The sequence below is a fragment of the Arthrobacter sp. 05N33_2 genome, from assembly GCF_056397425.1.
This window is the reverse complement of sequence record NZ_JBFTNJ010000019.1, coordinates 1-54,367: the sequence shown is the minus strand read 5'-3', so window position 1 is coordinate 54,367 and position 54,367 is coordinate 1. Positions and strand designations below refer to the sequence as shown.

General features: G+C 67.5%; 37 protein-coding genes. 12 read left to right on the top strand and 25 right to left on the bottom strand.

What is annotated here, in order from left to right:
• Positions 1-288, top strand: a 288-nt coding sequence (locus AC1DHX_RS10855; RefSeq protein WP_476900029.1) for an HNH endonuclease, incomplete at its 5' end; no start/stop codon positions are given.
• Between the two features lie 463 nt (positions 289-751).
• Here the strand turns inward: AC1DHX_RS10855 and AC1DHX_RS10850 are convergent.
• From AC1DHX_RS10850 to AC1DHX_RS10835, 4 genes are all read right to left on the bottom strand, one after another.
• Positions 752-2,725, bottom strand: coding sequence for a serine/threonine-protein kinase (locus tag AC1DHX_RS10850; protein WP_476859722.1), 1,974 nt, complete (start codon positions 2,723-2,725; stop codon positions 752-754).
• An 82-nt stretch (positions 2,726-2,807) separates the two neighbouring features.
• Entirely contained in the window at positions 2,808-7,127 is a 4,320-nt protein-coding gene (locus AC1DHX_RS10845) for an FtsK/SpoIIIE domain-containing protein (protein ID WP_476900028.1), read from the bottom strand.
• 61 nt (positions 7,128-7,188) lie between these two features.
• Complete coding sequence (locus tag AC1DHX_RS10840; protein WP_476859720.1) at positions 7,189-8,535, bottom strand: type 1 periplasmic-binding domain-containing protein; 1,347 nt, start codon at positions 8,533-8,535, stop codon at positions 7,189-7,191.
• Positions 8,532-11,390 carry a hypothetical protein gene (locus tag AC1DHX_RS10835; RefSeq protein ID WP_476859719.1) on the bottom strand — a complete coding sequence of 953 codons (2,859 nt, stop codon included), beginning with the start codon at positions 11,388-11,390 and terminating at the stop codon, positions 8,532-8,534. The genes AC1DHX_RS10840 and AC1DHX_RS10835 overlap by 4 nt, the downstream gene beginning before the upstream one ends.
• A gap of 231 nt (positions 11,391-11,621) precedes the next feature.
• Here AC1DHX_RS10835 and AC1DHX_RS10830 point away from each other — a divergent pair, with 231 nt between their 5' ends.
• The 6 genes from AC1DHX_RS10830 to AC1DHX_RS10805 all read left to right on the top strand — a co-directional run bounded on the left by AC1DHX_RS10830 (position 11,622) and on the right by AC1DHX_RS10805 (position 22,472).
• Entirely contained in the window at positions 11,622-11,903 is a 282-nt protein-coding gene (locus AC1DHX_RS10830) for a hypothetical protein (RefSeq protein ID WP_028275663.1), read from the top strand.
• 126 nt (positions 11,904-12,029) lie between these two features.
• A complete protein-coding gene (locus tag AC1DHX_RS10825) occupies positions 12,030-17,633 on the top strand; it encodes a DUF6531 domain-containing protein (RefSeq protein ID WP_476859718.1) in 5,604 nt (1,867 codons plus the stop codon).
• A 30-nt stretch (positions 17,634-17,663) separates the two neighbouring features.
• Positions 17,664-18,434, top strand: a complete 771-nt coding sequence (locus AC1DHX_RS10820; protein WP_476859717.1) for a hypothetical protein — start codon at positions 17,664-17,666, stop codon at positions 18,432-18,434.
• A gap of 653 nt (positions 18,435-19,087) precedes the next feature.
• A complete protein-coding gene (locus AC1DHX_RS10815; RefSeq protein WP_223915556.1) occupies positions 19,088-19,630 on the top strand; it encodes a PadR family transcriptional regulator in 543 nt (180 codons plus the stop codon).
• A gap of 8 nt (positions 19,631-19,638) precedes the next feature.
• Entirely contained in the window at positions 19,639-21,348 is a 1,710-nt protein-coding gene (locus tag AC1DHX_RS10810; protein ID WP_476859716.1) for an ABC1 kinase family protein, read from the top strand.
• 71 nt (positions 21,349-21,419) lie between these two features.
• Complete coding sequence (locus AC1DHX_RS10805) at positions 21,420-22,472, top strand: alpha/beta hydrolase (RefSeq protein ID WP_476859715.1); 1,053 nt, start codon at positions 21,420-21,422, stop codon at positions 22,470-22,472.
• 43 nt (positions 22,473-22,515) lie between these two features.
• Here AC1DHX_RS10805 and AC1DHX_RS10800 read toward each other — a convergent pair whose 3' ends face one another.
• The 5 genes from AC1DHX_RS10800 to AC1DHX_RS10780 all read right to left on the bottom strand — a co-directional run bounded on the left by AC1DHX_RS10800 (position 22,516) and on the right by AC1DHX_RS10780 (position 29,277).
• Positions 22,516-24,270, bottom strand: a complete 1,755-nt coding sequence (locus AC1DHX_RS10800; protein ID WP_476859806.1) for a gamma-glutamyltransferase family protein — start codon at positions 24,268-24,270, stop codon at positions 22,516-22,518.
• Between the two features lie 106 nt (positions 24,271-24,376).
• On the bottom strand, positions 24,377-24,505 hold the full coding sequence (locus AC1DHX_RS10795) for an MFS transporter small subunit (RefSeq protein WP_263407449.1): 129 nt from the start codon (positions 24,503-24,505) through the stop codon (positions 24,377-24,379).
• Position 24,506: 1 nt separating this feature from the next.
• On the bottom strand, positions 24,507-25,901 hold the full coding sequence (locus AC1DHX_RS10790) for an OFA family MFS transporter (protein WP_223915547.1): 1,395 nt from the start codon (positions 25,899-25,901) through the stop codon (positions 24,507-24,509).
• A 200-nt stretch (positions 25,902-26,101) separates the two neighbouring features.
• The gene (locus tag AC1DHX_RS10785; RefSeq protein WP_476900027.1) at positions 26,102-28,648 is read right to left on the bottom strand and encodes a helix-hairpin-helix domain-containing protein; all 2,547 of its coding nucleotides are present in this window, start codon (positions 28,646-28,648) and stop codon (positions 26,102-26,104) included.
• Positions 28,649-28,671: 23 nt separating this feature from the next.
• The gene (locus AC1DHX_RS10780; RefSeq protein WP_476859713.1) at positions 28,672-29,277 is read right to left on the bottom strand and encodes an SOUL family heme-binding protein; all 606 of its coding nucleotides are present in this window, start codon (positions 29,275-29,277) and stop codon (positions 28,672-28,674) included.
• A 139-nt stretch (positions 29,278-29,416) separates the two neighbouring features.
• Between AC1DHX_RS10780 and AC1DHX_RS10775 the strand changes: the two genes are divergently transcribed.
• Entirely contained in the window at positions 29,417-33,022 is a 3,606-nt protein-coding gene (locus AC1DHX_RS10775; RefSeq protein WP_476859712.1) for a TM0106 family RecB-like putative nuclease, read from the top strand.
• A 549-nt stretch (positions 33,023-33,571) separates the two neighbouring features.
• On the opposite strand, the gene AC1DHX_RS10770 is transcribed toward AC1DHX_RS10775, so the two are convergent.
• The 14 genes from AC1DHX_RS10770 to AC1DHX_RS10705 all read right to left on the bottom strand — a co-directional run bounded on the left by AC1DHX_RS10770 (position 33,572) and on the right by AC1DHX_RS10705 (position 49,400).
• Positions 33,572-34,399 carry a triose-phosphate isomerase family protein gene (locus tag AC1DHX_RS10770; protein ID WP_476859711.1) on the bottom strand — a complete coding sequence of 276 codons (828 nt, stop codon included), beginning with the start codon at positions 34,397-34,399 and terminating at the stop codon, positions 33,572-33,574.
• Between the two features lie 71 nt (positions 34,400-34,470).
• A complete protein-coding gene (locus AC1DHX_RS10765) occupies positions 34,471-35,820 on the bottom strand; it encodes an MFS transporter (protein ID WP_476900026.1) in 1,350 nt (449 codons plus the stop codon).
• A gap of 115 nt (positions 35,821-35,935) precedes the next feature.
• Positions 35,936-36,061 carry a hypothetical protein gene (locus tag AC1DHX_RS10760; protein ID WP_290370395.1) on the bottom strand — a complete coding sequence of 42 codons (126 nt, stop codon included), beginning with the start codon at positions 36,059-36,061 and terminating at the stop codon, positions 35,936-35,938.
• A 12-nt stretch (positions 36,062-36,073) separates the two neighbouring features.
• Positions 36,074-36,841 carry an SDR family NAD(P)-dependent oxidoreductase gene (locus tag AC1DHX_RS10755; protein WP_026539080.1) on the bottom strand — a complete coding sequence of 256 codons (768 nt, stop codon included), beginning with the start codon at positions 36,839-36,841 and terminating at the stop codon, positions 36,074-36,076.
• 36 nt (positions 36,842-36,877) lie between these two features.
• Positions 36,878-37,864 carry a 3-hydroxyacyl-CoA dehydrogenase family protein gene (locus tag AC1DHX_RS10750; RefSeq protein ID WP_476859710.1) on the bottom strand — a complete coding sequence of 329 codons (987 nt, stop codon included), beginning with the start codon at positions 37,862-37,864 and terminating at the stop codon, positions 36,878-36,880.
• A 2-nt stretch (positions 37,865-37,866) separates the two neighbouring features.
• Positions 37,867-38,349 (bottom strand): ribose-5-phosphate isomerase, encoded by a 483-nt coding sequence (locus tag AC1DHX_RS10745; protein ID WP_476900025.1) that lies wholly within the window; start codon positions 38,347-38,349, stop codon positions 37,867-37,869.
• A complete protein-coding gene (gene dhaL / locus AC1DHX_RS10740; RefSeq protein WP_476900024.1) occupies positions 38,346-40,118 on the bottom strand; it encodes a dihydroxyacetone kinase subunit DhaL in 1,773 nt (590 codons plus the stop codon). Before dhaL ends, AC1DHX_RS10745 begins: the two co-directional genes overlap by 4 nt.
• A 113-nt stretch (positions 40,119-40,231) precedes the next feature.
• Positions 40,232-41,236: a sugar phosphate isomerase/epimerase family protein gene (locus AC1DHX_RS10735; RefSeq protein WP_476859708.1), complete on the bottom strand. Its 1,005-nt coding sequence runs from the start codon at positions 41,234-41,236 to the stop codon at positions 40,232-40,234.
• Positions 41,237-41,314: 78 nt separating this feature from the next.
• A complete protein-coding gene (locus AC1DHX_RS10730) occupies positions 41,315-42,442 on the bottom strand; it encodes a 2-hydroxyacid dehydrogenase (RefSeq protein ID WP_476859707.1) in 1,128 nt (375 codons plus the stop codon).
• Positions 42,439-43,779 carry an MFS transporter gene (locus tag AC1DHX_RS10725; protein ID WP_476857129.1) on the bottom strand — a complete coding sequence of 447 codons (1,341 nt, stop codon included), beginning with the start codon at positions 43,777-43,779 and terminating at the stop codon, positions 42,439-42,441. Before AC1DHX_RS10725 ends, AC1DHX_RS10730 begins: the two co-directional genes overlap by 4 nt.
• Positions 43,780-43,949: 170 nt before the next feature.
• Positions 43,950-44,660 (bottom strand): GntR family transcriptional regulator, encoded by a 711-nt coding sequence (locus tag AC1DHX_RS10720; RefSeq protein WP_476859706.1) that lies wholly within the window; start codon positions 44,658-44,660, stop codon positions 43,950-43,952.
• A 593-nt stretch (positions 44,661-45,253) separates the two neighbouring features.
• A complete protein-coding gene (locus AC1DHX_RS10715) occupies positions 45,254-46,324 on the bottom strand; it encodes an alkene reductase (RefSeq protein ID WP_476859705.1) in 1,071 nt (356 codons plus the stop codon).
• 82 nt (positions 46,325-46,406) lie between these two features.
• Positions 46,407-47,462 carry a 2,3-butanediol dehydrogenase gene (locus AC1DHX_RS10710; protein ID WP_476900023.1) on the bottom strand — a complete coding sequence of 352 codons (1,056 nt, stop codon included), beginning with the start codon at positions 47,460-47,462 and terminating at the stop codon, positions 46,407-46,409.
• Positions 47,463-47,609: 147 nt separating this feature from the next.
• Positions 47,610-49,400: an NAD(P)-binding domain-containing protein gene (locus AC1DHX_RS10705; RefSeq protein WP_476859703.1), complete on the bottom strand. Its 1,791-nt coding sequence runs from the start codon at positions 49,398-49,400 to the stop codon at positions 47,610-47,612.
• Positions 49,401-49,605: 205 nt separating this feature from the next.
• On the opposite strand from AC1DHX_RS10705, the gene AC1DHX_RS10700 reads away from it, so the two are divergent.
• The gene (locus AC1DHX_RS10700) at positions 49,606-50,943 is read left to right on the top strand and encodes a helix-turn-helix domain-containing protein (RefSeq protein ID WP_476859702.1); all 1,338 of its coding nucleotides are present in this window, start codon (positions 49,606-49,608) and stop codon (positions 50,941-50,943) included.
• Between the two features lie 7 nt (positions 50,944-50,950).
• On the opposite strand, the gene AC1DHX_RS10695 is transcribed toward AC1DHX_RS10700, so the two are convergent.
• Together AC1DHX_RS10695 and AC1DHX_RS10690 are read right to left on the bottom strand one after the other, a co-directional pair.
• Positions 50,951-51,814: a hypothetical protein gene (locus AC1DHX_RS10695; RefSeq protein WP_476900022.1), complete on the bottom strand. Its 864-nt coding sequence runs from the start codon at positions 51,812-51,814 to the stop codon at positions 50,951-50,953.
• 59 nt (positions 51,815-51,873) lie between these two features.
• Positions 51,874-52,461, bottom strand: coding sequence for a DUF6318 family protein (locus tag AC1DHX_RS10690; RefSeq protein ID WP_476859805.1), 588 nt, complete (start codon positions 52,459-52,461; stop codon positions 51,874-51,876).
• Between the two features lie 267 nt (positions 52,462-52,728).
• Between AC1DHX_RS10690 and AC1DHX_RS10685 the strand changes: the two genes are divergently transcribed.
• The 3 genes from AC1DHX_RS10685 (at position 52,729) to AC1DHX_RS10675 (ending at position 54,287) form a co-directional block, all read left to right on the top strand.
• Positions 52,729-53,163 (top strand): pyridoxamine 5'-phosphate oxidase family protein, encoded by a 435-nt coding sequence (locus AC1DHX_RS10685; RefSeq protein ID WP_223915503.1) that lies wholly within the window; start codon positions 52,729-52,731, stop codon positions 53,161-53,163.
• A gap of 162 nt (positions 53,164-53,325) precedes the next feature.
• Positions 53,326-53,799, top strand: coding sequence for a very short patch repair endonuclease (locus AC1DHX_RS10680; protein ID WP_079550431.1), 474 nt, complete (start codon positions 53,326-53,328; stop codon positions 53,797-53,799).
• 161 nt (positions 53,800-53,960) lie between these two features.
• Positions 53,961-54,287 carry a hypothetical protein gene (locus AC1DHX_RS10675; RefSeq protein WP_476859700.1) on the top strand — a complete coding sequence of 109 codons (327 nt, stop codon included), beginning with the start codon at positions 53,961-53,963 and terminating at the stop codon, positions 54,285-54,287.
• Positions 54,288-54,367 lie beyond the last annotated feature (80 nt).

The window sequence follows — 54,367 nt, the reverse complement described above, 5'->3', positions numbered from 1 at the left end:
TTCCCGCCCCACATCCGCAAGGCCATCACGGCCCGGGACCGGGGCTGCGCCTTCCCGCAATGCACCATCCCGGCCYCCTGGTGCGAGGCCCACCACATCACCTACTGGTCCCGCGGCGGAACCACCGGAACCGGCAACGGMACCCTGCTCTGCTCCCATCACCACCACGTGATCCACAARGAACACTGGAGCATCCAGATGCGCACCGGCATMCCCTGGTTCATCCCGCCACCCCACCTCGACCCAGCCCAGACACCCCGCCGGAACACCTACTTCCGCCTGGAGTGACCCCGTGGCCGCCGCGTGACAGACGCCCTGACGGCAGGGTGACCGCGTGGCTCGAACGGCAGCGGCCCGGACGGCCGGGTGGCCGGGTGACAGAAGCCCGGACGGAGGCGAGCCGTGCGCGTCGGACGTCAGCGGGCTGGCCGCCCCGGGCAGCGGCCCGGACGGCCGAGTGGCCGCGTGACAGAAGCTTGGACGGAGGCGAGCCATGCGGTTCGGACGGCGGCCGGGTGGCCGCGTGACAGAAGCTTGGACGGAGGCGAGCCATGCGGTTCGGACGGCAGCGGGCTGGCCGCCCCGTGAACAGCGGCCCGGACGGACGGCGGGCTGGCCGCCCCGTGAACAGAAGCCAGGACGGCCGGGTGGGCTGAGCGGCTCGCACGTCCAGGCCAAGGTCATGGCCGCGCGGGGGGCAACCCCGAGTCCTCAGTCCTGGGAGCCCCGGGAGCCCCGGGAGCCCTCCGTCTTACGAGTTTTCCCGGGACGTGATACCAAAGCTCGGAGACTGCAGCTCGGTGAAGTTCCCGACGCTGGCGCGCACGGTGCACTGGGGCGTGATCTGCAGGGCCGTCACGGTAAGCCCCGCGCTGTCCACCGCGAGCGCCCCGCCGCAGCCGTCGGAGAACCGTACTCCTTTCTCGCCGCCACTCACGGCGGCGAGCATCTGCGAGGGCTTGCCCGACGCGGGACTGACGTAGAGCGGGTTTAGCTCGTCGGCGCCGCCGGCCCAGACTGGCACGAGGGTGATCTTTAGCGGGCTGGGCGTCACGACGCGCGCCGGAGTACGCACCTCCACGCCCTTCAGCCGCTGGACGGTATAAGCGGTGCCCTTGACGGCAGGGTCCTGCGTCGCGGCCGTCGTCGCCTCGGACCCAGCCCGCAGCCATGCGTCGAGGGCCTGCTGGTCCGCCGGTGACACTGACACCTTGGCGGTGACCTGGGCTGCCCCTCCGGCCGGGACCTCAAACCCCGAGACCTTCCAGCCGCACTCGACGTCAAGGCCGGTGATCGAGGCCTGATTCCTGCTCACCGAAGCCCCGTCCCATGTGACCGCCGGGCACGCTTCCCCATCGGCCATGCCCGGGATCACCTCAAGGAAATCACCGGACAACGGCGCCTTCTGCGCCGCGTACGCGACAGTCAAGCGGACCTGACCGGAGGACGGCTCATAGGAGGCCTCCCGCGAGATTGTCAGGCCGGTTGGCAGCGCCGCGTCCTGAAGTTGCTTGGACACCTGGCCTTCCGCGGTGGGCTGCATTTGCTGACCTGCAGGGGCGAGGACAACGAACCCCACGACCATCGCGACGACGAGCAGGGTGGCGGCGCCCGCGAGCAGTAACGCTTTGCGAGTGCGCCAGAACGGGGTGGCGACCTGTTCCTCGAGCCGGGCCTCCGCCCGGGGCCGCACTTCGCGACGCGGGATTGGCCGGGCGATGGTGGCGCTGTCGGCCTCCCCGAGCTCGGGAGCCTTCCCGGCGTGGTCATCTGGCGAGCCTGACGCGAAGGCCGCGAGGTCCTCGTCCGTGAAGGCGCCCCGGACGACGGTGGCCGAGCGTTCGACGGCGTCGAAGTCCTCCGGGGCCTCGGTACGCGTGATCGGGCTGCTGCCGGCAAGGCGGGGTGCGAGACGCCGAAGCGTCGCCGCGGCCTCACTCGCCGTCGGGCGTCGGGCGGGGTCTTTGGACAGCAGCGAGTCGAGTACGTTCCATACCGCGTCGTCCACGGGGATCCGTGGCGGGCGCGAGGAAACATGGCGGTACGCGACGCTGAAGTCCGTCCCCGGCCCGGCGAAAGGAGTGCGCCCGGCGAGGAGCTCGTAGAGCATGATGCCCGTTGAGTACACATCGCCCGGCGGGCCGGACCGGCCCTGGCTGATGAGCTCGGGAGGCATGTAGTGCGGGGTGCCGATGAGACCGGTCGTCTGGCGGATCTTCTCGCCCACGACGTCGGAGATGCCGAAGTCGGAGACCCGTACGTCGCCCGCGGCGCACTCGGGCCAGGGGCGGGCGAGGAGCACGTTGTCCGGCTTAATGTCGCGATGGGTCACGCCTCGTGAGTGCGCGAAAGCCAGTGCGTCGAACACTTCGGCGGCGACGTTGAACGCGTCCACGGGACGCAGCGGTCCCGCCTCCTTGAGCGCGTCGCGCAGCGAGCCTCCCGCGACGTAGTCCATGACGATGGCCAACCGCGCCCCCTCCACCACCATGTCGCGCACCGTGACGATGTGCGAGTCCTGCAGGCCAAGCAGGACGGATCGCTCACGGACGAACCGCTCTACGAGCGAGGGATCGTCCGCGTGCTCCGGGCGCAGGACCTTGGCGGCAAAAGTCCGGCCGTCGGCAGAGGTGACGGTCCAGACCTCGCCGACGGCGCCGGAGCCCACCCGTTCGCCGAAGCGGTAGGACGCTCCCAGAGCCTGACCCGTCTGTGCGAATTTCATACCGTACTCCCCAACGCTATCGATCTGATTCTTCAAGGCCCCCGGCCGTCCACTCGTTCGTCGTATGCGCTCGTAGCCGGGCTCAGCCCTCGGCGCTCATCGACTGGATCAGTGCCAATTGCCCGCCGACGCCGATATATCCACGCCCCGCACTCAGCGCCACCGGCGCCCTGCGCGGGAGTGCGGTGCCCAGCAGTTCGCCGTCGTAATCTACATCCGGTTGCAACAACACGCCCAGGCGGGATTTGCGGAGCGTCTTGGTCCAGTGACTGTACAGCCCGCGGAGATCCGTGGCCCGTCCGGCCGCGATGACGCACAGCCCCGGCTGCCCGGATGTCACAGCCCCCGCGATGGATTGATCGGTGTCCTCGAAGCGCTCTGCGTCGTCAATGAGCAGGAACACTGGGCCGCGCTCGAGGCGCAGGGAGGCCAGCAGGGCCGGCACTTCATCCGTGCCGACGGCCACGCGATCCAGATCGGCGAGGGCCAGGGGCGAGCGGCGATCGCAGATGCCCCACACCTGAGCCGGCCCGCGTGAGGTGGCCGCGCCACGCAGGGCTGCGGCCAGGGCCAGCAGCAGCGTGGACTTTCCCGACCGGGCAGGCCCGGCGACAAGCGCGTGCTCGCCCTCGTAGATTTCCAGGAAAGCCGGCGAGAGGTCAGCCTCCTTTATTCCTACCGGGATGAGCCAGGGTTCGGCCTCCAGCCGGGGTTCCACCCCTAGCTCCAGCATGGTGACGTTGGAGGGCAGGCGCCGGATCGCCGGAGTCTTCGCGGGTGCGTGTGCCCAGCTTTGCCGCACGCGATCCACCGCAGCCTCGACCCCGATACCGGGCGTGGCCACATGCATCTGGAGCGAGGTGCGGGGATCCACGCAGCGCCCAGGAAGCGCAGCGGGGATTTCCTTGCCCCGGACGCCGAGCGAGGAGTAGTCGTAGTCGTCCGCCAGCCGGAAGAGCCACTTCTGCAGCGTCACCTCGTTCATGGCCGAGGGCACCGCCTTGGCGCGTGTGGTGGAGACCGCGAAGGACAGTCCCAGCGCCGGGCCGTCCGCGTACGCCCGATACAGCAGCGCCAGCAGCTGCTGCCCTTCGAAATCCTGGAACTCGTCCCGCAGCGAGGCCAGGCCGTCCAGCAGCACCACGGTGCGGCGGTGCCTGCCAGGCTCGGCGCGGCGGCTCTCGAGCTCCGTGTGCAGGTGCCGCAGGAAACGGGCCTGCTGCTCCTTGGCACCGGCCCCGGTTCCCACATACGCCACGGTGTGCGGCAGGTGTTCCAGGGCTTCGAGTTCACGGGAGCCCATGTCGAGGATCATCAGGTCCAGTTCGGCCGGATCGGCGTCCTTCGCCAGTGTCAGCGCGATCGAGGCCAGTGTGGTGCTCGTGCCGGAGCCGGCCACGCCCATGAGCATCAGGTTCCCCACGGACATGTCCCATCCCGCCGCGGACTGGCGCTGCAGCTCCGGCTCGTCGACGATTGCCACCTGGACCGTGGAGCCTCGGACGGCGCCCACCAACGGCAGCGGCCGGCGTGCGGGATCGGTGGAAGTGTCGGACGGCGCGGCGCGACGGCCGCCGTTCGGCTGAGGAAGGTAACCCTCCAGCTCCACACGCTCGCCCAGGGCCTCCGGCCAGACCTGCCGCGGCTCGGCGTACCCTGCCTCGGCGTTGGCTGCGACTACGGCGTCGATGAGCAGTTCGAGGTCGTTCTCGTCCACGGCCGCAGACCGTGGCGGCGCCGCCGCGAGCACGGGGACGCCGAACTGGCGGATCTCGCGCACGTCCACGGCAGGCCCGGCGCCGAGCTGCGCCCGCCCGGTCACGAGGGCCGTCTGCACGGGGGTGATGTCGTCCTGGCCCAGTTTCACAAATGCCCGGCCCATCTGGGCCCGGCCGATCGCCGAGGCGGCGGGCACACCGATGACGTTGTTGGAGTCGTCGCGGCTCTGCACCCGCAGCGCCACCCGAAGGTTGGTGTTCGCGAGGATGTCGTCGCTGACGACGCCCGCCGGGCGCTGCGTCGCCAGGATCATGTGCACACCGAGGGTGCGGCCCACTGCCCCCACGCTGACGAGAGCTTTGAGCACGTCCGGGAAGTCCTTGGCCAGCATGGCGAACTCGTCGATCACGAGCAGCAGCCGGGGCATGGGCTCGGCCGGGTTCGTGGCCAGGTAGGCGTTCAGGTTGTCGATGCCCTCGCCGGCCTCCGCGAAGACCCGCTGGCGGCGTTCCATCTCCGCTTCCAGGGCGCGGAGGGCCCGGTCGGCGAGCTGCTCGTCCAGATTGGAGATCGTGCCGATAGTGTGCGGAAGGCGTTCGCATGCCTTGAAGGCGGCCCCGCCTTTGAAGTCGACGAGGATAAAGTTCAGGCGGGTCGGATCGTTGCGTGCCGCGAGGCCGGCCACAAGCGAGCGGAGGAACTCGGACTTGCCGGAGCCTGTGGTGCCGCCCACCAGCCCGTGCGGGCCGTCCTTGACCAGGTCCAGGGTCAGGGTGCCGTTCTCCCCTGTGCCGATCGGCGTGGAGACTCCGGTGGGTGCCTGCCACATGCGACGGATCGTGGTCGAGTCCGGGCGGTCGTAGCCGAGGAGCCCGGGCAGCCGCACAAGCGGGGGCAGCGAGGCCCCGGGCACGCTCAGCTCCGGATCGTCGAAGTGCGCCACGCGCATTGCGCAGCGCAGGGCCTCTTCCTGGTCCAGGCCTGCCAGGATGACGTCCTCCACGCGGGTCAGGTCCTCCGGCTGGTCCACGGTGGCCGCTGCGTCCGAACCGACCCTGATGATCGTGGTGCAGGAGGCCGGCAACTGTTCCTCCGAAGTCGCGATGACGATGCCCGCCACCCGGGACGGGCGCTGCTGCGGGCTCCCATGGGCCCCGGGCACGGAGCGGCCCGTGCCGAGCAGCGCGCGTGCCGGTGAGTCCCTGCCCTCCGTGAGGACCTCGGAGTCCAGGACCACCAGCATCGCTGGTGTGGGCAGCTCCTGCACTGCGTCCTTGAGCGTGCGCAGCATGGCCAGGCTCGCCTCGCGGTCCGCGGACATCCACCGCTCGCCCGTGCTGCTGCCGGCCTGGCGCGTGTGCGGCAGCCATGAAGCCCACTCCCACTCGTCAGCGCGTCCGGCGTCGCAGAAGACGCCGATGGTCAGGTCGGCTGGGCCGACGTGCACCGCGGCCTGGGCCAGGAGGGATCGCGCGAGCGCCAGAGTCCCCTCCCGCGGCCCGACGATACCCACCACACCGGCGTCGGTCAGGTCCACGAGCACGGGCGCGGCCTGAAGACGCGCGGCCGCGAGGGAGTCCTTCACCTTCTCATCCAGCCGCGACCCGGCGGTGCGGTCCACCTCGGGCTTCCAGGGGACGTCACCTGTGCCGGCGTGCAGGGCCAGGAAGTCGTCCGCGTCTGCGCGGCGCTGCCACAAGGACGTGGCGGGGAGTGCGGGGCGCCGGACTACGGTCGCGGGATCGGGGATCATCCGATGGAGTCGTGCGGTCTCCGTCGCTGCGGCTTCGCGGATCTGCCGCTCGAATCCCTGAAGCGCCCCGGCGAAGCGCTCGTCCTCTTCTTTGAGGCCCCGGGCGTGACGCCGCTTTTGTTCGAACCACATGCCCACGGCCATGACCGGGCTGAGCATGGCGAACATCGCGAAGCGCAAGTCCCGCAGGATCAAGACCATCGCCGCCGCCATCACGAGGGGCGCGAGCACCGTGATGTAGCTGAATTTGCTCGCCGGCGGCACGTCCTTGCGGCCCGGCGGGACCAGGGGCTCGCCCGCCGGGGCCTGCCCGGGGCGGGGAGGCCGGTTGAAGGGCGCTGTCGCCGCCGGCGTGAGGTTGTGCAGGCTGCCAGGCGGCGGGGCGGGCGTCTCGTCCAGGGACCGGCGCAGGAGGAGCACGGCGCCGCCCGCCGTGATCGTGGCGGTTTCGGTCACCAGGACCCCGTCCTCCCCCACCGGCTCGCCATTGACGAGGGTGCCGTTCGTGGACCCGCCATCGAACACCCGCAGCCCGTCCTCCTCCCGGCGCAGGCGGCAGTGGTCCCATGACGCGCTTTCGGTAGGAAGGCTCAGATCGGCGTGAGGGGACCGGCCGATGAGCATCTCTCGCCCGTGCGGAACGTCAATCACGCCGCCGGTGCTCTGGCCGCCGGCGAGCGTCACGCTCCAGCCGCGCACGCGCTGCGGAATCTGCCACGGCGCCCGCGAGATGCGGCTACCCTCCAGGAAGATCAGCTCTGAGACGGGGGTGGAACCACGCACCTCGGCCTCGTTCACGAACACCGCCTCATCGGGTGCCAGGCGCGGGCCACCGGCGGCCTCCACGAGGTCTGTCAGCGTCGTGGCGGGCGCGGCGTGAGCCACGTCGCACTCAAAGCGACGCTCGTCCAGGTCGATCAGCACACGCACCGGGCGCTCCTTCAGTGGTGGATGGTCCCCGCCCGCTTTGGGGCGAGCCGGGGGCAGGTGGTCAGGGGTTTGCCGGCGCCGGCACCCAGACGAGCCGCGGAGCGGCCTCATCCGGCGGGCGCAGGCCCAGATCCTGAGGGGAAGCGTAGACCGGGATTGCCTCCGCGGTCAGCGCCGCGGAGCGCGAGAAATCCAGCGCCGGCCCGGCTAGGCCGTCACCAGGACCGAAGGACATGGTGCGCAACGCCGCGCCGACCTTGGACGGCTCGCCGCTTCCAGCCGACGCGGCCGCCCGTACGAGGGCGACGACGGCGTCGTGGCTGCGTGAGTCCGCCGCCCATGCGTCGGCGGAAAACGCGGCATCGCCCGTCAGGTTCTTGACCTTCGGGTCACCGGACGCCAGACGCACGGCGGACAGGAATGCGGACATCCCGCGCCCCTGGGCGTCCTGCTGGAGCGCCGTGGCATCGCCGCCGGCCGGGGCAACGCTGACCAGCTGCCCGGAGGCGGCGCCGTCGAGCTCGGACAGCGTGGAGGCGAAGGCCGGGGCAGTGGCGCCGTCCGGAATGACCACGGGGACGGACACGTCGCGGGCCTGCAGGGCCTGGACCAGCCGGGCCAGCCGCTGCGGGGTGGCGGCCGAGACAACCACGGCGTCCGCGGGCTCGGCGACCCTCGTGGACCCGGCGCCCGCTGGGGCGTCCTCGGCAGGAGGGCGCAGCTGGTCCCCTGTTCGGATGGCGGCCTCCTGGGCCAGGTCCGTCACCGCGTCGAAGCCATCGAGGTTCAGCGTCTGTGAGATCCCGACCGAGGCAGGGACCTCGCCGCCGTCCCCGACGAGCAGCACCCTGTTTTTGCCGTTCAGCGCGGCGCGAAGGGCGGCCGCGACGGATGCGCCCGACGGCCTCGTGGTCCAGGTGGTCTGCGCGGGGTCCGATGGTTCGGCGTAGGGCAGGATCGCCGGGAGGCCGAGCTCCTCGGCGGTCTTTGCCGCGGCCCGGGCCGGCGCTCCCGTGGTCGCCACGACGACACCCGATGCTCCCTGTTCGGCGAGCGCGTGGACGGCGGCGCGGGCGCCATCCTCCGTGCCGCGGTCGTTCTGGGCTGCGAGGGCGACGGTGGCGCCGCCCTTGGCAAAGCGCTGTGCGGCGACGATCGCGCCCTGCGCCGCCCGGTTGTACTCGGAGCCGGGCTCGCCGGACTGGCCCAGGGTGAGGACGACGCCGATGGAGAAGTCCTTCGGCAGGCCCTCGGCCTGCAGCGCAACGGGAACCGTCGCGGCTACCGGATCGGGCCGTGATGCCTCCTTGGGACGGCTCAGCGCCACGGTCGTCAGGGCGATCGCAGCCGCGAGGACGACAGTGATGCCCGCGACGATCAGGGTCGTGAGCCCGGTGCGGGAGCTCATGCGGTGCCGCCGATCTTCAGTGTGTACAGGGTCTGCGACGTGGCGCCGGCCGGCACCTCGAGGTGGAACGGTGGCAGTTCGTCGACCGCGGTGAGTGAAGCCTTGAACTGCGCCTGGCGCAGGAGCAGCCCCGCCACGTCCCTGGAGCGGATATTGGCATAGCCCTCAGCGTTCTGCGATGCCAGTGCCAGCTGATAGTCAGCGGTGTCGGCTTTGGCGGCGCTTGTGGCCATGGAGCCGAGCAGGCCGGATCCGTTCACCGAACGGTCGCCCAGGTCGAGCATCACCTTGGTGAGGCTTGAGGACAGGAGGGCGCTGGCGCCCTCGACGTCACGGGTTGAGCCGGACGTGCTGGAGGCGATGTTCGCGAGCGAGGACTGCGTGCCCTTGTCCAGGGATGCGGCCAGCGCGTCGCTCTGCCCGCGCAGTTCGTCCCGCTGCTTATTCACCGTGCCCTCGGCGTCGTTCACCACCTCGTCCGAGGTGGACTTCAAACCGGAGATAGAGCGGTTGAAGGCCGTGATCACGGCGTCGGAGCCCGCGTCGCCGATCTCGGCGACCCGGCGCACTTGCTCGTCCACGGTCTTGTAGACCTCGGCGGCGGTCTGCGCCGAAACCTCGCGGAGGGACTTCTTGATCTTGTCGCCGAGCCCGTCCTGCTGCTCCTTGAGCTTCGCGAGCGTCGAGCCGACCCGGCCGGAGGAGTCGATCGCCTTACCAAGCGCGGCGTCCAGGGCAACGAGTTCGCGCTTGTTGCTGTTGACGTCGCCCGTGGCGGCGCCGTCGAGCGCCTTCGTGGCTTCTTTGATGGCGTCCAGCTTGGCGTCGATGTCGTCGATCGTCGTCCCCAAAGTGGTGAACGCCTGGCCGATCTCCTCGTCCGGGGCGGTGGTGTCGGTGGCCGCCAGGACCGCGTCCCAGGCGGCCGTCTGGGCCTGGATCCGATCGTCCAGCGGGTCCTTGAACCCCAGCGGCGGGCGCAGTTCCTGCGCGGGGTTTCCGCTTTCATCCGTGGGCTCGCACGGTGCGGACGTCAGGTAGGAACGCAGCCGCTCCGCTTGCTCGGCGGACAGTCGGCCCTCGCGGGGCAAGGCGCCGTCGGCCATCTTGCACAACTCGTCGGCGAGCCGCTGCGTTTGCTGCGTCATCGAGCCGTTCAGCAGTGAGCGGTCACCCAACTCGCCCCGGGCGTCCTGCGCAGTCTTCTTGATGTCGCCCAGCTTCTGCCGCAGGCCGTCGATGCTGCCGCGGACCGCAGCGGCCGCGTCCCGGGTCGCGGCGACGGAGCCCCGGGCGGACCTGATCGCTTCTTCCACGTTTGCGAGGGCAGTCTTGTAGTCTTCCGTGGTCTCCGCGCCGTCGAGGACCGCAGCGAAATCGGCGCGCACCTTCTCCAGCGTGACGGCGGCAGCCTCCTGATCCTTGATCGCGCCCTCGACCATCTGCGGCTGCAGGTCCGCCACAAGCTCGTCGCCCTTCTTCACCAGGCCCAGCAACGCGCCGGTGACGGTCACGGCAGAGCCGTAAAGGGAGCATGTCATCGAGCCCTGCTCCGCGCATTCCTCCGCGGTGGGGTCCTCGGGGCCCATGGTGGCCCTGATGGCGCCCGCCACGATATCCCGGCAGCCCGCACTCACCTTCGCGTAGGCGTCGAGCTGCGAGGCCATGGTCTGGATGCTGGAATAGACCGTGGCCGCCTTCCCCGATTTGGGCACCTCCGCGGTGCAGCCGTCACCGTAGATGGGAGCCGTCGCGGGCACGGCCGAGGTGTCGCCCAGCATCGCGTCCACGGCGGCGACGGTCAGCTTCAGCTGGGACGCGGTGGTGGACTGCGTTGACTTCGTCGCGGCCTCCAGGTCCGCGCCGAGAGTCTTCAGTTGCTCCTTCAGGTCCACCATGGTTGCGGCCAGGGCCGTGGAGTTATCGCGCAGCTCGCCCGCGGTCTTCGCACCCAGGGTCTGAGAGGTCTCCTGCAGGTTCTGCCGGACCTCGGTGATGGTGGATCCGGCCTTGGTCAACACGGTGTTGACGTCCGAGACCAGCGAGATGGTGCGGCGTTGCAGCCCCATCTCGGAGCCCGCACCGGAGGAGAACGCGCCGGCGAGCACGCCGTCCGCGCTGAGGTCGGTGTTAAGGCCCGGCTGGACCGCCACGTCGAAAGCAGGGACCTGAAAGTCCTTGACCTCAGCAACGAGGCGCAGCGTGGTGCTCGCACCCGAACGGGGTGGGGCCAGCACGGTGGCCCACTGCACCACGGTGGCACCGTCCTCGGTGCTGCTCAAGACGCCGTTGGTGCCCGTTCCGCCGTCCGCAGAGCCGGCGGTGACGTCGTCGGCCCGTACACCGGTGAGCTTCGTTGAGGCGGCGATAGTCAGCGGGGCGCCCACGAGGGCGGTATCGGAGCGGGTTTGGCCCGCGGCATCGTATTCGATGACCCGCGGCTTAACCGTGAGGTTCTCCAGTGTCAGGTCGATCTCGACCGGCCCGGTGTGGCCTTGAAGCTCGGTGAGGTCGGAGCCGGACTTGTCGCCGGCCCGGTACTGCAAGCTCACTCGCACCGGCAGTTCGCCCACCGCCTGGGCGGCGTCGTACTTCGTGTCCGCTGCGGAAGAGTCGCCGGCCGCGGACACAGAGATGGTGGTGCCTTCGATCGTCTCGACCCCGGCAGCCGGGGACATGCCCACGCGCACGCTCTGCAGGAGCTTGACCGGATTGGACACCGACTCCGGCTCGGGGGCCGGGCCGCACGACGTCGTCGCGATCAGCCCCAGGCCGGCAAGGAAGGCGCCCAGCGCCCGGCCGGGCGCGATGCGGCGCCCCGGGATGTGCTGGTGCGTGGTAGTCCGTCTGGACATGATCGTCCCCTCTTCCGTTCATGGTGCCTTCAGCATGATACGGGGTTTCACTCACGAATGGACTAATCGCGGTTTGCCTGTGTCATGCGCATGACTTGGGCGGTCATGTCCCGCCGTCCTAGTTTTTCTTTTTGTTGGATTTATTGACGTGTGTTGGTAGCGTCGGCACCGTCTGGTCGTCGGCGGTTACGTGTCCGGCGGAGAAGCGCTTGTCTCTTGGGAGGAATTTCTATGTCGCGTGTGTTGTCTACTGAGCAAGCGAAGGCTGCGATTGGGCAGGTGCAGTCGATCATTAACGGTGGTTTCACGGATCAGATCTCGGCGCTGGATGCGCAGGGACGAGTTTTGTCAGATCCGAATATTTGGGATGGTCCCCTGGCTGCGCAGTTCCGAGGTTCTACGTGGCCGGAGACGAAGGCTGCTTTGGACAAGGCCAAGGAGGAACTCGAGCAGTTGCGGGGGCAGCTGCAGAAGATTTCGCAGGACATCTTCTCTGCTGGCGGCGGCGCCTGAGCCTGTATGTGATTGCGTGAGGGCCAGGTAGTCGCGCCGCTCTGGTGAGTGGGCGGTTACCTGGCCGATGCACGTTTGGTGGTTTGTCTTTCTGTTCCAGTTCTTGTTCTGTGGGGGGCTTTGGTTGTGACCGATTTCGTTGAGGTGCCGCTGTTGCCGGCGTCGGATGCTTCTCATGGCGGGCGGTTCAGTTATGCCGTGGCCGACGCGGTGCAGTCGGTATTTGAATCAGCGGCGTCGCGGGTTGAGGGGCAGGCGGGGTCGCGGGCTTCGTATGTTTCCACGGCGAAGACGGACTTCCAGGGCCATTTCTCGGACCTGTTCGCGGCGAACGCAGTAACGGCTGCGGGGGACGCGGAGGCCCTGGCCTCAGCATTGCGGACGGTCGCCGGCTATGTGGGCCAGATGATCGAGGCCGGGCGTGATGAGGATGATCGGCGCCGGCGGAACAACGAGTGGGTCCGGGAGCACAACGACCGGAACGGCTTCGAACAGGCCAGGGACTGGTTTTTTGGTGAGTCGGAGCGGCCGAACGCGGATCCGGGTCCGGCCCCGTCGTTTGCTCCGGCCTCGGCGGCCCTGGGCTCACGGGAAACCCCGGCGCCCGGTGGCGGGTATGGAGGCGGGACGTCCTCGGCGCGGCCGGCTGATCTGCGGTCCTTCGCGGCAGGGTCGCGGGGCCTGGACGACGGTTTGGCGGCCGAGCCGGGCTCGTTGCACGGGCAAATGTCCTCGTTCGCGTCTGCTTGCTACTGGGGTTCAATAGACGCGTCCGGAGTGATCACCGCATACCGGCGGTACTTGCAGGCGAACGAGAACGACGCGAAATGGGCGGTGACGGTTGCGGATGCATTTGCCGCCGCCGGCGGCGAGGGGGCCGTGTCGAGTGTTTCAGACGCGGCGGTGAACGAGGCGCTCGCTGCGGCGGGGGTGAGTGCGACCCGGTCCTCGTTGGCGATTGATCCGCCCACGGCGGCCGGTGCGATGCCGACCAGCGGGTACGCCAATGATCCCGTGAACACCTCAACGGGAAACTTCATCGAGCCGGAAACGGATCTGGGGTTCGCCGGGATTGCCTCAAACGTGGTGCTGTCTCGGATGTACAACTCGCTGGCGTCAGGTTTGGAGATGCCCGGGGTGTTTGGTCCTGGGTGGGCCTCGGTTCTGGATCAGTACCTCGCGGTCTCGGATGAGGGCTGCCGGTGGGTGATGGCCGACGGCCGGGCCGTGGACTTCCCCCGGGAGGGCACCGGCTGGGGCAGGGGCGTGGGAGAGAATTACTGGCTCACCCGGGAGCCCGCAACAACAGCTGACCTGGCGGAGCTGGGCTCCCTGCCTGACGGTACGGTCGAGCTCCTGGTGGTCCGGGACAACCAGGGCGCGTGGTGGGCTTACAGCCTGGCCGGGGTGTGGCTCGGTGCCGGGTCCGGGCCTGGCCGGACGGCGTCCGTTCTCCGGGAAGGGCCAGCTGACGCCGGCAGTGCCGGACTCGTGACCCGGCTGGCGCATGTGCGGGGCCGTTTCCTCGACGTCGAGTACGTGGACGGGCTTGTTGCCGTGGTGAGGGCCTCGGACGGGCGCCGGGTGGAGTACGCGTACGACGCCGCTGGCAGGCTGACGCGTGTGGAGACCGGGCTGGGGACGCGCACCTACCGGTGGAATGAGCAGGGCCTGATCGAGGCCGTGGTCTCGGCTGCGGGCGTTCTCGAGGCAGAGAACACCTACGACGAACACGGCAGGGTTGTCCTGCAGACCTCCCAGCATGGGCGCCGGACCAGGTTCGCGTATCTGCCGGGCCGGGTCACGGTGGTTTCGGATGAGGACGGTACCCGCTCAAACTCGTGGATCGCCGATGCGAAGGGCCGCCTGGTCGGGGTGCTTGATTCCCATGACCAGCGTCAGTCCATGGCGTATGACGGCCACGGAAATCTGGTGTCGTTCACGGAGCGCGACGGGACGGTCACGGTGCACGCCTACGACGGGCGGGGCCGGAAGACCCGGACCGTGACCCCGGAAGGCGCGGACCTCACCTACGGCTGGGATGAGCAAGACCGCATCACCACGCTGGTGACGGAGTCCGGGTCGGTCGTCTCGTATGAGTATGCCGATGAGGTGTCGCGGGATCCCTCGGTGATCCTGGACCCGCTGGGCGGGCGCACCGAGCTTCAGTGGCGGAACGGGCAACTGGCCCAAGTAGTGGACCCGGCCGGAGTGACGGTCGGCTTTGAGTACGACGGGTTCGGGGACCTGGTCGCGACCCGGAACGCTGTAGGAGACATCGCAAGGATCGTCCGTGACCATGCGGGCCGCCCGGTCACGGCCATCAGCCCGTCGGGCGCTGAGACCCGTTTCAGCTACGACGCCGCGGGCCCGCTGGTGCGGCGCGAGGACCCGGACGGCGCCGTCTGGGCCTTCGAACACGATTCGGCGGGGCGGACGACGGCGTTCGTCGCCCCGGACGGCGGGCGGACCGAACTCGAATACGCCGTCAACGGTGAACTGGTCCGGACAATCGATCCGTTGGGCCGGGCCATTGAGCGGGTCTTCGATGAGCTCGGCAACGTCACCGCCGCGGTGCTGCCCGACGGTGCCCGCTGGGGCTTTGTCCATGACACGCTTTCCCGGCTGGTCGGGATCACGGACCCCGCCGGCCATGACTGGGTACGGGAGTACGACAAGATCGGCGCCCTGACCGCCGTCGTCGACCCCACCGGGGTCCGCACAGACGCGACCGCGGACCGCAAGGCCGGGACGGCGACGCTGACGGACGCGTTCTCATCCTCGACGTACAGCTTCGATGCGTACGGGCGCCCCAGGCAGGTCCAGGGGGTGGACGGCTCCGCGGAGCTCATCTCCTATGACGCGGCGGGCAACCCGGTGGAGCTCGTCGACGGCGACGGCGGCCTGACGGTCCTGGGCCGGGACGTGGCCGGGAAGATCACGTCGATCACCTCCCCCAGCGGGGCCGTTACCCGGTACGAGTACGACGTGTGCGGGCGGCCCTGGAAAACCACGGACCCCCTCGGCGCGGTCACGGAACTGGCCTACGACGCCGATCAGCGCGTCATTTCCCGGACGCTGCCCACGGGCGAGGTCGAGACCTTCGAGTACGACCCGTGCGGGCGGCTTGTGTTGCGCCGCACCCCCGGTCAGGGCGTTTCCCGGTACGGCTACGACAAGGCCGGGCGGCTGACGTTCAGCCAGGACTCCTGGTACGGCACGCGCCGGTTCAAATACAACACCGCCGGGGAACTGACCGAGACCGTCAACGGCGTGGGCGGCCGGACCCGGTTCGAGTACGACGTCCGCGGGCGCCTGGTCCGGATCACCGATCCCCTGGGCGGGGTGACCACCCGCACCTACACGGCCACGGACCAGGTTGATTCCGTCACCGATCCGCTCGGGCGGATGAGCACCGCCACCTACGATCCCGCCGGGCGGCAACTGTCCCAGACCGACCCGGACGGACACACCACAACCTGGACGTATGACCGGGCCGGCCGGGAATCCTCCACCTCGTTCGACGGGAAGCCCATTGCCGGCGTCGAACGCGACCTGATCCGCCGCCGCGTAATCATTACCGATTACACGGGCGCTGACGGGCTGGCCGTCGAGCACGAGCTCGCGTATGACCGCTGCGGGCGGCTGGCGTCCCGCACCCGCGGCGGCCGGGGAATGTCGTGGAAGTACGACGCCGACGGGAACCGCACCGGTTTCACCGACGCGCACGGAACCACCACCACTTATGTCCGGGATGCCGCAGGCCGGGTGACCGCTGTCAGCAACCCCCGGCTCGGGGAGGCCGTGTTCTCCCACGATGCGTCGGGGCGTATCACCGCAGCCACTGCCGGGAACCTGGTCCAGGAATGGGCCTACCGCTACGGGAGCCTGTCCGAGCACAGCCGCACGGACCGTTCTGACCCGCTCTCGACCGATGTCACCCTGATCGGCCGGGACGAGGACGGCCGGATCACGGCCCTGACCCGCGCCGGTACTGTGACCCAGTACGGGTATGACGGGGCCGGCCAAATGGTCTCGGCCGCCACCACCCGGAACGGGGAGCCGTGGCTTCCCTCTGCGGTCTCCGAGTGGATGTACGACGCCGGCGGGCGCCTTATCCGGGAATCCACGCCGGGTGGCTCCCGGGTCTATGAGTACGACGCCGCTGGACAGCTCCTCGCCGTCACGGACGCTGACGATTCACGGACTGAGTATGTTCATGACGGCCTGGGCCGCCGCACCCGGCTCATCCACCCGGACGGGTCCTGGACCGAGTACTCGTGGGGTCAGAGCGGCCAGCTGAAGAGCGTTGCCGACCGCACGCCCGACGGCATGGAAACCTCCCGGCATGAGCTGTGGGTGGACGCCCTCGGCGAGCTGGCTGCCGTTGATGGGTCGGAGCTGTGGTGGGACACCGCCACCCCCATCCCCACCCTGGCCGGCTTCGGCGGTCAACAGGTCCTTTCGTTGCCTGGTGGTGTCACCGGTATCGAGGACGCCTGGATCGCGCCGGGCTGGCGGGCCGCCCGCCCCACCGACCAGTCCGACCCCTGGGCCGTCATCGGCGCGCCGGCAGTCCCTGGCCCGGGTCCGGGTGGCACTGCCGTTGGTGGTGCCGCTGGTTTGGGTTCGGTGTCCGGGCTGGCCGGTGTGCTGCCCGCCGGGATCACTCTGACCGGCAACGGCGGCCTGGACATCGCTGGCCTGGAGTGGCTCGGGGCACGTGCGTACGACCCCGCTACTCGAGGTTTCCTCTCCACCGATCCTCTCTCCCCCGTCCTCGGCGCGGGCTGGGACGGCAACCCCTACGCCTACGCCGGCAATAACCCCCTCAACACCACCGACCCCACCGGGCTGCGTCCGCTCACTGATGACGAGCTGAAGGCCTACGACAAATCGGCCGGGAGCCACTGGGAGTACGTCGTTGCGGGACTCGCCGTGGCCGCTGGCGTTGCTGCATTGTTCGTGCCGGGGCTCAACATCATCGCGGCAGGAGCTATCGCCGGGGCATTGAGCTCGGGTGGCCTCTCGGTCTTTTCCCAGAAATCGCAGAAGGGTTCGGTCGACTGGTGGTCGGTCCTCGGCAACACCGCGATAGGCGCGGCTACCGGTGCTGCAGGTGGCGGCGCGGCCATGTGGACTAGGGGCGTCCTCGCGGGTGCGCCGGCCGGACAGGCTGCAGCAGCGCTCGGAGTAAGTGCTGGCGCCAACGGGGTCGTCGGTGCGGGTGCAAGTGCCGCGAGCTACCTTTATCAGAAAGGCGGGCGCATCAATAACGGCTGGGACTTTGCGGGCAAGATCGCTGGTGGTGGCTTCGCCGGTGCCGTAGGCGGCCTCGCGGGGCCGGCCGGCGGCAGCCTCGCCAGGGGGATGTCATTGTCGTCGACCGGCGTGGTTGCCAAGGCCGGAACGATGGCCATCAGTGGCGTTGGTGCGGGAACAGGTTCGATGCTGGAGAACGTCGTCGCCGGGGATCCCATTGACCCCGCGAAGGCCGGGGCAACAGGCCTGTTTGGAGCGGGTGCTGCCGCGATACCTGTGGGGCGCATACCGGCGTTCAACCAGACAGGCGTTAGCACGCTAAGGCAGATGCCGTACTTTGCGCCTCGGACTGTGAACGGCATGTTTAACTACAACCAGACGAATACCGTGGGACTGTGGGGAGGCGCCTTTGGAGGTGGCACTGTCGGCTTCGGTGGCGACCAACTCCAGAGCGCACTCGGATGGTGAGCAAAACAGGCCTAGAAAGGGTTGGTTGTTGTGGGAAGAAAAGCTGAGCATCCGGTAAGGAATGCTCTGATCCTTAGTGGCGTGTTATTGAGCGCAACGGTCGCGGTGATCCTGGTAGGACCTCAGGACCACGTGTCACAGGAGGTCGTGGCACTACTCGCCGGCCTGGCCGTGGGTGTGTGGTTGCTGCGTTTCTCACCGCCCTGGCGATGGCTAGCCATGTTGGTTTTGGTGCTTTCCCTCGTTCTCTGTTTGGTGTTGGGCCCAGCCGGAATCGCGTGGTTCGGTGGGTTTATTTCGGGCACTCAGGCAGGACTGGCCTGGCAGCATGCGAATAAGCGGAGCCGTCAGCCCGCTAAGCCGAGCCGGGAAACCACAAATAAGGCGGAGTGGCTTGTTGATGGGCGGGGCCTTAGCACCGTCGCGGAGGCACGTGAGGCGGCTGGTGCTGCGCTGCATTCCTTGGACGGGAAGTTGCGTGGACGGCTGGCTGTTGAGCATGGGTCGGCACGTTTTGAGGTGGCCGGTGGTGTTGGGCTGGGGATGGTCTGTCACCGGAATGCTGATGCTGACCAGGAGAGTTCCTGGGCGGTGTTGTTGCGGCCCGGACAAGCGAAGGATGAATCGGTGGATGTGCCGATGGGTGATGCGACGGGCTTCATTCCTTTTCGGTTCGTTAACGACCTCGGACCTGTCGAGGCGGCACTGACAGATTTCCTCGGGAACCCGGGATCAGCGTCGTTGGGCCCGGAATGGATGACGGGTAACGACGCAGAAGCCACTCGCCTAACCACTTTCTAACCACTAAATGGTGTCGCGATTGGCAGGAATGTGAGATCGTCGCGGCCCGCTTGTTCCGAGACGGCGAGTTGGAAAAACGGGTCGAGTATCCCACTGGATTAGTAATCAGCGATTCCGAGTTACAGACATAAGTTGGAGTCGTTCTGAACCACATGGGCCTTTGACCACAATGCTGAATCAGTGGAGCCCCTGGAGCGACTTGCAGGAGTGTCAGCGGATTGCCGATCGCCTTTTTCGGGAGGGCCGGAGGGAGGATTGGGTTGAGTACTCAACGGCCATCGTCGTGCCGGGTTAGGCGTTGGGGGAATACTCAGCAATGCTTCGAGGACAAAAGGCCGGCCGCCGCGCTCAACGGCGCTAGTGATTTGCACGTCGCGAAATCTCCAGATCGACCGTGGCGACCAATTCTGAAGTAGGAAAAGCGTATGGTTCGGTGGATTTATTTTGGGCACTCAGGCAGGACTGGCCTGGCAGCATGCAAGTAAGCGCCGTGAGCCCGCTCAGCAGGCCCGGGAAACCGCAAAAAAGGAACGCTGACGGCTGTCGGATCACGATGCAAGATGTGGATCGCCGGCGCTCTTGGTTTCGCAAATTTGCGCGTGTATCGTTGGCTATCGTTGTATATCGTTCACGGTCGTCCAGAGGAGAGCATGATGCGCAGTTCTTACCCGGCAGGCGGATTTCGCGGCAACAATGTCGACGGCATGTGGCAGGCCGTAGAGGAGTTGCGTTCGAGGTTCGAGAAGCGCTCGGGTTCCCGGGCGGGGCGTGGCGAGGTGCGCTCGGCTGTGCTGGCACTGCTCGCCGAGCGGCCGATGCACGGCTATCAGATTATTCGTGAAATCGAGGAGCGCAGCGGCGGCACCTGGAAGCCCAGCGCCGGCTCCGTCTATCCGACCCTCCAGCTGCTGGCCGACGAGGGCCTTATCCGTGCTGAGGAATCCAACGGCCGCAAGATCTATTCCCTGACGGACGCGGGCCGCGAGGAGATGGCGGGTGCCGGTACGTCAGCGCCCTGGGAGTCGACGGGTCCGGCGTCGGGCTCGGGATTCGCGGCGCTGCCCAAGGCGGGCGTCGAGCTCGCGCAGGCCGCCTCCCAGGTGGGACGCACCGGCACACCGGAGCAGGTGCAGGAAGCCGTGGCGGTGCTCGATGACGCGCGCCGCCGGCTGTACGCGATCCTCGCCCAGGGCTGACCGGGGTGATGTCGGTTCGCCGGGACCGGGCAGCTCCGGGACCCGGCGCCCGGGGCCACCGGGCCCGTTACCGCCGCATCCTGCGCTTCGCCGCATGGCATCTCGCGGTGACCTGGTGGTTCGAGCTGTTCCTCCCCCGCATCGGGCTGGTGCGGATTGCCGAGCGCACCAGGGCGAAGAGGATGCGGCGCTTCGCGCAACGCTTCCATACGCTGGCGGTGGACCTCGGCGGCCTCATGATCAAAGTCGGACAGTTCCTGTCCTCCAGGCTCGACGTGCTGCCGCCCGAGATCACCAAGGAACTCGAGGGGCTGCAGGACGAGGTGCCTCCGGTTTCGTTCCCCGCGATCCGCGCCCTCGCCGAAGCTGAGCTGGGCGCGCCGCTGGAGCAGTTGTTCGCCTCGGTCGAGGAGACACCGATCGCAGCAGCGTCCCTCGGGCAGGCGCACCGGGCGAGGCTTGGCCCGGGCGACGCCGCCGACACCGGGCTCGACCGCGTGGTGCTGAAGGTGCAGCGGCCGGGCATCAAGGCCATTGTCGACGTCGACCTGGCGGCACTGCGCAAAGTGGGCGGCTGGCTCAGCCACGTGCGCCTGGTGTCCGATCGTGCCGACATGCCCGCCCTGGTCGAGGAGTTTGCGCAGACCAGTCTTGAGGAGATCGACTACCTGAATGAGGCGGCGAATTCGGGGCGGTTCGCTGCCGATTTCGCCGACGACGGCCGGGTGGAGGTGCCCGACGTCGTCTGGGAACGGAGCACCCGCCGCGTGCTCACCCTCGAAGACGTCACGGCGATCAAGATCACGGACTCGGAGGCACTGCTGGCGGCGGGCATCGATCCGGCCCAGGTCGCCCCTGTTTTTGCCTCGGTCATGTTCGACCAGATTTTTACGAGCGGATTTTTTCACGCCGATCCGCACCCGGGGAACATCTTTGTCACGCCGGTTGCCGATCCATCCACGGAGCGCCCATGGAAGCTGACATTCATCGACTTCGGCATGATGGGCGAGGTTCCGGCGAGCACACGCAGCGGTCTGCGGAAGCTGCTCATCGCCGCCGCTTCGCGTGACGGCAAAGGGTTGATGACCGCGATCAGCGACGTGGGGGTGTTGGTGCCCTCAGCCGACACGGTCGAGCTTGAGCGGGCGATGACGCACCTCTTTGCCCGCTTTGGCGGGATGGGCTTCGCCGAGCTTCGCGAGGTTGACCCCCGGGAGTTCCGTGATTTTGCGGTGGAGTTCGGTGACGTGGTCCGCTCGTTGCCGTTCCAGATGCCGGAGAACTTCCTGCTCATTATCCGGGCGATGTCACTGACGTCGGGTGTGTGCAGCTCGCTGGACGCCCGGTTCAATCTGTGGGACTCGGTCGAACCCTATGCGGCGCAGCTGCTGCGCGACGAGCGCGGCAACATCGTGCAGGACGTTGCCCAGCAGGCGCTCGATGCCGCCGGGATGGCGCTGGGTCTGCCGAAACGTCTGGATGGGCTGCTAACCCGGCTCGAGGACGGTTCACTGTCGGTAGCAAATCCGCGCCTTGAGCGGCAGCTGGGACGGCTTGACCGCACGGCGCAGCGATCGGCATCGGCGCTGATCTTCGGCGCCCTGCTGGTTTCCGGCTCCGTGGTCCGCGCGGATGACATGGTGCTCGGCAATGTCCTGATGATCGCGTCGGTGCTTCCGCTGCTGCATGGGCTGTGGGTGGGGCGCAGCGGCCGCTGATCGAGCCGGTGACGGGGGTTTTGTCGCGCCGGACCCCGTTGGGTTCCGCTGCCGGGGGATATCATCAAACCGTGAAGGAAGGCCAGCCTTTTCGTCCTGCGAACCCCACCGAAACCCCCAGCCCCGGCCCCACAGGGCTCAACCCCACTTCCTGGAAGTCCTCGATCCTGAACGGGAGCGGCGCTCTCGCGGCGGCCGCCCTGATAGTGGTCCCGCTCTGGATGCTGCTCAGCAACCCGGCCGTCCTCGGCGGCCACCCCGCCCTGCCAACTCTCCTGGTGGCCGCCGTCGCACTGGGGATTCTTTGGGCGCTGATTCTGGTCAGACGCTGGTGGTTCGGCGGCAAACAGCAGCGTAGCGGTGACATTTCCACCTGGCAGTTGGTCCGCGGGATCGCAGGCAGGCTCACGGTCCTCGGTTTCGTGGCGGCGCTGATGTGGCTTAGCCCGTTCCCCCACCAACCCGACCGGGAGAAGACGGTCCCGGCCAATGGACCCACCGCGACCGCGCCAGCCGGGTCAAAGGCTGCAGATGACGCCACTTCGATTACCCTTGCCCCGGCGGGCAAAGCCACCACGGGTCTCGTCTTCTACCCCGGCGCCAGGGTCGACGCGCACGCCTATCAGGAGCTGCTGCAGCCGCTCGCGGACGCTGGTCATCTAGTCGTCATCCTGAAACCACCCCTTGGCGTCTCCCTGCTGGACACCAACCAGGCCCGTGCAGCCATGGACCGGCATCCCGAAATCGCTTCCTGGGCCGTCGGTGGTCATTCGTTGGGCGGCGTGAGCGCATCATCCTTCGCGGCGGCGAATCACGACGTCTCCGGGCTGCTGCTCTTTGCTTCGTACCCCGCAGAGAACATGGCGGACGCGCAGGGCCTCTCGGTGCTCTCCATCTCCGGCTCAAACGATGGCCTGAGCACCCCGGACAAGATCGCGGCGTCGAGGTCCCTGCTCCCGCCAACCACCACCTACGCAACGGTTGTGGGCGGCGTGCACGCGTTCTTCGGTGACTACGGTGGGCAGCCCGGGGACGGCGAGCCGGGCATCAGCCGCAACGAGGCGCAGCAGCAGATAGTTGCCGAGTCGCTCCGCTTCATGGACCGGCTCAAGGCTTCCGGCTAGGAAGCGAGCATTCCTCAGCTCCACCGCTACGCACCGCCAACCGCTACCGGCCCGCGGCGTACCCTTGCGCACCGCGCGGATTCGCGGCAGCCTGCAGGATCCCGGTCTCAGGATCCCGCACGACGGCGGACAACCGCCCCAGCGCCCAGTCACCAGCCCGGCTGACCACATGCCCGCGGCGTTCCAGCCCCGCGATGACGTCCTCACCGAGCCGGTCCTCGACGACGGCGCCGCCGGGCTCCCAGGTGCGCGGCCAGAAGGACCCGGGCACCGACGTCGTATGGAACGTCGGTGCGTCGATGGCCTGCTGCGGCGAATACCCGCCCACGATGGTCCGCAGCAGGTACGGCAGCTGCCACTGGTCCTGCTGGTCGCCGCCGGGCGACCCCAGCGCGGTCACGGCGTGGCCGTCCCGCAGCACGAGCGTGGGCGTCAAGGTGGTGCGCGGGCGTTTGCCGGGCGTCAGCGTGGACGGCGTGCCGGGCTCCAGCCAGGTCATCTGCAGCCGGGTGCCCAGGCAGAAGCCCAGCTCCGGGATCGCCGGGGAGGACTGCAGCCAGCCGCCGGACGGAGTCGCGGAGACCATGTTGCCCCAGCGGTCCACGACGTCGATATGGCAGGTATCGCCGCGGGTCACCCCCGCGGGTGTCACGGTGGGCTCGCCGACGCCGAGTCCGGCCGCGGAGGCATGGCCCGCGAGCGCCGGCGGCGTGTAATTGGTGCGCAGTGGCGGCATGTACGGCGCCAGCCCGGGCACGGTGCCAGGCCGGAAGTCGTGGGAGGCCCGTTCCGTGATCAACGCCCGGCGGCCGGCACAGTAGTCCTCCGACAAGAGGTAATCGAGCGGCACGTCCGTGTCGCCGTAGTACGCCTCCCGGTCCGCGAGCGCGAGCTTCTGCGCTTCCAGTACGGTGTGCGCCCCGAGCTCGGTGGACGGATCAAGGAACCGGTCCTCGAAGCCGGACAGGATGGCCAGGGTCTGCAGCAGCGCCGACCCCTGACCCCACGGCCCGGTCTTGGCGATCGTGTGGCCCCGGAACTCCACAGTGGCGGCCGCCTCATACCCGGCCTCGAATCCCGCGAGATCGTCCAGGGCGAGCACTCCGCGGTGATCCGTGCCCGAGGAATGCCGGTGCGGGGACTGAACCGACTCCACCATGGCGCGGGCCACGAACCCCTCCCGCCACTCGCGGCGGGCCGCATCAATTCCCGCCTCGCGGGTGGATTCCCTAACTCCGGCCTGCACGAGCCGTTCCAGGGTGCGGGCATAGGCCGGGTTCCACACCAGCTCGCCCTCAACCGGGATTCGGCCGCCCGGCATCCACAGCTCAGCGGACGTGGGCCAGTGCGCCTCGAACAGCGCGGACACGGCCGCGATGGTGGTTCCGACCCGGCCGAGCATCGGGTGCCCGTCCCGCGCGTAGCCGATCGCGAAGTCCAGGACCGCGTCCAGCTCCCACGTCCCGTGGTCACGCAGCAGCAGGAGCCAGGCGTCGACGGCGGCAGGCACCGCGGCGGCCAGGGCACCCGATCCCGGAACGAGGTCCAGGCCTTCGGCCACGTAGTGCTGCACGGTGGCCCCGGCCGGCGCCGGGCCCTGCCCCATCAGGACTATGGGCTGCTCCGGCCGGTCCGCGGTGACGAAGATCCCGGTCATGTCTCCGCCGGGCCCGTTGAGGTGCGGTTCCACCACGTGGAGCACGAACGCTCCCGCCACCGCGGCATCGAAGGCGTTCCCGCCGCGCTCCAACACGGACTGGGCCGCCGCCGTCGCAAGCCAATGCGTGGACGCGCTCATCCCAAACGTGCCCTGCAGCGTGGGGCGGGTGGTGAACGCCTCCGGGCGTGTGAACGGCACACTCACCGCGCGCGAACTACCACCGAAGACTTCTGCCACCACGGTGTCAGCCAAACAGGGCCGCCACGCGGGTGAGGGTCTCATAGACGCCATACGCGAGCGGCACGCCGACAAGCCCCCAAGCGATGACCAACCTCCCGGTGGACGGTGTGACCGAACTCTGTGCAGTACTCATTTCAGCCCTCCAAGGCAGGTTCTTCGGCCCGGACGCGGCCAGGACGTGGTTCGTGGAATCGTGCGTCCACCGGCGTGACCAAGAGGTTCGCCACGAAACCGATCACCAGCAGCCCCACCATGGTCAGCAAGGCGGGCTGGTAGGACGCGGCGTTGAGCGCGCCGGGCTTGCCCTGCGCGTCCAGGAAAGCGTTGACGATCAGCGGCCCGGCGATGCCCGCCGCGGACCAGGCCGTCAGGAGCCGGCCGTGGATGGCTCCGACCTGGAACGTGCCGAAGAGGTCGCGCAGGTAGGCGGGGGCCGTCGCGAACCCGCCGCCGTAGAAGGAGATGATGACGAACGCGAGGGCCACGTAGAGGACGGTGGACGTAGAGCCGGCCAGCGCCAGCACGGTGTAGAGCACGGCGCCGACGCCGAGGTAGACCATGTAGATGCGCTTGCGGCCTGTGACATCGGAGGTGGCGGACCAGGCAAAGCGGCCGGACATGTTGCCGATCGAGAGCAGCCCCACGAAGCCCGCGGCCACTGCGGCGCTGGCCAGGGACGTGCCGTCGGGCTGGCGGAAGAAGTCCTGGATCATCGGAGCGGCCTGCTCAAGGATGCCGATCCCTGCCGTGACATTGCAGAACAGGGCGATCCAGACGAGCCAGAACTGCCTGGTCTTGACCGCGTTCCGGGCGGAGACGTTGTCCGTGGTGACCAGCGAGGCGGCCTTGACCTTTGCGGGGTCGAAACCTGCCGGTTTCCAGCCCTCGGCCGGAACTCTGATGGTGAACGCGCCGAACATCATGTAGGCCAGATAGACGACGGCGAGGGTCAGGAAGAGCTTGCCCACCGACTCACCACTGGCCACCCAGCCCTTGGCCCCGGAGTTGGGATCGTACATTTTCAGCAGGGCCGTGGAGACCGGGCTGGCGATCAGGGCGCCGCCGCCGAACCCCATGATCGCCATGCCCGTGGCCAGTCCGGGCCGGTCCGGGAACCATTTGATCAGGGTGGAGACCGGGGAGATGTAACCGATCCCCAGTCCGATGCCGCCGACGACGCCGTAGCCGAGGTAGACGAGCCAGAGCTGGTGGCTGAAGATGCCCAGGGAGCCGATCAGGAAGCCGCTCGCCCAGAACGCGGCGGAGGTGAACATCGCCTTGCGGGGCCCGTTCCTGTCCACCCAGGTGCCCATGATGGCGGCCGAGAGGCCCAGCATCACGATCGCAACGGAGAAGATCACGCCGATCTCGGTCAGGCTCGCGCCGAAGTGCTTCACCAGCGCGGTCTTGTAGACGCTCGTCGCGTAGGCCTGGCCGATGCACAGGTGCACCGCGAGGGCTGCCGGGGGTACGAGCCACCGGTTAAATCCCGGCGGGGCGATGGTTCGTTCGCGGTCCAGCCAACCCATAAGTACTCCCCCTGCTCGTCAACGGACATCGGTGTCCAGCACATTGCGGAAACGGCCCTCTGCCAGGTCCTCTGACCGAGCTTCCGGTAGAGGGCCGTTGCCTCCGGCAATCATGGTGCAGATCGTCAGCAAACGTACTAGTTATGCGCCAAGCGGTAGGGAATCCGCGACGAACGGTGGTGCGGCAGCCGCACCGGGCGCTACTTGCCCAGGCCGGCCTTCCGGAGTGCCTCGGCCATCGCGGTGTTGACCGGCGACGGCGTGGGGGCCGGCTTCTGCGGTTGCCTGCCCGGCGTCCGCCGGTCGGCTGCCGGTTTCCCGGACGGCTGCCTTCCGGACGGTTGATTCGACGGCTGGGTCGACGGCGCCTGCGACGCAGGCTGCCGCGGACGTTCCGGCCGCGAGTCCGCACGACCGCCGGCCGGGCGGTCTCCGGCACTGCGGCCGCCCGCCGCACGACCGCCGGAGGCCGGTTCGTCGTCGAGCCTGAGGGTGAGCGAGATGCGCTTCCGCTCCGGATCCGCCTCCAGCACCTTGACCCGGACCACCTGCCCGGACTTCACCACCTCACGGGGATCGGAGACAAAGCGGTTGGCCAGGGCCGAGACATGCACAAGCCCGTCCTGGTGCACCCCGACGTCGACGAACGCGCCGAACGCGGCCACGTTGGTCACCGTTCCCTCCAGCACCATGCCGGGCCTGAGGTCCGAGATCTTCTCGATGCCTTCAGAAAACGCTGCCGCCGCGAAGGCCGGACGCGGGTCACGGCCGGGCTTCTCGAGCTCGGCGATGATGTCCTGCACGGTGGGCAGGCCGAAGGAGCCGTCCACGAAGTCCTGCGGGTTCAGCGCCGCAAAGCTTCCCGCAGCGGGCGCTTTACCGGCGGCCGCCTTGATTTTCCGGGCCACGGGGTAGGCCTCCGGATGCACGCTGGAGGCGTCCAGCGGCTCCGCTCCCCCGGTGATCCGCAGGAAGCCTGCGCACTGCTCAAACGCCTTGGCGCCCAGCCGCGGGACCTTCTTCAGCTCGCTGCGCTTGGCGAAGGGCCCGTGCTCGTTCCGGTACGCCACAATGTTCTCGCTCAGCAGCGGCCCGACCCCGGCCACCCGGCTCAACAGTGCGGGCGAGGCGGTGTTGACGTCCACGCCCACCGCGTTCACGCAGTCCTCGACCACCGCGTCCAGGCTGCGGTCCAGCTTCGCGGCCGTGACGTCGTGCTGGTACTGTCCGACGCCGATCGACTTCGGCTCAATCTTCACCAGCTCCGCGAGCGGGTCCTGCAGCCGCCGGGCGATCGAGACGGCGCCGCGCAGGGACACATCCATGCCGGGCAGCTCCGCCGCGGCGAGCGCCGACGCCGAATACACCGACGCCCCGGCCTCGGACACCACAATTTTCTGCGGCTTGTTTTCCGGCCMGGAGGAGAGCTGCTTGAGCAGTTCGGCGGCGAGCTTGTCCGTCTCCCTCGACGCGGTGCCGTTGCCGATCGCGACGAGTTCGACCCCGTGCTTCGTGGCGAGGCCCACGAGGGTCCGCAGCGCCTCGTCCCATTTCCGGGCCGGGGCGTGCGGGTAGACGGTGTCCGTCGCGACCACCTTGCCGGTGCCATCCACCACGGCGACCTTGACGCCGGTGCGCAGTCCCGGGTCCAGGCCCAGGGTGGCGCGGTTCCCCGCCGGCGCGGCGAGCAGCACATCGCGCAGGTTCGCGGCGAACACACGCACGGCCTCGTCCTCGGCGGCGGCGAACATCCGGCTGCGCAGGTCTGCCGTCAGCCGCGCCAGGACGCGCGAGCGCCAGGCCAGCTGCGCGGTCTGCAGCAGCCAGGCATCGGCGGCACGGCCGCGGTCGGCAACCCCGAGGAACCTGGCCACGGCCGCCTCGTACCGGCCGCGGGCGGCGGTGAGGGCGGCGTCGTCGTTCGGATCAGCCTCGGCGAGGTCCAGCTCCAGCGCGCCGTCCTTTTCTCCGCGCAGCAGCGCCAGGACACGGTGCGAGGGCATTCCGGCCGGCTGCTGGGAGAACTCGAAGTAGTCCTTGAATTTCTGGCCCTCGGATTCCTTGCCTTTCTTCACCCGGGACACCATCCGGCCCTGGGTCCATAGCCGTTCCCGGAGCGTGGCGGCCAGGTCGGCGTCCTGCGCTACGCGTTCCACCAGGATGGAGCGGGCACCGGCGAGCGCCGCGGCCGGGTCCCCGATCGAGTGTTCGGCGTTGAGGTACTTGGCCGCCTCGCGCTCCGGGTCCAGTTCGGGGCGCTTGAGCAGGGCGTCGGCGAGCGGCTCCAGTCCGGCTTCGCGGGCGATCTGCGCCTTGGTGCGCCGCTTGGTTTTGAACGGGAGGTAGATGTCCTCCAGCCGCGACTTAGTGTCCGCGCCGACGACGGCGGCCTGCAGTTCCGGGGTCAGCGCGCCCTGGGCGGCAATCGCCTCGAGGATACTCCGGCGGCGGTCCTCGAGCTCGCGCAGGTAGCGCAGCCGCTCCTCCAGCTCGCGGAGCTGGGTGTCGTCCAGGGTGCCGGTCGCTTCCTTCCGGTAGCGGGCGATGAAGGGCACGGTGGACCCGGCATCGAGCAGATCCACGGCGGCCTTGACCTGCCACGGCAGAACGCCGAGCTCGCCGGCGATCTGGGCGGCGATGCCGGACTCCTGGGTGTGCGGCGTGCCGGTCTGTGGTGAGCCGGTCTTCGCGGACGGGCCGGAGGCGGGCGAGGCGGGTGAGGCGGGGCGCTGCGGGTGTTGGGTCACCAAACCATTTTGCCTTACCCCGGTCAGCGGCCGGGCTCGCCCGGAGGAGTAAAGGGCTCCTGCACGTCCTGAACAACCTCGTTGCGGCGCAGGAACCACGGCTTGAACGGCGGATCAAAACGGGCGAATCGTGGCGGCCCCACAGGCTTCAGCCCGGCTAGCTTCAGTGCCTCCTGGAGGCCATCGTTTCGCCGTACAAAGGCCGCCTCCGACCCGCTGCCGGAGAACCGAAGGGCGGCTGCCAGGGAACCTGGCTGGGCCCGGACTCTAACGTCTGGGTTCGCCGGGACCGGCGCCGTCTCCGCCGTCACCCCAGCGGGGAGCACAAAGGCCACGATGAAATCAGCGGGCTCTGCGCTTCCCGGCAGCGGGCCGCTTTGCAATACCGGCGCGGTCATCGCCAGCTTTTGCGACGGCCCGGGCCCCTGGATCACCGGGGCCGTCATCGCCAGCTTCCGTTGCGCCGCGTTGCTGCCGCTGATGTAGTTGAACAGGTGCCGGAAAGCGGCATTCCCGGCGCGGTCGAAGGTCGCTTTGACCTCTATTTCCGCTACGGCGTACGCGGGATAGCGGCGCAGCTCGAAGTGCGCGTAGCGCTGGACCAGCTCATACGGTTGCTGTTCGGTCATAGTCCTCAGACCCTACGCCGGTCCTGCGACAGGAACCAGAGGGCATTGCCTGGTACCTGTCCCGTGTTTGACTGTCAGAGGGCTTTGATAGCTTGAATAGCGGAGGCACCAACAACGGGGCACCACCAACGGGGGCACAGTGTTTTTTCTTGAACCTGAGGTACCGGGCTCATCACCGGATCTGGTCTACTCCGCGAGCGACCTCGTGGTGGCAGCGAGTTGCGAGTATCAGCTGCTGCGCAAACTCGACGAGAAGCTGGGCCGGTCCCCCAGGGCTACGTTCGAAGACGACGAGATGCTCAAGCATGCAGCGGTGTTGGGTGACCTCCACGAGCGCAAGGTCCTCGGCGGTTTCGTGGCGGAGTTTGGCGACTGGGATCCGGCCACCGGGCACGGCGTGTACGACGTCGTCCCGGCCGAGGCCATGGACCGTGCCACGCTGGCGGCCAAGCACGCCGAGTCCATTGGGGCGCTGCGCGAGGGAGCCGACGTCGTCTTCCAGGCCGCCTTCTTCGACGGCCAGTTCCACGGTCGCTCCGACTTCCTCGTGCGGCAGTCCGACGGCAGCTACGCCGTGTTCGACACCAAGCTCGCCCGCCACGCAAAGGTGACGGCTCTGCTCCAGCTGGCCGCCTACGGCGACCAGCTGCTGAAGGCCGGGATCCCGGTGGACCCGGCGGTGACACTCGTCCTTGGCTCGACGGTGCAGCTGCCCGGTGGCGGATTCGACTACGTGCGAAGCCACCACAAACTCTCCGAGATCCTGCCGGTTTTCCGCGAGCGCCGCGAGCGTTTCCTCGCGCTGACCGCCGCGCACATCGCACAGCCGGGAACAGTGGGCTGGGGCGCGCCCGGGCTCACCGCCTGTGGCCGCTGCGATTACTGCCAGGAGCAAGTCAAAGCCACCGACGATCTCCTCCTCGTGGCCCGGATGAACTCCGTGCAGCGCAAGAACCTCCACGAACGTGGGATTAGTTCAGTCACTGACCTGGCGCAAGCGACCCTCACCAAGCCCACACCTACGCTCCTGCGCCTGCAGGAACAGGCGCGGATGCAGAGCGGCGTTGGCCCTGCCGACGGCGAAGTCTGCTACCGCAAGGACGGCGAAGAGCACACCATCCGCTACGGCGTCCTGCCCGGGAACACCTTGGCCGAGCTGCCCCCACCGAGCCGGGGCGATATTTTCTTCGACTTCGAAGGCGATCCGCTGTGGCAGGACCGCGCCACGGGAGTGTGGGGGCTCGAGTACCTGTTCGGCGTGATTGAGGCGCCCACCGAGCCCGGCAGTCCGGGGATGTTCCGGCCATTCTGGGCCCACAGCAGGGAGGCGGAGAAGCAGGCGTTCCTCGATTTCCTTGACTATGTCGAGAAACGCCGGCGGGACCACCCGGACATGCACGTCTACCACTACGCACCGTATGAAAAAACGGCGCTTCGGAAACTCTCGGTGATGCACGTTGCCGGGGAGGACATCGTGGACGAGTGGCTCCGCGAAGGCCTGCTGGTGGACCTGTACCAAACGGTCCGGAACAGCATCAGGATCTCCGAGAACTCTTACAGCATCAAGAAGCTCGAGCCGCTCTACATGGGGGCGAACCTTCGAACTGGCGAAGTGAAGGATGCCGGCGCCTCCGTGATTGCCTATGCACGGTTCTGCGACGCGAGGGACAATGAGCGGCCCGACGAAGCGGCCACAATCCTCGCCGGGATCTCCGACTACAACGAATACGACTGCCTCTCCACGCTGGAGCTCCGGAACTGGCTGCTCGGGCTGGCCAAGGAACGCCGGCTGGAGCCGCACGGCGCGGCGTCCGGCGCGGAGGCGGGCTTAGAGGACGGCCCCGACGACGACGGCTCGGCACGAGCCGATGCCGCGCTTGCCCCGGCTGAGCTGGCACTGATGGAATTTGCTGAGCCGGGCGGCGGCTTGTCCGAGGACGACCGTAAGGCCATCGCCATGCTGGCCGCGGCCGTGAGCTATCACCGCCGGGAGCGCAAGTCGTTCTGGTGGTCGCACTTCGACCGGTGTGAGCACGGTCCGGACACGCACGAACGGGACCGGAACGTTTTCCTCGTCGAATCCGCGGAACTCCTCGACGACTGGCAACAGACGGGGACCAAACTTCCGGAGCGGCGGGTCAAGCTGACCGGCTCCGTGAGTCCCGGGTCGGACCTCCGCGAGGGCAGCAAGTGGTTCCGCATGTACGAGCTGCCTCTTCCCGCCGGGCTGGAGGGTACCGGCAAGAACGGAACCGGGCGGAGCGGATGGTTCGGCACGGAGGTCCTGGAGCTGGGGCGTGAGGACGGCAAGGACACCGTCATCATCCGGGACCGGCTGCACCGGAAGATACCGCCCTACAATGACCTCCCCATTGCGCTGACGGAAGACCAGCCCCTCGCCACCAAGAGCCTCGAGCAAGCACTGGCAGCCCTCGCTGACACGGTGGTCGCCGGCCTGGGGTCCGGCTCCCTCCCCCGCCATCCTGCGCTTGACCTCGTCCGGCGTCAGCCGCCGAGGCTGGCCGCCGGAGCTTCACTGCCGCAGCCTGGTGCCGGACCGGACCGCTTCATTGAAGCCATCACGGCGGCCGTGCTGGCCCTTGACCACTCCTACCTGGCGGTGCAGGGTCCGCCCGGAACGGGCAAGACCCATGTGGGGTCCCACGTCATCGCCCGGCTCGTGGCCCGTGGCTGGAAAGTCGGCGTCGTCGGCCAGTCGCATGCGGTGGTGGAGAACCTGCTGAAGACCGCCGTCACGAAGGCCGGGGTCGACCCGGCGCTGGTGGCCAAAGACGTGAAGCACAACGACGCCCTGCCGTGGGCCCGGCGCACCGGCAAGGACGGTGCGGAGCTGTTGGGTGCGCCTGGAGGCGCCCTCGTCGGTGGCACGGCATGGACCATGACCGGCGCCACCGTCCCGGCCGGCTCCCTGGACCTCCTGGTGATTGACGAGGCCGGCCAGTTCTCGCTGGCCAACACCCTTGCCGTGGCGCAGGCCAGCAGCCGGCTGCTCTTGCTCGGCGACCCGCAGCAGCTGCCGCAGGTCAGCCAGGGCAGGCACCCCGAGCCGGTCGACGAGTCTGCCCTGGGCTGGATTTCCGCAGGCCACGCCACGTTGCCGCCCGAGCTTGGCTACTTCTTGGCCGACTCGTGGCGGATGAACTCAGAGCTGTGCCTGGCCGTCTCGGAGTTGTCCTACGAAGGCCGGTTACGTTCCGCCCCGCCCGCGGATCTGCGCCGTCTGGAGGGTGTGCCCGCGGGGATTGAGACGGTGATGGTGCCGCACAGCGGGAACACGACGTCGTCGGCCGAGGAGGCTGCCGAGGTCGTCGGGCAGGTGCGCCACCATTTGGGCCTTTCCTGGCACACCGCAGACGGAGCCCGGCCATTGGAGGCGGCCGACATTCTGGTGGTGGCTGCCTACAACGCGCAGGTCAACGTCATTCGCGATGCCTTGGACGCCGCGAATCTCTCCGGCGTGCGGGTGGGGACCGTGGATAAGTTCCAGGGACAGGAGGCCGCGGTCGTGATTGTGTCCATGGCATGTTCTGCGGTGGCCGAGGCTCCGCGGGGTATGGAGTTCCTGCTCTCGCGGAACCGGATCAATGTGGCGGTGTCCCGCGGCCAATGGCGTGCCGTGATCGTCCGCGCGCCCGAACTGACCAACTACCTCCCCGCCCACCCCGAGGGTCTGGAGCAGCTGGGCGGCTTCATCGGCCTGTGCCAGAGGTCAGTCCGCGCCTAGCTGTCTTTGCCGCACCCTCCGACGAGGGACATGCCCATTCTTCGATGGCCTCAGCCTGGGACATGCCCATTCTTCGGTGGCCTCAGCCTGGGACATGCCCATTCTTGCCCCCGACCAAGGGACATCTAGGCATCATGCCCRTCGCACGCGGCCAAGGCCGGACATGTCCACTCTTCGCTGCCCACTCCACGGAACATGCCCATTCTTCGCTGGCCACCCCACGGGACATGCTCATTCTTGCCCTCGACCAAGGGACATCTAGGCATCATGCCCGTCGCACGCGGCCAAGGCCGGACATGTCCACTCTTCGCTGCCCACCCAACGGAACATGCCCATTCCTCGGTGGCCACAGCATGGGACATGCCCATTCTTGCCCCCGACCAAGGACATCTAGGCATCATGCCCGTCGCACGCGGCCAAGGCCGGACATGTCCACTCTTCGCCACCCACCCAACGGAACATGTCCATTCCTCGCCATCCACCCCACGGGACATGCTCATTCTTGCCCTCGACCAAGGGACATCTAGGCATCATGCCCATCGCACGCGGTCAAGGCTGGACATGTCCAGCGGTGGCGGGGTCCGGTGCAGTGAGGCCCTCGGCCAGCAGGAGTGCCTCATCCAGCACGGCGCCGAAATTCACGGGCTCGTGTGCAAACCGGCCCAGGAACAGGCCCGAGAGACCCTCAAGCGTCGGCAGCAGTCCCGGTTTGGCCGATCCGCCGTAAATGACCGGCAGCCCCGGCACGCCGGCGGCGGTGAGCTGGTCCCGGAGCCGGCTGACGACGTCGGACACGTACGCGGCGGCGGCGGGCTCGGCCGCGCCGATGGCCCAGACCGGTTCGTAGGCCACCACCAGGCGGCCGGCGAGGTCCCAGTCGCCGTCGACAGCCGACTCGATCTGGCGAAACACAAAGTCCGCCGCGGCCGCCGGCTGCCCGCCGTCGCGCTCCCCCACGCACAGCAGCGGGGTGAGCCCGGCGTCGTCCGCGGCCCGGACCTTGAGGGCCACCATGGCGTCGTCCTCGCCGAAGTGTTGCCGGCGTTCGGCATGGCCGATCTCCACGAGCCGGACGCCGAGTTCCGCGAGCATGGACGGGGCTACTTCCCCGGTCCATGGCCCGTCCGACCAGCCGCAATTCTGCGCACCGAGCAGCAGCGGCGAACCCGCCAGGAGCCGGGCCGCCGCGGGCAGGACGGGGAAGGACGGGATGACAAACGGGACAACCCGCCCGGCCGCGAGGGCCGGGCGGGTGTCCACTTCGTGCTGCAGCCGCTCGAGCCAGTCCAGGCTGTCCCGGTAGCCGAGGTACATCTTCGTGCTGACCCCCACCAGGATGCGGGTGTTGGAGGTCTGGCTGCCGGGGCGCTGCTGCATGTGTTGGTGCTTTCTGCTGGATCCAGTGGATGGGCGCTGGACGTCGCGCTGGAAGTGAGGCCGGGGGGCCTTTACTGCTCCAGCAGCTCGTCGGCCTTGTTCTTGAAGCGGCGGGTCGCGAACATCATGGCCGCTGCCAGGAACGGGAGCACGCCGAGGGCATAGACGCCCATGGTCCCGGTCTCCGAGGCGGTCATCTGGTTGACCGAGGTGCGCAGGATCGGCGCGACGAAGCCGCCGAGGTTTCCGAGCGAGTTGATCAGGCCGATCCCCGCGGCCGCGGCGGTTCCGGTGAGGAACGCCGTCGGGTAGGACCACGCGATGGGGCCGATGGAGAGGAACGAGCACACGGCGAGGGTGATGAAGATGATGCCGAGCGCCGGAATGTGGTTTGCGCCGGCCCACGCGGAGCCGAAGATGCAGAGTCCGGTGGAGATGAACAGCCCGGTGCCCCAGACCCGGCGGCGGATCACGGTGTTCGCGGCCTTGCCGATGAAGTAGCAGGCGAAGATTCCGAAGAACCACGGGATGGCTGCCATCAGGCCGACGGCGATGCCCACCTTCTGGCCGGTCAGCTGGGCGACCTGCTGCGGCAGGTAGAACGTGACGCCGTAGACGGCGATCTGCAGGCAGAAGTAGATGACGGTGAAGTACCAGACCTTGCCGTTCTTCATGGCCGCCAGGACGCCGCGCGGCCCGGACTCTTCCTTGACGKTGTCCTCGAGCGCCATGACCTCCAGGAGGGCSTTCTTYTCGYCSTTGTCCAGGAACTTGGCGTCCTGCGGGCTGTTGATCAGGAAGAAGTACGCGGCGACGCCGGCGACGACCGCCAGCATTCCCTCGACGAAGAACATGACCTGCCAGCCCTGGACGCCGGGGACCTGGTCGCCGATGTTGATCAGCCAGCCGGAGAGCGGGGCGCCCAGCATCTGGGAGAACGGCTGGGCCAGGTAGAAGATGGCGAACATCTTGACGCGGACCTTGTTGGGGAACCACGCGGCCAGGAACATGATGACGCCGGGGAACAGCCCGGCCTCGGTGACACCCAGCAGGAACCGCAGGATGATGAAGGACGTCTCACCCTGCACGAACGCGAAGCAGGCCGAGACGATGCCCCACGTGATGGCGATGCGGGCCAGCCATACCTTGGCGCCGAATTTGGTCAGGAGCAAGTTGCTCGGGATCTCGAACAGGGCGTAGCCGATGAAGAAGATCCCGGCGCCCAGGGCGAAGGCGCCGGCGCTAATGCCCTTGTCCACGCCCAGGGCAGCTTCGGAGAAGCCGACGTTGGTGCGGTCCAGGAAGGCGACCACATACAGGATCACCAGCATGGGCATGAGCCGGCGGGAGGCCTTGGAGATGGCCGATTTTAGGACCGGTGTCTCCAGTAGGTCCCGGGTGGACGTTGTTGTTACGGTCATCAAAAAACTCCTCGTCGAGCAATCAGTGGTGTAACTCAGGGGGTGAATCAGTTGCATGAAAGTGGCCGGATGAGGCCAGTCCAAAACGAGCCAGGCCGGCTCCGGCCGGAGAAAACTAGCGCGAAAAAACCATCATCAGGACGCCGGCCACGCAGGCCAGGATCCCGACGGCGAGGTAGATCTTCCGTCCCTTGCTCCAGGCTGCGAATCCGGACGCGCGGGTTTGGCTGTGTTGTGCCACGAGACTTCTTCCTTAGTGCATGTAGAGTCCGCCATCCACATTCAGCGTCTGGCCGGAGATGTAACCGGCGTCCTCGCTGATGAGGAAGGCGATGGCTGCTGCGATGTCCCGGGTGGAACCGACCCGGTTGACCACGAGGTCTTTGGTGAGTTCGTCCTTGCGTTCCTCGCTGAGGGTGCCGCCCATGATGTCGGTGTCGATGGGCCCGGGTGAGATGGCGTTGACCGTGATGTCGTATTCGCCCAGTTCACGGGCCGTGGCCCGGGTCAGGCCGATCACGCCGGCTTTCGCCACGGAGTACGGCGTCTTGGAGAAGGTGCCGCCGCCACGCTGCGCGGAGACAGAGGAGATGTTCACGATGCGCCCGATCCTGTTCTTCACCATGGATTCCGCGACGCGGCGGGTGGCGTAGTGGACGCCGTTGAGGTTGATGTTCAGCACCCGGTCCCATTCGGCGGCGTCGAGTTCCAGGTAGGGCACCGGAGAGCTGACGCCGGCCACGTTGGCGAGGGCAACGATCTGCGGCAGTTCCGCCTCGATGGCGTCGATTGCCGCGCGGACCGAGCCTTCGTCGGAAACGTTGGCGCCGGCGCCGAAGGCCTTGACGCCGTGCTCGGCTGCCAGTTCCTTGGCCGCCGCCTTGCAGAGTGCGTCATCGAGGTCGATGATGCCGATGTTCCAGCCCTGTGCGGCCAGGTAGCTGGCGGTGGCGCGGCCGATGCCGCGCTCGGACACGGCGCCGGTGATGATGGCGGTGCGTTCTGTGGGGAAAGTGCTCATGGGAAGGCTCCTGAAGTGAAAGAGGAAGATGCGGAATCAGCTGATGGGGGCGGGGCCGAGCTCGTCGATGAGCTTCTGCATGGCCACGTACGCCTTGTTCCGGTAGGCGATCAGTTCCGGCGTGCGCACCGCCGGGACGTTCAGGAAGCCAGCTCCGGTCTTGGTGCCCAGCTTTCCGGCCTCCACCAGGTCGGTGAGGATCTTCGGGGTGGCGAACCGTTCCGGGAAATCGGTCTGGAGGGACTTGTAGCAGAAGTTGTAGACGTCCAGCCCTGCCATGTCGGCGATCGCGAAGGGCCCGAAGAACGGCAGCCGGAAGCCGAAGGTGGTGCGGACCAGGGTGTCGACGTCCTCCGCGGTCGCGATCTCCTGTTCCACCAGCTGGGCGGCCTCGTGGAACAGCGCGTACTGGAGCCGGTTGAGCACGAAGCCGGTGACGTCCTTGACGACGGCGGTCTGCTTGTTGGCCGCGTGCACGAGGTCGCGGACGGTGCCGACCGTCGCGGCCGAGGTGCCGGCATGGGGGATGATTTCCACGCCCGGGATGAACGGGGACGGGTTGGAGAAGTGCACGCCCAGGAAGCGTTCCGGGTTGGTGACCGGCTCGGACAGGTCCGCGATGGAGATCGTAGACGTGTTGGACCCGATGATGGCGTCCGGGCGGGCGGCCGCGCTGATGCGGGCGAGGGTCTGGTGCTTGATCTCGATGACTTCGGGGACGGCCTCTTCGATGAAGTCGGCGTCCGCCACGGCCTCCTCGATGTCCTTGGCGGGCCAGAGGTTTTCCTTCAGGATTGCGGTGGCGCCTTCCGGGAAGAGCCCGGCGGCAACGAATTCGTCGGATTCGGCCAGGAGCCGCTCGTAATTCTTCTGGGCCACTTCCGCGGACACATCCGCGAGCGCCACCCGGGCGCCACCGAGTGCCAGGACCTGTGCGATCCCGCCACCCATGTAGCCGGAGCCGACGACGGCGATCTTGCGGGCGGCGTTGATGGCGGCTGCGGTTGCTGTTGATTCGGTCATGTTCAGACTGCCTTCGTGTATTCGGGTTCGTACGAGCAGATGGCGTCCACCTTCGCGGCGGAGGAGGAGTTTTYGTCGAAGCGGTGGCTCAGCCATTCGCCCACGAGCTTCTTGGCCAGTTCCAGCCCGATGACGCGCTGCCCCAGCGTGAGCACCTGGGCGTTGTTGCTCAGGACGGACCGCTCCACCGAGTAGCTGTCGTGGGCCGTGACGGCGCGGATGCCGGGGACCTTGTTGGCCGCGATCGCCACGCCCAGGCCGGTGCCGCAGATCAGCAGCGCCCGGTCGGCGTCGCCGTCGGCGATCTTGCGGGCCGCGTCGACGGCGACGTGCGGATAGGCGGTGGAGTCATTGGCGCCGACTCCCACGTCCTGCACGGACGCCACGCGGGGGTCGGCTTCGAGGAGCGCCTTCAGCGCGTTCTTGTATTCGACGCCGGCCTCATCGTTGCCGATGACCACGCGCCAGCCTGTTGCTGTGCTCATGCTTGTGCTCCTTGTTCCACCGGCTCGGGGGTGCCGGGCCGGGATCCTGTGTCTGCGGTGTCGGTGTGGGTGGATATCCGGGTCGCGATGAGGGCGAAGGACACCGCTCCGGGGTCGGGGTGACCGAGGCTCTTCTCGGCGAGCGGGCGGGCCCGGCCTTTGAGCGGACGCAGCCCGGCGGTCCGCTCTGCGGCGGCTGTGGCGGCGGCCGCCGCCGCGGCGAGGGAACCGGCCACTGGTGTGCCGGCGTCGAACGCGGTGAGGAACGCGTCCTGGAACGGCAAGAGGGCGTCCACCATGGTCTTGTCCCCCGGCTCGGCCTTGCCGAGCGCGGTGATGGCATCCACGAAGGCCGTGACCGCGGCGGCCGCGTCCTCGCCGCTGTAGCTGTCCTGGTTGCCCAGGGCCTGTCCGGCGGCGATGATCGCCGAGCCCCAGAGCGCACCCGAGGTGCCGCCGGCGCGTTCGCTCCAGGCCTCCCCCGCAGCGGTCAGGACCCGCGACGGCGAGGCGCCGCCGTCGTTCGCGGCAGCCTGTTCGGCCGCGGTGACTGCCGCGTCCACGCCGCGGCGCATGCCGATCCCGTGGTCGCCGTCGCCGGCGACGGCGTCCAGGCGGCCCAGTTCTTCCTCATGCTCGACCACCACGTCCCGCGCCTGGCCGAGGAAGTCGGCGGCCATCCGGCCGAGGGCTGCCGCCGCGGCGGTGGGCCGTTCGACGTCGGCGGTCTCTTCGGCGTCCGGACCGGCGAGTTCGCGGCGGGCACGGGGTGCCAGGTTTCCCTTGCGGAACGCCGGGGTGTCGGCCGGGGCGGCCCAGTACTGCTCGAGTTCCTCGTCCAGCCACAGCAGGGTCAGGGACAGGYCGGACATGTCCAGGCTCGTGACGAGCTCGCCRCATTCGGGTTCGACGACGGTGAGCCCGGCGGCGGTGAGGAGCTTCTCGATCTTGCCGAACAGCAGGAAGAGTTCGTCGTACTTGACCGTGCCAAGGCCGTTGACGATTGCGACCACGCGGGTGCCGGCGTCGTCCGGTTTGTCGGCCAGGAGCCGGCTGACCAGGAGTTCGGCCAGTTCGGAGGCGGTGGGCATGGGGTGGTCGGAGATGCCCGGTTCGCCGTGGATGCCCAGGCCCAGGGACATGTGCCCCGCGGGGACAGAGAACAGCGGGGCCTCCGCGCCGGGCAGCGTGCAGCCGTCGAAGGCCACGCCGAGGGACCGGGTGCGGTAGTTGGTCCGGATGGCCAGCCGTTCGACGTCGTCCAGGCTCAGTCCCGCCTCTGCGGCGGCGCCGGCGATCTTGAAGACCGTCAGGTCCCCGGCGATGCCGCGGCGCTTCTCGATCTGCTCCAGCGGGGCGCTGGCGATGTCGTCGGTGACCAGGACAGTGCGGGTTTCGATGCCTTCGGCGTTGAGGCGCAGCTGGGCCTGGCCGAAGTGCAGGACGTCGCCGGCGTAGTTGCCGTAGCTCAGCAGCACGCCGCCGCCGGCGTTGGCCGTCTTGGCCACGCGGTAGACCTGGCCGGCCGCGGGCGAGGCGAACATGTTGCCGCAGGCCGAGGCGGTGGCCAGTCCGGGCCCGACGAGGCCGGCGAAGGCCGGGTAGTGCCCGGAGCCGCCGCCGACCACCAGGGCCACCTGCCCGGAGGCGACTTCGGTGGAGCGGACGACGCCGCCGTCGACTCGGGCCACGTAGCCGCGGTTGGCCGCAACGAAGCCGTCCAGTGCCTCATCCGCGAAATCAGCGGGATTGTCGAAGATCTGGGTCATGGTTCCTCATTGAATCCGTGTTGGAGAACTGATGCTGTGGGTAGAGAGGTGGGGTGGTGCGGCCGCCCCCAAGTGGCTTGACGGCCGCACCACGCGCCGGTGTCGGCGCCCGTTCAGGCGCTGGCGAGTACCGTGGCCGCCGGCAGCTGCCGGCCCTGGGCCACTTGGCTCGTGCCGAGGGCGTAGCCGTCGGTCTTCGGCAGGACCTGGCGGCGGAGGTAGTCCTGGTTGCTGGCCGTGACGCTGAGGCCGTCGCCGCCGTAGTGCTCGGTGCACAGGATGCCCTGGAAGCCGACGGAGAGCGCGGTCTTGAACGCCTCGCGGTAGTTGATGAGGCCGCTTTCCATCGGGGCCGGCATCGCCACGTAGGTGTCCCGGGCGACGTCCTCGTCGCGGATGTAGTTCTTCATGTGCCAGTAGTTGGAGTACGGGAGGGTCTTGGCGACCATCTCGCGCCAGTCCTCGATCGGGCGGTGCAGCCGGATGAGGTTGCCGATGTCCGGGTTGATGCCGACGTTGGCCAGGCCGATGTCCTGGACCAGCTGAACGGAGGAATCCGCGGTGCCGAGGTACGTGTCCTCGTACATTTCGAGCGAGAGCAGGACGCCGACCTCGGCCGCGTGCTGGCCGAGTTCGCGCAGGCGGCTGACAGCCTTACCCCACGTTTCCTTGTCCCCTACCGGGTCCTTGTACCCTTCGACGGTCCAGAACCAGAGCTGCTTCTGCTGCTCGGCGGTGATGGCCTGGTGCAGTCCGAACGAGACGACCTCGCAGCCCAGCTCGGCGGCGGCGTCGATGGTGCGGTGGCTGTACGCCAGGTTCGCTTCCCAGTTGCCTTCCTCGATCACGCTGCGGCGGATGGCCGAGATGACGGGGATGCCGATGCCGACGTTATCCGCGGTCTGCTTGAACTCGGCAAGCCGCGGAGAGCTCAGGTCGCCGGGGCGGACCCAGCTGTCCGTGAGGTCGGCATTGGCAAAGCCGGCGTCCTTGACCTCGCTGAGGACCTCGGCCCAGGCGGAGGCGTCGGCGTCGTTGATGTGGTTGCCCTGCGCGTCGGTTCCCGGGAACTGCAGGAGCGCTGCGGTGATGGGCCAGTTTTCGGCTGTATAGGCCATGGGTTCACTCCTTCGTGGAATCCTGTTTCCTATAGGATTTACTATCTATAGGGATGTTGTCAAGGTCACACCCCCGGGTTACGGGCGCTTCGCGGCGAAGGCCGCGGTCGCGAAGACCTCCGGATTCAGGACGTTGGCAGGGCGCTCCCCTGCCGCGACCGCCAGGATTGACCCAATGGCGCTGGCAGCGACGTCCCGCGTGAAGTCCTCGGTCCAGCACAGGGAATGCGGGGAAAGCACCACGTTGTCCAAGGTCAGGAGCTCGTCGTCGGGAAGCAGGGGTTCCGGCTCAAAGACGTCCAGGCCGGCGCCGGCGATCCGGGCCTCCCGCAGGGCGTCCCGGAGGGCATCCGTGTCCACGAGCTTTCCGCGGCCGATATTGATCAGGTAGGCGCTTGGCTTCATCCGCGCCAACGCGGCCGCGCCGATCAGTTTTTCGGTCGCCGGTGTCAGCGCGGCGCAGAGCACAACGTAATCCGAGCGCTCCAGGAGCTCATTCAGGCCCAGCAGTTCGACGCCGAGTCCGGCGGCCTCCGCGTGGCGGCCGCTGCGGTTGTTGCCCACGACTTTCACCCCGAGCGGGGCCAGGAGGCGGGCGAGCTCAGCGCCCACGCTGCCGAAGCCCACGATGCCGACCGTCTGGCCCACCAGCGGCGCGCCGCGGTAATGCTCGCGCTGCGCCCAGTCAGAGGTCCGGGTCAGCCTGTCCTTAGCCAGGAGCTTGTGCGAGAGCGCCAGGAGCAGCGTCAGTCCCGCCACCGCCAACGGCCGCCGGATGGCATCCGGGGTGTTGGTGACAACGATGCCGGCGCGGGTGCAGGCGTCCAAGTCGATGGTTTCGTAGCCGGCCCCGAACCGGGCAATCAGCCTCAGGTCCGGGGCGTGGTCCACGGTGAGTGAGTCGAAGGCAATGTGCCCCAGGGACAGCACGGCCTGGACCCCGGCGAGGTCGGCCAGCGGAACCGGGTCTGTGTAACTGGGCAGGACGCTCCAGCTGATGCCATGCTCGCTGAGCCGCTGCAGCCCCAGATCCCCGTGAATGGAGCTTCCGTCCGGCCGCGCGGCGTCGGCCGTGACGGCCACGGTGAACGGCGAGCGGGCGGTGCCCGCAGTGGTGGTTCCCGCCGCAGTGGTGGTTCCCGCCGCCGGGGCGGCCGCCGTGGGGGCGACCGCCGTCGTCGTCAATGCATTTGTTGCTGTGCTCATGCGTCGGTTCGGCTTTCTGTCTGCGTTGCTGCGGCCTTGTCCTTGATGGGTTCGCGGACCAGCACGGTGTATGCCACTGCGGCCAGGGCGGCGATGACGCCGCCGATCACGAACGACGGCGCGTAGGAGCCGGTGGCATCGGCGATCACACCGGTCAGCAGAGGGGCAAAGGCGCCGCCGAAGTAGCCGCCGAAGTTCTGGATGGCACCGACGGAGGCAACCTGTGAGTTGTCCACGATGTCGCCGGGCATGGCCCACGCGGCCGCCTGCATGGTGGCGACGAAGCCCAGTGCCACGGTCATGACAGCGATGGCGAGCGGGAGGGAATCTACGAACGGGATGAGGCAGATCAAGATGCCGGCGGCAATCGCTGCAATGGACATCACGTGGCGCTTGGCCAGCAACGGATCGCGGCCGGCCTTCTTCGCGTAGCGCGTCATGACCCAGCCGCCGGTGATGCCGAGGATGGCTGCGCCGAGGTACGGGACAGCCGCAAGCCAACCGGAGGTGGCGATGCTGGCACCGCGTTCTTCCTGCAGGTAGAGCGGCAGGAAGACGATGAAGATGTTCCAGATCCAGATGACGCAGAAGAATCCGGCCATCATGCCCCAGATCTGGCGGTGCTTAAAGAGTCCGAGCCACGAAACCTTCTTGGCAGTCAGGAGCTGGGTGGTGCGCTGGCTTTCGATGTAATCCAGTTCCTTCGCGCTGATGCGCTTGTGCTCTTCGGGAGCGCGGTAGTAAAGGAAGAAGGCCAATGCCAGCACGATGCCTGCGACGCCGAGGAAGAGGAAGATGGCCTGCCAGCCGAACGCGAGCATGATGGCGGTCAGGACGGGCGGCGCGATGGCGGGTCCCCATTTGGAACCGCTGTCCCAGATGGCGGTGGCCTGTCCGCGCTCGGCCCGGGGGAACCAGTCGGCGGTGAGCTTTGCCGACGCCGGCCCGTTGGGGGCCTCGGTGATGCCGAGCAGGAAGCGGAAGGTGACGAATTGCCACATCTTGGTGCCGACGGCCATCAGCGCGGTCGCGATGCTCCAGCCCGCGATTGCGAGGAAGTACATCCGTCGGGCGCCCAGCTTGTCCACAAGCCAGCCAGCGGGCAGCTGGGCAAAAGCGTAGGTCCAGGAGAACACGGTGCCCAGGAGGCCAATGTCCGTCCGGGTCATGCCGAAGTCTTTGATCAGTTGCGGCGCGGCGATGGAGATCGCACTGCGGTCCATGTAGTTGATGATGCCGGCGGCCAGCGCCCAGCCGAGAATCCACCACCGCAGATTCTTGATGGTGCGGCGTGTTGCGGACTCCTTGGGCCCTGCGGCCAAAGTTTCTGTTTGCACTCTTCACTCCCTTGTGACTCCCCATGCCGGCACCGTAGCCGTCACAATCGAAGATCCTATAGGGTCTTCGATCAGCTGTGAAGAGGGTCACAAAAAGAGGGCGCAGAAGCCGGGCGTGGCGCGCTGTTACGCGGTGTTGGGCCCGCGTGCGTCAGCCTGGGAAGTGAGCCTTATTCCGCGGGGGCGTCCGCGATGGCGCGGCCGCGCACCTTTTGCACGTGCTCGGCCATGGCGGCTGCGGCCTTCTCCGGATCGCCCGTCGCCAAGGCATCCAGGACGGCCTGATGTTCGGCGATCGCGTGGTCGGCGTCGGTGATCCCCACTCCCCCGAACAGGCGGAAGCGCTGAATCTGTCCGCCGAGGGCGGCGTAGGCGGCCACCATGAACTGGTTGCCCGTCTGCTCCGCGATCAGCCGGTGGAACCGCTCGTCGGCCTCGAGGTAGCCGCGGAATTCGGCAAAGGAGGGCCCGCGCGGTGCGTCCTTGAGATCGTCGACTGCTTGTTCCAGTTCGGCCAGGTGGCCGGGCGTCAGCCTTGCACACGCCAGGCGGGCGTTCACGGGCTCGATCGCGAGCCGGGCTTCCATGAGCTCGGCGAAGTCTTCCCGGGTGAACACCGGAGCAACCCGGTAGCCCTTAAGGGCCACGCGGCGCACCATCCCGGTGTGTTCCAGCCTGGCGAGCGCCTCCCGCACGGGGGTGGGCGAAACGTCGAGTTCCCGGGCGGTCCCGTCGATGCTGACCGCGGTTCCGGGTTCCAGCCGGCCATCCATCAGCGACGCCAGCAGTTCTTCATAAACGTGGTCCGCCAGGACCTGCCGGCTGACTGCGCGGCCGGCGGGGCGCCCCTCAGAATGGCTGCCGGTGGAAGCTAATTGCATCTTCAGATCCTATAGGACTAGGCACGGCGAGGCCCCCTCCGGGACATGCCCATTTGCCGCCCCCACCGCTGGACATGCCCCTCGCTCCGCACCATGGGCCCACGGGGGACATGCCCAATCCCGGCGCCAGCCACGGGACATGTCCAGTGGCCAATTCGTAGAGGGAACATGTCCCGGCGGCCCCGATGTGCAGGACGGGACATGCCCAGCCACACATGTCACCGCGGAGCATGTTCAGTCTCGGACCTGCCCTGCGAGGGACATGCTCATTGTTAGATGCGACCAGTGGGCAGAATGGCATTCTGCCCACTGGTCGTGGCGGCCGCTGGGCATGTCCCATGGCCATGATGCGCCGCGAGGAACATGCTCTCTCTTGCAGATCATCGCGGCACATGTCCGGCAGCGGGTGCGGCCCTGTGACTCGCGCATTCAGTCTCGGACCTGCCCTGCGAGGGACATGCTCATTGTTAAATGCGATCAGTGGGCAGAATGGCATTCTGTCCACTGATCGTGGCTGCGGCTGAGCATGTCCAACCGAGCGTGCCCTGCGCGGCGCGTGCGGCGCCGCGGGAGTCACCGCACCGCAGTTGGTCCTAGTTCTGGTAGGCCGGGTAGTCGGTGTAGCCCTCGGCGCCGTCGGCGTAGAACGTGGACGCGTCGGGCTCGTTGACCGGCAGGCCTTCGCGCCAGCGGCGGGCGAGGTCCGGGTTCGCGATGGCCGGGCGTCCGACGACGACGGCGTCCGCGTGCCCGTCGGCAACCAGCGAGATGGCCTCATCACGGGTGGTGATGACGCCAAATCCGGTGTTGACGAGGAAGGCGCCGTTGAACCGTGAGCGCAGGTCCTGGACCAGTTCGCCGGTGGGATCCTTGTGCAGGATGCTCAGGTAGGCCAGGTTCAGCGGAGCCAGCGCGTCCACGAGGTGGGCGTAGGTGGCCCGGACGTCAGCCGCATCGAGTTCGAGGGCACCCTGGACATTGTGCTCCGGCGAGATGCGGATGCCAACACGGTCCGCGCCGACGGCGTCCACCACTGCCTGGGTAACTTCAATCACGAAACGAGCCCGGTTCTCCGGAGAGCCGCCGTAGACGTCGTCGCGCTGGTTGGCGGCCGGAGTGAGGAACTCGTGCAGCAGGTAACCGTTGGCCGAGTGAAGTTCGACGCCGTCGAATCCTGCCTCAACCGCCTTGCGGGATGCCGTCACGAATTCGTCGACAATGCCCGGCAGTTCCTCTGTGGTCAGGGCGCGCGGGACGGGGAACGCCTGCTTGCCCTCGTACGTGCGGGTCTCGCCGTCGATGGCAATGGCGCTGGGTGCGACTACTTCGTAGCCACCGGTAGTGTCCTGGTGAGTGACGCGGCCGGCGTGCATGACCTGGGCGAAAATGCGGCCGCCCTCGGCGTGCACGGCGGCTGTGACGTTGGCCCAGCCCGCGAGCTGCTCGTCGGTCACGAGGCCGGGCTGGCCCGGGAAGCCGCGGCCTGTGTGGCTGGGGTATGTGCCTTCACTGACGATCAGGCCGAGTGAGGCGCGCTGACGGTAGTGTTCGACCACCAACGGGCCGGGGATTCCTTCTTTGCCGGAGCGGACGCGGGTAAGCGGCGCCATGACGAGCCGGTTGGGTAGTTCCAGCTCGCCGAGGGTCATCGGGGAAAACAGCATGCGCAGTTCCTTTCGCAAGGGGTTGGTTCATTGGCGGCAACTGCGAGGCGTCTGCAACTATTCCCGCGTGAGACTCGGATCACTACGGGTGGACGATGATCTTCACCGCGGTGTCGTTGTGGTTGATCAGCGTGTCAAACCCCTTGTCCACCAAGTCGTCCAAGGCGATCCGCCCCGTGATGAAGGGTTTCAGGTCCACTTTTCCTTCCTGGACGAGCTTGATCGCGGCTTCGTGGTCGCCGCAGTAGGCGATGGTGCCGCGCAGGTCAATTTCCTTCAGCACCACTTTCTGCATGTCGACCGTGGCCGGGTGCCCCCAGATCGAGACGTTGACGACGACGCCGGCGGGCCTCACGACGTCGAGCATGGTGTCCAGCACCGCATTCACACCGGCACATTCAAACGCCGCATCGGCCCCCGTACCGTTGGTCAGTTCCAGCACGCGCGCCTTGACGTCCTCGGCACTCGGATCGAGCACGTGATCCGCGACCCCGGACGAAGTCGCCTTGTCTTTGCGGGCGGCCGACAGCTCGGTAACGATCGTGGTGACGCCGATGCCTTTGAGGACCGCGGCGGTCAGCAGGCCGATGGGTCCGGCACCCCCGACGACGGCGACGTCCCCGGCTTTGACGCCGCTCCGGCCGACGGCGTGATACGCCACCGCAAGGGGTTCGATCAGTGCGGCCTCGTCCAGGGGGATGTCGCCGACAGGGTGCACCCACCGGGTGTCGACGACGATCTTCTCGCTCAAGCCGCCACCGCCGCCCGCCAGGCCGATGAAGCCCAACTTGGTGCACAGGTTGTAGTGGCCGCTGAGGCAGGGACCGCATTCATTGCAGACGTAGTACGGCTCCACGACGACGTTGTCTCCAACGGCCAGACCGCTGACGCCTTCCCCCAGTTCCTCGACGGTGCCGGAGAACTCGTGGCCGAGGGTGACCGGGGCGRCCTCGTGGGTGAGCCCGTGGGGGTGGCCGGGCGGCGGGGTGAAAATGGGTCCTTCCAGGAATTCATGGAGGTCCGTGCCGCAGATACCGCACCAGGCCACGGCGATCTTCACCGTTCCCGGTCGCAGCTCCGGCTCTTGAATGTCTTCGATCCGGAGATCCTCGCGGGCGTGGAATCGTGCTGCTTTCATGGTGTTTCACCTTCGCAGTCCAGGACCGTGGATGCGCCCGGTCAGGCGCATCCACGGAATAAAAGTTGGATTTTCACAGCGGGGCCGTAGCCCCAGTCTGGTGGCCGTGCCTGAGATTGTCACGACCCCGTGAGTCGGCGCGTGCGGTTAGCGCGCGTGATGCGTGGGCTGCAGCTCGAAGACCGGCGTCGGCAGTCCTTCCATCCTGGCCTTGAGCTGCAGGGCAAGATGGTTCGAATAGTGCCGGCTCTGGTGCAGATTGCCGCCGTGGATCCACAGGTTCTCCACGTTGGTGGGCTTCCACATGTTGCGCAGTTCCCCCTCCCACGGCCCCGGATCCTTGGGCGTATCCGATCCGAACCCCCAGCACTTGCCGACGGCGTCTGCCACGTCGGGCGAGACCAGATCCGTCAGCCAGCCGTTCATCGACCCATACCCGGTGGCGTAAATAATGACGTCGGCATCCAGCTCCGTTCCGTTGGCCATCACGACGGAGTTGCCGGTGATCTTGCTGACCTGGCCATTGGCCAGCTTGACCCGGCCGTCGATGATCAGCTGCGAGGCGCCGACGTCGATGTAGTAGCCGGAGCCGCGCCTCAGGTACTTCAGGAACAAGCCGGAGCCGTCAACGCCGAAGTCCAGGTCAAAGCCGGCAGCCTCGAGCTGGGAGTAGAACTCCGCGTCCCGGCGGGCCATCTCCGCATAAACCGGGATCTGGGCTTCGGGCAGAATCCGGTACGGCAAGGAGGCAAACAGCAGGTCGGCTTTCTCCGTGGTGACGCCGTTGGCCAGTGCCTCTTCGGAGTACAGCCCGCCGAGAGCCAGGTCCATGAGGGATTCACTGCGGGCAATATGCGTCGAGGACCGCTGGACCATGGTGACGTCCGCGCCGTGTTCCCAAAGGTCGGCGCAGATATCGTGGGCCGAATTGTTGGACCCGATGACCACGGCTTTCTTGCCGGTCCAGTCGCCACCGCCCGGGTGCTTGGACGAGTGGTACTGCTCCCCCAGGAAGGACTCCGCGCCGTCGAACGTGGGGACACTCGGGTACCCCGATACACCCAGGGCGAAGACGAGCTGCTTCGGGCGCAGGGTGACCGGTTCGCCGTCGCGCATCACCTCCACCACCCACTGCTGGGACGTTTCGTCGAAGCGGGCATTGGTGCACTCGGTCTTGGACCAGTAGTTCAGTTCCATGATCCGTGTGTAGTTTTCCAGCCAGTCGCCGATCTTGTCCTTGGCCGCGAAAACCGGCCAGTCGTCGGGGAACTTCATGTAGGGCAGGTGGTCGTACCAGACCGGATCGTGCAGGTGGAGGGACTTGTAGCGGTTCCGCCAGGAGTCACCCGCGCGCTCATTCTTTTCGATGATGATGGTGGGCACTCCGAGCCTCCGCAGCCGCGCGCCCAGCCCGATCCCGCCCTGGCCGCCGCCGATGATGACGGTGTAGGGCTGGTCTTCGTAGCCGAGCCTCGCCTCCTGCTCCTCCTTCAGTTCCAGCCAGGATTTGCGTCCTTTGGTGATCTCGTGGGCGACCCCCTTGTCCCGGTTGGGGCCCTTCTTTTCCTCAAAGCCCTTCAGCTCCTGCATGGTGGTGAGCAGGGTCCAGCATTTGCCGTTCCGGAGGCGCAGATGGGCGTAGCCCCGGGCCTGGGCGGTCTCGAAGTTCACCCAGGCCTCGGCATTGGCGGCGTCCCCGGTGGCGTCCTCGGCGAGGGTCCAGTTGCTGGGCTGCACGTCGCCCAGGGTCGCCTCGAGCATGCGCCGGATGTCCTCTTTGCCCTCCAGCGTCTTGAGGTTCCAGGTGAAGGAGACGAAATCGCGCCAGTACGAGTCGTCGTCAAAAAGTTCCAGTGCGGCGTCCGTGTTGTGGCTGCGCAGTGCCTCATCGAACTGCGCCAGCCACGCCCCGACGACGCCGTTTGGTGTCTCAGGCATGTTTCCTCTTTCCATTGCTGACAGGGGGCCGCTCCCGTTGCGTGGCGCATAGACCACGCAGTGACCCGCATCACAAGTAAAAGTCGTAGGGGGTTACAATCGGGTTACACGGAGCTCTCAAGCTGTCGGCGGGCGCGCAGGTTGGCCGACGGCGGCAGGGACCCAGTCGGGTGCGACGATTCGAGGGCGAGTTGAGGGAATGAGCATGCGGCAGGGCAACGGCCCCAACACGCATCCCTCGGACCTCAGGTTTTCTGCACCGGCGGAGTACGCCCGAATTCTCCGGGCGGCGCACGAGACCACGATTTCTGGCACTCCGGATCCGCACCTCTCGCCGTCGCTTATCAAGTCCTGGCAGCGCTCCCTGGCTCTGGGCATCAATCCGGACCAGCACCGGCCCCTGCACCGGCATGAAGTCTCCGAGGCGCGATCCCTCAGCGCCGGCCATCGGTTGGCTGCGGTGATGCCGGCGCTGTCACAGCTTCTAGCCGATGAGACCGTGACCGGACGCCATCTGCTGATCGTCACCGACCACGAGGGCGAAGTGCTGTGGCGCGTCGGCAGCAAGCAGGCCTTGCGGCTCGCGGACTCGCTGGAGTTCGTGGAGGGCGCCGACTGGTCCGAATCAGGGGTGGGCACGAACGCCATCAGCGAGGCCTTGGTGACGGGTGCGCCGGCGCAACTTTTCTCGGCCGAGCACCTCGTGCGGACCCACCACGACTGGGCTTGCACCGCATCCCCCATTCGCGACCCTTTGACCGGCGACATCGTCGGCGTCCTGGACGTCTCTGGCCCGTTCGAATCGGTCACGCCGGACAGCCTGCGGCTGGTGCGTTGCGGAGTGCGGCTCGCAGAGGAACTGCTGAAGTCGGCCCCGTTTCCCGACGGCGGCGTCGGCCGCTCGGGGCAGCGGTCCCCGGGTGGCGAGCGGGCAGTGCGCGACGGCGGCGCCCGACCCCAGCTCGTGCTGCGGCTCCTGGGGGACGCGCCATCCGCGGCGGTCGACGGCGGCATCAGCCGTCCGCTGACTGTGCGCCGCGCCGAGATCCTGGCCCTGCTGGCCTCGCGTGATCAGGGCTGGAGTGCCGAAGAATTGGCGTACGAGATCCATGGCGATGCGGGCACCGGCGCGGCGATCCGGACCGAGATGCACCGGATCCGCGCCATTCTGGGCGATGTCCTGGAAGCGAACCCCTACCGATTCTCTTCAACCCTCAACGTCGTGACCGACGTTTCCGTTGTGGCCGGTCATCTGCGGGACGGTCGGGTTGCCGAGGCGTTCGCGGCGTACCCTTCAAAACTGCTCACCCGTTCGGTCAATCTGGCGATCGGGTTCATGCGCGACGAGCTCAACACGGCCGTGGGAGCTTCCATCCGGTCAAGCGGTGATGCCCGGCTGATGCTGCAGTGGTGCACGAGCGACATGGGGTCCTTCGATACGGGGACTGCGGCTGCCATGGCTGCTCTTATGGGGCCGGACGACCCGCGTTGCCAGCTCGTGAATGCCCGGATGGAACGGGTGGACCGGGAATTGCGAGCCTAGCCACGGACTAGGGCGGCGGCGGGGCGACCCCCGGGCAGCCTTGGCCTCGGGGATTCTGCAGACACGTGTCTGCGTAGTTCCTGGTGATAGTCCGCCAGACACTGACGGTCTGTGGCGGCGAGCTGAATTGCCCTTGGCCGGGGATGGGCAGCGGCGGTCCGCCATTGACGGAGTAGGTTCCCTGGAAATGCGTCGTCAAAACCACCGGGAAGTCGCCGGTCTGGGTGTACACGTGACTCGTCAGGGTCTTCTCGCCCCAGCGATCCTGTGGAAGCGGTCCGCCGGCCACCGCTTGCGGGCCGAGCGAGGTGCCGTCGCCATAGCTCCAGGAGTACTGGACCGGCTTAGCCACAATAGCGACACTTTGGCCCAGCATATCGACGCCAAATGTTTGCTCGATGGCYTCGGCATAGAAATTTGTCTCGGCACCCCTGAGAGTGTGTGGGCTCGGCTGCATGACGCTGCGGCCGGCATTGATTGGTAGTTGCTGAAATTTGGTCTGAATCTGGGCGGCAATCTGGCCCAGCACGTCTACGGGTTTCTCGAGATAGACACACCGGTCAGGCGAGATGCGGCTCCAATCATTTGGTCCCGCAACAACCAACTTCCACCACCATCTAACGGGGCGGYCGTTTTCGCCAGCGTTACACTCTGCCGTCGCCGCTAGACACGGAAGATCAAAGTTGTTGTTATCTATCAGGCACAGATACTCGAACCTGTATTGGAATGGGCTCTCCGGAGCAGTCCCGGGCGCATCCACCCAAACCCCGAACGTCGAGTCATACCTCCACACGCCCACGCCCGTCTCGTTCCAGAAAACGTCGGATGCTTCGGCGTTGGCCGAAGGGCTAACGGCCATCGAAAAAGACATGACAGCGGCGAGCATAATCCCGATACCCCACCGGTTTCGTCCTGAACGCGCGAGGCGATTCATGCACCGATCCGGTCAACATCCATCGCCATCCAACGACCGTCAGAGAAGCGGAGAATCATGATATCTGCGAGCACTTGGGAGGCAGGCACGGATTTCTCGACGCTTGAGTCAGCTCGATAGAGGGCTCCTGCCGACTGCTCCAACTGTGTGGTCACCTGGTAGGTACCCTGGGATGTCTTGACGAAGTTGGTATAGGCCCCCTTCGCTTGGAGTAGCCCTCCCGCGATCCATCGTCCTTCCGAGTTCCACTCCACAATTCCCGAGCGCACCTTCGCACATAACCTGCAGGATGAGTCTGTCACCTCATCCATCAGCCGGAATTCCCCAGTCTGATAAGCGTAATTCAGCAGCGTGTACCAATGTTTTGCAAAGGCAACAGCGCCTTCCTTCGTCTCCGCCTTCGCAGCTTCCGGCAACTCGGGTACTGGCACGTTCTGCGCCTTGCCGGTCGCGTCGGCGGGCTTGTAGCTGGCAGTAGGTGTCGGAGTTGCGCTCGGGGTGGCCGGCTCTGAGGGACTCTGCGAAGCAGCAGGTGGAGATCCGGGAGGCGGCGTTCCACCCCCGCTGCACGCTGTGGCCGACATCAGGGAGATCGACACCCAAGCGACCGCACAGGCTCGCCAGGGACCGGAAAGCGAAGTGCGAGATGTCATGGTCAGCTACTCCCCCGATAGAAAATCAAGACGATTGAAGCCAATTTGTGGGTTAAGGGTAACCGAGATCACATTTTGTCGGTCAAAATTATCCACAGGCAGCATGTGCCCACCCGTCGGACCGGAAGAACACCCCGGCGGTCCTTGCCGGTCCTTTAGCCCCTAGCCAGCGACGGCCTGATTCAGAACAATGAACCCATGATGTTCGAACACGAAGACGGCAATCCGATCCTCACACTTGACGACGACCAAGCCTGGACATTGATTGAGGGCACAAAGCACGGCAGGCTCGTGGTCACCGTGGCCGGAGAACCCGACATTTTCCCGGTGAACTACGCGGCCAGCGGCCGGAAACTGTTCCTCCGCACCGCCCCGGGAAACAAACTGGCCGAGCTCACCATCAACTCGAAGGTACTCTTCGAAACCGACGGAATCCTGTCCGACGAAGCATGGTCAGTAGTCCTGCGCGGCACTGCGCGCGTGCTCGACCAATCGGCGGATATCGCCGACGCCGAGGCCCTCGGGCTGAAACCGTGGGTTCCAACGTTGAAGGACTTCTACGTCGAAATTACGCCGACGTCGCTCAGCGGACGCCACTTCCAGTTCGGCGAACACCCGGAGCGCGAAATCTAACGCCCGACGGCGGCTGCCGGCCCGCCGTTCCCCGGCCCGCCGTTCCCCGGCCCGCCGTTCCCCGGTCCGACGCCCCCGGTTCGCTTCAGACCCGCGCCCCGAGGCTGCTGCCCGACGGCTGTTGCCCGGCGCCAAGACTTGGCACCCGCCTAGACTTATACAATGGCGGACAAGCTGACTCCGGAGCGGCGCAGCTGGAACATGTCCAGGATCCGGGGCAAGAACACCAAGCCGGAAATGCTGGTCCGCAGGCTGCTGCACGCGAAGGGATACCGCTACCGCCTGCACGGCACCGCGGGCGGCGGCAAACTTCCGGGCAACCCCGATCTCGTCTTCGCCGGCCGCCGCAAAGTCATCTTCGTCAACGGCTGCTTCTGGCATTTCCACGACTGCCGGGTGGGCCAGCACGCACCCCAGGCAAACGCCGAGTTCTGGGAAACCAAGCGCACGCGCACCCGGAACCGCGACGCCGCCCAGCGGCTTCAGCTCGAACTCGATGGCTGGGAAGTCCTCACCGTGTGGGAGTGCGAACTGAAGGACCGATCGGCGTTGGAGCTCCGCCTCGATGCCTTCCTCCAGGGCCCTCCCCTCCACAGTCCCTTCCTGCACAGCCCGGCCCGGGACGAGCCCTCCTGAGGATCTTCGCTGAGCAGCAACGCCCCGCGTGTCGCGCGGCCCACCTCCGGTGCAGGCTGAACGACCTCAGCTAATATTCGACTCCGGGGGCGATAGGCATTATTCGGTCAGTACCAACGCGTACTGCAAACACGGGAGAGCGCACGATGCCGCACTTGCTGATGTCCAACGACCAGCCCGAAACGGCTGCTGCGCCAACAGATTCCAGCCCCACAGATTCAGACCCCACAGTTCTGCCTTTCCGTCGCCTCGGCCACACGAGGCTCCACGGCTTCCGGCCCCGCCCGCTCCGCGGAGCGAACCCGGATCTGGAGCCGCTGCGCCGGCAGGCGGCCTCGATCATTGATGAGGTTCTGGCTGGCACCAGCCCGGAAGAAGCTGACGTGCGGGAGAAACTCCAGTGGCACGTCGACAACAACCCGGGCCAGCCGGAAAAGGCGCTCCTGGAACATTTGCGGACAGTGGCCGACCAGCAGGAATCCGCCTAGCCGGCGGACCTGTCGATACTGGCCTGCCGGAGCACTTCGCCCCACGACTGCTGGGCAAGATYTGCCACAAGATCTGCCAC

What these genes read in the sequence shown, in the direction of transcription:
- AC1DHX_RS10850 (WP_476859722.1), bottom strand. Translation starts at nt 2,725, where the DNA reads ATGAAATTCGCACAGACGGGTCAGGCTCTGGGAGCGTCCTACCGCTTC.
- AC1DHX_RS10840 (WP_476859720.1), bottom strand. Translation starts at nt 8,535, where the DNA reads ATGAGCTCCCGCACCGGGCTCACGACCCTGATCGTCGCGGGCATCACT.
- AC1DHX_RS10835 (WP_476859719.1), bottom strand. Translation starts at nt 11,390, where the DNA reads ATGTCCAGACGGACTACCACGCACCAGCACATCCCGGGGCGCCGCATC.
- AC1DHX_RS10830 (WP_028275663.1), top strand. Translation starts at nt 11,622, where the DNA reads ATGTCGCGTGTGTTGTCTACTGAGCAAGCGAAGGCTGCGATTGGGCAG.
- AC1DHX_RS10815 (WP_223915556.1), top strand. Translation starts at nt 19,088, where the DNA reads ATGCGCAGTTCTTACCCGGCAGGCGGATTTCGCGGCAACAATGTCGAC.
- AC1DHX_RS10810 (WP_476859716.1), top strand. Translation starts at nt 19,639, where the DNA reads ATGTCGGTTCGCCGGGACCGGGCAGCTCCGGGACCCGGCGCCCGGGGC.
- AC1DHX_RS10800 (WP_476859806.1), bottom strand. Translation starts at nt 24,270, where the DNA reads ATGAGCGCGTCCACGCATTGGCTTGCGACGGCGGCGGCCCAGTCCGTG.
- AC1DHX_RS10795 (WP_263407449.1), bottom strand. Translation starts at nt 24,505, where the DNA reads ATGAGTACTGCACAGAGTTCGGTCACACCGTCCACCGGGAGGTTGGTC.
- AC1DHX_RS10790 (WP_223915547.1), bottom strand. Translation starts at nt 25,901, where the DNA reads ATGGGTTGGCTGGACCGCGAACGAACCATCGCCCCGCCGGGATTTAAC.
- AC1DHX_RS10780 (WP_476859713.1), bottom strand. Translation starts at nt 29,277, where the DNA reads ATGACCGAACAGCAACCGTATGAGCTGGTCCAGCGCTACGCGCACTTC.
- AC1DHX_RS10770 (WP_476859711.1), bottom strand. Translation starts at nt 34,399, where the DNA reads ATGCAGCAGCGCCCCGGCAGCCAGACCTCCAACACCCGCATCCTGGTG.
- AC1DHX_RS10755 (WP_026539080.1), bottom strand. Translation starts at nt 36,841, where the DNA reads ATGAGCACTTTCCCCACAGAACGCACCGCCATCATCACCGGCGCCGTG.
- AC1DHX_RS10750 (WP_476859710.1), bottom strand. Translation starts at nt 37,864, where the DNA reads ATGACCGAATCAACAGCAACCGCAGCCGCCATCAACGCCGCCCGCAAG.
- AC1DHX_RS10735 (WP_476859708.1), bottom strand. Translation starts at nt 41,236, where the DNA reads ATGGCCTATACAGCCGAAAACTGGCCCATCACCGCAGCGCTCCTGCAG.
- AC1DHX_RS10730 (WP_476859707.1), bottom strand. Translation starts at nt 42,442, where the DNA reads ATGAGCACAGCAACAAATGCATTGACGACGACGGCGGTCGCCCCCACG.
- AC1DHX_RS10720 (WP_476859706.1), bottom strand. Translation starts at nt 44,660, where the DNA reads ATGCAATTAGCTTCCACCGGCAGCCATTCTGAGGGGCGCCCCGCCGGC.
- AC1DHX_RS10715 (WP_476859705.1), bottom strand. Translation starts at nt 46,324, where the DNA reads ATGCTGTTTTCCCCGATGACCCTCGGCGAGCTGGAACTACCCAACCGG.
- AC1DHX_RS10705 (WP_476859703.1), bottom strand. Translation starts at nt 49,400, where the DNA reads ATGCCTGAGACACCAAACGGCGTCGTCGGGGCGTGGCTGGCGCAGTTC.
- AC1DHX_RS10700 (WP_476859702.1), top strand. Translation starts at nt 49,606, where the DNA reads ATGCGGCAGGGCAACGGCCCCAACACGCATCCCTCGGACCTCAGGTTT.
- AC1DHX_RS10690 (WP_476859805.1), bottom strand. Translation starts at nt 52,461, where the DNA reads ATGTCGGCCACAGCGTGCAGCGGGGGTGGAACGCCGCCTCCCGGATCT.
- AC1DHX_RS10685 (WP_223915503.1), top strand. Translation starts at nt 52,729, where the DNA reads ATGATGTTCGAACACGAAGACGGCAATCCGATCCTCACACTTGACGAC.
- AC1DHX_RS10680 (WP_079550431.1), top strand. Translation starts at nt 53,326, where the DNA reads ATGGCGGACAAGCTGACTCCGGAGCGGCGCAGCTGGAACATGTCCAGG.
- AC1DHX_RS10675 (WP_476859700.1), top strand. Translation starts at nt 53,961, where the DNA reads ATGTCCAACGACCAGCCCGAAACGGCTGCTGCGCCAACAGATTCCAGC.